This window comes from Marinactinospora endophytica (assembly GCF_054780875.1).
Map to the genome: position 1 here is coordinate 286,547 of NZ_BAAGVM010000001.1, position 55,512 is coordinate 342,058.

Below are 55,512 nucleotides of genomic sequence, written 5' to 3' on the forward strand. Positions count from 1 at the left end.
CGGGAACCGTCCTCCCGCCCGGAGCGGACGGCGGCCCGAGAAGAGGGGGACCCCGCGCGGCACCGCCGCGCGGGGTCCCCGGGTGATGGCCGGACCACCCGTATGCGATCACCCGGTGCCGGCGACCACCGTGTTGGAAGCGGCGCCGAACTCGCCGGCGAAGGACTCGTTGTCGTAGTAGATGGTGTTGCCGAAACCGTCCGCCGCGCTCAGGGTCTCCCAGGCGGCAGAGCCCTTGGGGCCGGCGAACGACCCCGACTCGTTGTAGAACGCGCCGTTACCGAAGAAGTCGCCGGCGAACGCGACGCCGCCGAGGCCGAGGGCCGCGGGAATGGACAGGGCGCCTACGGCGATGGCGCGTTGGATGTTGCGCATCTCGAATCCTCTCGAGTGTGTCGCCTTTTCGCTCCTGAGGCCTCGCGGATCCGCGTGTCCTCCGATCCCCGCCCTGTCGGGTCGAGGTCGTCGAGCGGGAGGCGTGGTGACCTCCAGGGACGCCTCTACCGGGACTCATGGTCATTAATCGATCACGTCATGTGGTAAGCCTCATGGTGCGACAGGGCAACTTTTTTCGCCCCCGCGCGTCCGGGCGTCGGTTATCTACACCACCGGAGGCGGCTCATGAGGAGTCCAGCATCGTCGAGCGGAGGCGCTGGAGGGTCGCCGAGAGTACCCGTGACACCTGCATCTGCGAGATCCCCATCACCCCGGCGATCTCGCTCTGTGTCTTGTTGCCGAAGAAACGCAGCAGCAGTACACGGCGGTCGCGTGGGGGCAGGTGGGTGATCGCCGCGTACAGGGCGTGCCGGTCGACGACGCCCTCCAGGTCGGTGTCGGTGTCGCCGATCGTGTCGCCGAGCGTGGTGTCGGCCCCGGCCTCTCCGAAGGGCGCGTCCAGGGACAGGGCGCTGTAGGCGGCCGCCGCGTCGATCAGTTCCATCGTGTCGGCGACATCGAGGTCCAGCGCCGCGGCGATCTCGGTGAGGGAGGGGGTGCGGCCGGCGCGCTGGGTGAGTTCGGCGACCACCCGGTTGAGCTCGCTGCGCCGCTCCTGATGGCGGCGGGGGACCCGGATCGCCCACGTACTGTCGCGGAAGTGGCGCTTGAGTTCGCCGGTGACCATCGGTAGCAGGTAGGAGACGAACCGCTTGCCGTAATTGGGGTCGAATCCCCTGATCGCCTTGAGCAGGCCGACCATGGCGACCTGGACCAGGTCCTCCATCGGCTCGCCCCGCTGGCGGTAGCGCCCCGCCTCACGGCGGACGATGTGGGCGTGCATCTCCACGATCCGGGCGCGTATCACCTCGCGTGCCGGATCTCCGGGGGGCAGCGCGGCCAGCGTCGCGAGGAGATCCTCGGCACTCGCCTCCTGCTGTGCCGCCGCGGGCGGGAGATGGTCCTCGCGGGTCGGCTCGGGCGAGGAGGGCGAGGGCGCCAAGGCGGGTGGTGTGGAGCTGGACATCGAGGTTCCCTTCACCGGACGGGAGGGCGTGCTGGAGCGGATCACGGGACGGCGGAGCGGACCCGTGGTACGAGCGCGGTGGCCGGCGGCGCGGACGCGACCGGTCCGGAACCGTGGCTGTGCGCCCCGGCTGTCCAGGCGGTGGACATCTGGACGGCCAAGGCTGACTCGCAGACCCGAATAAAGCAGGTGCCCGCTACTCAAAGTAACAAATCGCGGGTAAGTAGTCACTTTGGGTGAAGGTCTGCGCGTGGCGGAGGGGTGAAGCGGCCGGAACCGGCGCACCTTCCCCGCTCCGCGCGTCCTAAGATCGGCGCATGGCCGAGCTCATGGGACAAGACGGGACGTGGACGTTCGACGGGGACATCGTGCGCGTCGTACCCGGCCACGGTCGGGGGGTGCACCGGCTTCGCAAGGAGCTCGGCGAGATCGCGGTCCCCCTGCCGGCGTTGGCCGGCATCGCCTACGAGCCCGGCCGTAAGGGCAAGGGCGGACGGATCCGGCTGCGGCTACGTGAGGGCGCCGACCCGCTCACCCAGATCGCCGCCGGACGGCTCAACGAGGCGGCCGACCCCTACCGGATGGCCGTGGACCCGGATCGTACCGGTGTCGCGGAGTACCTGGTCGACGAGGTCCGCGCCGCCCTGTCGCTGGAACAGGTGCCCGACGGCCCCACCGACCGCTACCTGCTGCCCGGCCCCAACGCCCCGCTGACGGCCTCGGGCGAGGACGGCACCGCCCTGTTCGACGGTGAGCGGATCATCCTGGACTGGAACTGGATCACCGAGGAGAGCAAGCGCGCCGGCGGGCCCCGCCAGGTCACGCTGCGGGAACTGGTGCGGGTCGAATGGCTGCCCGCTGTCGGCTGGGAGAGCGGGTACCTGCGGTTCCGCCACCACGGGGACAGCGCGAACGTCCCGCCCAAGTACGACCCGTACTGCCTGAAGCTCGGCTGGGGAACCCAGAAGGAGTACACCACGACCGCCCTGCTGGCCGCCGCGGTGACGGCCAGGCTGCCGCACCCCTTCGGAACCGGCGCGTCCTCCCCCGAACCGCAACGGGAGGCGCTGACCGCGGCCCCCCAGGAGGAGGCCGCCTCCGGCGAGGACCATGACGTACTGCTGCGCAGACTCCGTGAACTCGCCGAACTGTACCGCGAGGGAGTGTTGACCGAGGCGGAGTTCGCCGCCGCCAAGCAGGCCCTGCTCCGCCGCTTCTGACCGCCTTGGCCGATCAGCCTTCGGGGTGATGGCCGAACCGGGCCTCCCCGGCACCCCGCCACCCGCCCCTCCCGGAGCGGGCGGGGGCGGGGTGCCCCCGCGGGGGCGCGGAAGGCGGGAGGGGCGTGCCCCGCCTGGCCGTGGACCGCCTTCCGCAAGCGCCGTGCCGGCCTCCTGGGGTCGCTGTCTCTGACGGCTCTCGCGTGTTGTAAAGGGCCCGGGGTGTCCGTTCCGCTGCCCGGGTCTCCTGGAGGGCGCCGTGATCGCGCCTTCCTGATCCGCCGGGTGCCATTGAGGGGGCGATGCCGCGGTGGATCACATTGGTTCAGGGTTTCCTGGATTCAGAAATATATGTACTTTGGTGTCGTGCTCACGATCACCACTGACATCGATGCGCTTGCCCGTTTCGGACGCGCCCTGGCCGACCCGATCCGCTGCCGTATCCTGCTCTCCCTGCGCGAGGCCCCCGCTCACCCCGCCGACCTCGCCGACGCCCTCGGCGTCAGCCGCACCCGCCTGTCCAACCACCTGGCCTGTCTGCGCGACTGCGGCCTCGTGGTCGCGGTCCCGGTCGGGCGGCGGGTCCGCTACGAACTCGCCGACCACAGACTCGGCCACGCCCTGGACGACCTGCGCGCCGCCGTCCTGGCGGTGGAGACCGACACGGCCTGCGTCGATGCAGAGGAGAAGGGGTGCTGCTGATGAGCGTGTCCCCCGCTCTCCGGCTGAGCGACGAGCGCCGCGCGGTGCTCACCAACCGCGTGCGCCTGCTGGTCGCCATCACCATCGCCTACAACGTCATCGAGGCCGTGGTCGCGATCACCGCGGGGACCCTGGCCTCCTCGACGGCGCTGATCGGTTTCGGTCTGGACTCCGCGGTCGAGGTGTCCTCCGCCGCCGCGGTGGCCTGGCAGTTCTCCGCCCGGGACGCTTCGACGCGCGAGGCCAGGGAGCGTCGGGCGCTGCGCGTCATCGCCGTCTCCTTCTTCGCCCTGGCCGCATATGTCACCTTCGAGGCGCTGAGGAGCCTGTTCGGCGGGGGCGAGGCCGATTCCTCGGTTCCCGGCATCGTGCTCGCCGCCCTCTCGGTCGTGGTCATGCCGTTCCTCTCCCACGCGCAACGCCGGGCGGGCCGCGAACTCGGCTCGGCGACGGCGGTCGCCGACTCCAAGCAGACCCTGCTGTGCACCTACCTCTCCGCGGCCCTGCTGGTGGGACTGCTCGCCAACGCCCTGTTCGGGTGGGCGTGGGCCGATCCCGTCGTCGCCCTGTTCATCGCCGTGGTCGCGGTCAAGGAAGGGCGTGAGGCCTGGCGCGGCGACGCCTGCTGCGCGCCGGGGCTCGCCCCCGCCGGCGCGCAGGCCGCCGGGGCCGGGACGTGCCACACCGCGGCGAAGGCGGCCGAGCCGGGATGTCACGACGGTTGCGCGGCGGCCGGCGACCGGGACCGCCCCTGAGTGACGCCGTGGCAGGCCGCCGGTCGCCGGGGCCGTTCCCCGACGACCGGCGCGGCCGGCCGGGCCGCCGCGCCTCGCGGATGCCCGAAGCGGCTTCCCTATGGGCGCCGGGGTCGAGCACGGCGGACCCCCACCGAAGTCGCCGCAGACCCGTCCGCCCGGGCGGGGAGGCCGGCGAGAACGCCGCTGCGGGCGGAACGCGGAGCAGACGCGCGGCGCACCACGGCGGCCTGCGGACGGGCCGGACGCGGGGACAGGCCGGCGCGCCGGGAGAAGCGCGAAATGGCGCGCTGCCGCGGCCATGGACGAGTGCCGGATGCGCCGCCGGAAGGCGCCCGGGTGGCGGCCGTCGAGCCAGCCCCGGCGGAGCGCTCGCGAAATGGCGCACCTCCCGGGCCGGACACCGGGTGCCGTCCCACCGGTTCGGGGGCGAGCGCGACAGCTTCGGGGAGTCCCCGCCCACCGGAGCGGCCGGGGACGCGCGGCGCACCTCACCGCGCGCCGGAAGGCTAGGCGCCCACCGCCGACAGCACGACGTCGACCAGACGCTCCGCCGCGTCGGGGCGGCCGTGCGCGCGGGCCCGCTCGGCCACACCGGCACGCAGCGTGGGGTCCGCCAGGAGCGGCCCCACCGCGTCGCGCAGGCTCTCCGGGGAGACCTCGCCGAGCAGGGCCACCGCGGCCCCGGCCTCCTGGAGGTGGCGGGCGTTGTGCGCCTGCTCGTTCCCCGCGGAGGACGCGAGGGGGATGAGGACCGACGCCTTGCCCAGCGCCGTCAACTCGGCGATCGTCCCCGCCCCGCTGCGCGAGATGACCACGTCGGCCAGGGCGAGGACGTCGGGAAGTTCGGGGCCCACGAAACCACGCAGGTGGTACCGGACCGCCAGGTTCACGGGAAGCCCCTCGGAGTGCCGGATCAACGCGGCCATGTTCGCCTCGCCGCACTGGTGGATGACGTTGGCGCGGGCCAGCAGCCACGGCAGGAGACCCCCGACCGTGCCGTTGATCTGGGCCGAGCCCTGGGCGCCACCGGTGACGTAGACGGTGGGCAGGTTCGGGTCGTAGCCGGTGAAGTTGAGCGCCTCGACGGCCTTCTCGCCCTGGCCCGACAGCACCTCCGGCCGGACCGGGTTCCCCGTCACCACGGCACCCGCCTGGGCCTGTTCGGGGAGGAGGGCGATGGTGGACTCCGACGAGACGGCGACCCGCGCCGCGGTGCGGGCGAGCACGCGGTTGGCCAGCCCCAGGCGGACCGTCTGCTCGTGGACCACCAGGGGGCGGTGGCAGAGCTTGGCGGCGAGGCCCACGGGAACCGCGACATAGCCCCCGGTGGCCAGCACCACGTCGGGGTGGAAGTCCGCGACGATCCGGCGGGCCTGGGCCACGCCGCGGGGAACGTTGGTCATGTCCCGGATGTTGGCGGGAGAGGCCAGCTTGAGGGGGTTCTTGGAGCGGCGGATCTTCCCGGTGGCCACCGAGGCGAACCGGATCCCCTCGCCCTGCGCGACACGTGACTCCAGGCTGTTGGCCGCTCCCACCCACAGGACCTCCAACGCCCTGCCGGTGGACGCCAGCCGTGCGCGCAGCGCGCGCACGGCGGTGAGAGCGGGATAGGTGTGGCCGCCGGTCCCACCCCCGGTGACGATCAGCCGGAGGGGCCGGTCCTGCGGGAGGCGGTTGAGGTCGTCGCTGTTCACAAGATTCCAATCTGGCTACGCCCGGGCTCCTGCGGGCCGTAGGGATTTCCTGGCCGGTCATCGTCGCCAGGGGCCGATGACGCTGGAAAAGACGAAGTGACGCTCCAGACCCTGCACCCGTCGGGAGGGTGGGCGTGCTCGGCCAGGCGTGGGGTGGCCTGGCGGGCGGACAAACGCCGCGCCCTACTTCACCCGTGATGGTAGACCCCGAATCGGGGGCGCGTCGTTGCCTCCCCGCGCTCCGCGCGGGACGTCCGCCGCGTCCTTCAGCGTTCGAAGGCGGCCGCGCGCCCTCTGACCTGGATGGGAAACGGCCCGCCGATGAGGGGAGGGGGATCGGGAGTACGGGAAATCGGTGGGGAAGTTCTCCGCCCCGAACGGAATCGGACGTGTGGCGGGCGGAGCGGCGCTGGATGGCGGGGATGGACCCGGCCGGGGACCATTGGTGCCCTCGGCCGTCCACATCGGGCGTGTGGAACCCCCTCCCGTGTCGCGGCCGACAGATGCGGTGGCGCCCGGGGGCGGTTCAGGGAAATGGAAGTCGCGTGGTTTTCGGTGCTCGCCGGCCCAATCGGCGGGTGCGGTGACGGTCTCGGCCCCTCCTCGCGCCACGCGGGCCGTTGCCCGGAGGGCCGGTGTTCTTCCCGATGGAGTCGTTTTTGTGGGTGAGGGGAAAGGGCATCGAGGCTCGATCCGCTCGGGAGCGGGGATGAGGCGTTTCCGGAGCCCGTCGCTGGCGCCGGGGCGGCGTTTCCGCGGCGGTGCGCGATCCAGGGGCCTGTTACGGAACGCGCGGTTTGCCGGTGCGACCGTCACTCCGCGTCGAGAAGAACCGAATGGGGTCGATACCGATGTCCGCCCCGCCCTGGCCCATATCGGCCAGATCGGATACCGCGGTGGAGCTGGGACGCGCGTGAGTCGTGGGCGGCCGACGTGCGTTCTTCCGCTCGAATGGGCGAAATTCGCGAGGGGTGACCTTTCTTTTTCGCGTATTCCCGAGGGGGTTCCCCTGTCCCGTTCGATGATCCGAGCGAGGGCATCCGTTTCCGGCCGCCTCCCCCGGGGGTCGGGGGTTGATGCCCGGGTGGTCGTGTCGGCCGTTTCGACGTGCGGATCCTCGCGGACAGGAGCGTGAAAAGGCGGTTAGGGCGGTGTGTGTGGAGGAGGGGCTCTGGCCCGTTCGCGCTCCCCGTCCCCTCGACACGTGGGGTGGGGCCGGGCGTGATGCGGGTGGGGATGAAGACCGCCTCCTCCCGAAATGCGACTTTAGGTAGAGGGGCGCTCGGGGTGGAGGGGGCGGGTCGGGTCTGCCGCCTGGAGGGGGCCAGCTAATTGCTGATCATGGAGCGCGCGAAATTTCCTTATTGGGGTAACAAAAGGTGTAATGTGAGACAGGTCACATTTAAATGCGAAGTGGGTCCCGGTAGTCTCATGCCGGTACAGCGCGCTGAGTGAATCCACGGCCACTTATCGCTGGATGACCGAGCCTTATCCAGCCATTCACGCTTTGCTTCCGGGAATGTTCTCCGATTCATCTCGTCCCCCCGAATGAATGACATATTTCAAGGGAGTAAAAATGCCTCTTTCCATGCCGGATGGGCACCAGCCCCGGTACACCGACTTTGAGATCGCCGGCATTTCGGACGAGACCATGCGTGAGGGAGGGGAACGTGCCCTCTACGGGGCCGAGGACGGCCAGAAACTCCAGCTGATCGAGGCCCTGACCGAAGGCGGCCTGCGCGACATCGACTTAGGGTCCGGGCTCACCGAGCCGCGTTTCCTCCTCCGCTGCCTGCACGCGCAGCACATGCTGGGCCGCATCCCGGAGGACACCCAGTTCGTCTTCAACCTGACGCTGAAGACCTGGGAGCCCCTGAGTGAGGCGCTGAAGATCATCCCGCGGGACTACCTGGCGAAGATCCAGGTCAGCCTGGGAATGGTGGAGCACCGCCAGGAGGAGAAACTCCTCGAACGCGCCCACGACCACCTGACCTCGCTGGGGGTCGGCTCCTTCCGCGCGAGCATCCTCAACGCCTTCTCGCACGAGATCGACGACAAGCAGTACGCCTTCATCAACGAGCAGGTGGCCCGGGTGCGCGCGCTCGGCATCGACCTGGTGCGGGTGAACGACTCCATCGGGACCCTGTTCCCCGAGGCCACCGCGGTCCTCGCCGCGAACCTCGTCCGCGACAACCCCGACATCACCTTCTACCTCCACTCCCACGACGACCGTGGGCTCGGCCTCGCCAACTCCCTCGCCTCGATCTTCCACGGCTTCCAAATGGTCGAGGGCGGGGTGGCGGGGTTCGGCAACCGGGCCGGACTGGCCAACCTCGAGGTCATGAGCCAGATCTTCACCGAGCGGGGCATCTCCGTCGCGGGCACCGAACTGGACACCGAGAAGCTGTCCCGCGCCGCGTCGCTGGCCGAAGAGGTCTTCATGGTGCTGCCGAACGTCTACCGTCCGGTCAGTGGCATGCTGGTGCGCAATGAGAACGCCGGGATCGTCAACGTCCCCGACTACCTCGGTGTCAGCCGACCGGTCGACTACTTCCTCAACCCCATCGGCACCTTCCCCACCACCGTCGCCCAGGCGCTGGACAACGCCGGATTCCCCGAACGGCTCACGGGGGACCGCGAGTTCATCACGGCGGTGGCCGACCGCCTCACCGACCACATGGAGAACGTGCTCTACCCGGCCAAGCGGGAACGTTTCGAGGAGCTCCTGCGCCAGGTGCACGAGTTCTACACCGACATCGTCCGCCTCGACGCGGTGCAGGACGCCGCGCTGGACGTCCTCCAGGAGCGGGCCTCCGACCAGGTGCCCGCGACCTGATCCCCGCCGGTGGCGCGCGACCGGCACACCACCGGCCACTCTCACGCCCTGGTGCCCGCCCGACCGGCGGGCACCAGCCACGCCCACGTTCCGACGATTTCGAGAGGTCCGCCCGCAATGGGATTCGCCCCACTGCTGTCGACGATGGTCCCGCTCTTCGCCATCGTCCTGATCGGATACCTCGCCAGCTACTCCGCCCCCTTCAAGGGGAACGCGCAGAAGGCCGTCAACGACTTCGTCTTCTTCATCGCGCTTCCCGCCCTCCTCTTCTCCTCGGTCGCCGAATCCGGCCTGTCCGAGGGGATCTCCTGGTCCTTCATCGCCGCGAACCTCACCATGCTGGTCCTGGGCGCGGGCTTGGGGCTGGCCATCGGGCGGCTCCTGTTCCGCCACCCGATGCCCCGGGCGCTGACGACGGCGATGTTGTCCGGGTACGGAAACGTCGCCTATCTCGGGGTGCCGCTCCTGGTCACCGCGGTGGGGACGCAGGCCGCGCTACCGGTGGCGCTGGGGCAGCTGCTGCACAACATGTTCTTCATGGTGCTCTACCCCATGTGCGTGACCGTGGCGGTCCAGCGCGCGCGGGTGAAGGAGCCCGTCGCTTCGGGGAAGGGCGGGATCACCGCCGAGGGCGATGGCCCGTCGGCGCCCTCCACGGGGAGCACCGGACGGGCGGTGCTGCGCAGCGTCGTCCTCAACCCGGTCAGCCTCTCCGTCGTCGCCGGACTGCTCTTCGCCCTCACCGGGCTCGGCCTTCCCGGGCCCGTCGAGGACACCATCACGATGCTCGCCGGGGCGGCGGCGCCCGGTGCCCTGTTCGCCGTGGGCCTCACCCTCCGCCGGGCGATGTCGGCGCTGCGCGAGGGCAGCGTGGCCATCCCCGAGCTGTCCTGCTCGATCGTCGTGAAGCTCGCGATCATGCCGCTCGTCGCCGTCGCCCTGGTCACGTGGGTCTTCCCGATGCCCACGGTGTGGGCGTTCACCACGGTGGTGATGTGCGGGCTGCCCAACGCCGCGACCGCCTATGTCCTGGCCCAGCAGAAGGAGTCCGGCGCCCAGCAGGCCGCGGCCTCCATCGTCGTCACCAGCGCCCTGTCACTGATCACCCTGCCGCTGGCGGCCCTGATCGCGTGACGCAACCGACCAACCATCCAAAGGAACCGGAACGACCATGCTCGTCGCCTTCTCAGTCAGTCCGCTCGGCACCGGCGAATCCGTGGGAGAGGCCGTCGCCAGGGCCGTGGCGGTGGTCCGCGACAGCGGGCTGCCCAACCGCACCGACGCGATGTTCACCACGATCGAGGGCGAGTGGGACGAGGTGATGGACGTCGTCAAGCGCGCCGTGGCGGCGGCCGGCGAGGGGGCGGGACGGACCACGCTGATCCTCAAGGCCGACATCCGCCCGGGGACCACCGGGGCGCTCGACGGCAAGGTCGCCTCCGTCGAGGCCCATCTCCGCGACATGTGACCCACCCCGACTAGGAGCCCCCATGTACCTCATGCGTATCGGCCCGGCCGGGGCGGAGGTCCCCGCCGTACGTGTCGGCACCGACCGTTACATCGACGTGTCCGACGTCGTCGGGGACGTCGACGCCGCCTTCCTCGCCTCGGACCCGGCGGCCTCCCTCGCCCCGCTGATCGCGGAACGGGTGGCCGCGGGCGCCGCCCGGCCCCTGGAGGGGATCAGGATCGGTCCGCCGATCGCCCGGCCGCATCAGATCCTGTGCGTCGGGCTGAACTACACCGACCACGCCGCGGCCACCGGTCAGACGCTCCCCGACGAACCGGTCATCACGACGAAGGCCCCGAACACGCTGAGCGGCCCCACGGATCCGCTCGTGCTCCCGCCGGGGTCGGACAGGACGGACTGGGAGGTGGAACTCGGCGTCGTCGTCGGCCGGCGCGTGTACCGGCTCTCCGACGAGGGGGAGGCCGAGGAGGCGATCGCCGGCTACACGCTCGTCAACGACGTGTCCGAGCGGGCCCTGCAGTTCGATCGCGGCGGGCAGTGGATGAAGGGCAAGTCGGCGCCCACGTTCACCCCGTGCGGTCCGTTCCTGGCCACCCGGGACGAGATCCCCGACGTCGGCGGTCTCGACCTGTGGCTGGACGTCAACGGGGCGGCGCGCCAGCGGGGCAGCACCAAGGACATGGCGTTCGGCCCCGCCCGGCTCGTCCACTACCTCAGCCACTTCATGGTCTTGGAGCCGGGGGACCTGATCTGCACCGGGACACCGGCGGGCACCGGAATGACCTCCTCCCCGCCCGGCTATCTCGCCTCCGGTGACGTGGTGGAGCTGGGCTGCGGGCCCTTGGGGACGCAGCGGTACGAGGTGACGGAGTCGGGCCAGCCTCCCGCCGCCGGGCCGCGCTGAGACGCGGGCGTTCGCCATCCGGGACGAGGGGCGCGCGGCCCTCATGGGGGCCTCCCCGTGGGGTTCCTCCGCCGGCGGCCACGGCGCCATGCCGGTTCCTCCCGGAGCGCTCACGGCGCCTCCCGTGGCGGCGTCATGCCGCTGCCACGGGTTCGCCGCCCAGCGGTGCCATGGTGGGTGAAGGCTGACGACGCGCAACCCCGTTCCGGGCACACCGTGAGCCGGGAAGAGGACGGCGCCGCGACGCGGGGGCCCCTACGTCACCCCCGCCGCGGCGCCCCCGCTCGGATCACCGACCGGGGGCGCCGCGCGCTCTCGACGCCGGGGCCGCCGTCTACGCGGCCCCGGTCCTTACACCGGTGCCCGGGGCGAGGAGGACGGTGGGATGCGTGCCCGTGGTCCCTCGTCCCATCCGACGGTTTGCGAGCACGGCCGGAAGAGAGCCGAAGGCCGTATCCCGATTCGTCGTGCGCGGAACACCGTCAGTGGTTTCGCGCACTCTCGGGCGGTCCGTCGTCGCCGATCCGATCATGGATCTCACCAACGCCCAGCAGGCGCACGGCTACGCCAACAACAACCCCGTAGCCTCCACAGAACCCCGGACCTTTATGTGCCGGGTATGCACCCGTGCGCGCCGGGTGGTGGCGGAAAACGCGGGAAACAGAGCGAGCAGTCCCGGAATGGATCAACGAGCACCGGGATGCGATGGGGACCCGGCAGGGCCGCGATCTCGCCAAGATCCGCTAGGGGAACGGAATGCACCGGGGATCCTCCTCGTGCTGCGGCCACTCCGGTTATCCGGGCCGCGATGGTTCCGGTGGGGATCGTCCTCCTCTTACGCCGCCGTACAGGTCGACTTTTTCGCCGGTCCGTCGCCCGATCCGACCGCTGAGGCGCTGAAACGCGGAAAGAACGGCCGGAGCAGCCGGCTGAACACCGCTGCCAGCCGGGGAAGATCGATTTCGGGTCTCATTGGAGCTTCATTTTGGCGGCCGGGGTGTAATTGTTCGCCAATCGGCTGGAAGTGCGGCAAGGTTCTGGGGAGACGACGCTTGTGAGGCTGTCGCAGTACCGGAGGAGACCGGCGGGTCGCGGCGCTGGAGGTGGGGGCGTTGGTAGCGGTGTGTTCGTGGCCGGATCTAACGCCGCGATGGTTTCTCGGTTCTTCGGGTCGATGGAGAGGGAGATGCTGGGCTTGGCCTGACAGCGGTTGGTTCGGTGGAGTTCCCGGCGCCCCGTCAGGGGGGGTCGGGGCATCGTTTTTATTCTTGTGGGTTTCGCGTCCGGGAGTGTGTTGGGTGGTACTGAGAAACTATTGGACGGCGACGGCCGGAGTGGTGGCCGCTGTGTTCATTTCCCTATTTTACCTTATGTTCCCCCTGGCTCTGATTGAGAGAGGGAGCGGGTTGGCGTGGGATGAGATGCTTTTTGGCTCTGCGTTTCCAGCGTTTTCAGTATGGTTCTTTCTGAAAGCCACATTTTTTGCTCACATTGAGACCGTGGGGAATTCCGTTGTGGTCAAGAACCTCTTCTCCAAGACGGTTATTCCGGCGAGGATGATCAACCGGGTCACCTATGAGGGTGGTGTGGAGATATTCACTCGTCCTGGTCGGTCGTACGGGAGCCTCAACCTGGGGGGATCTGTCCTGGGTGCCCTGGCCGGGTATCCGACGAACCGGCGCTGTGCGGAGAAGTTGATAGCCTTCCTGGAAAGTAGAGATGCCGGGGACGGGGTGGAGGGTGTGACGGTCACCCATAAGCCGCATTTCAATATTCTTTTCCTTTGTTCGGTTTTCTGTGTGTTCTTCGTGATCCACCTGCTTCTTAGGGCTGCTCAGTGATGTCTGCTATCTCGAATGCTCCGGAATCGGGTGATCTGCCTCGGTGGCGTAATGGCGGGCTGCGGTGTGCTGGGCGCGCAAGGTGGACGGGGTGAGGGAATTTCGCTCGGTAGCGCGACGACGGATCACCCTCCGAGCGTCTGTGGTAACAGATCCGTCCGATGCGCTAGAGGGAGCGGTCTCGCGGGGATCAGGCGGACAGCCGATGCGTGCTCGGCTGTCCGGCACCATGGGGAGGCGGGGGCCTTCGGGAGGCAGGTGAGGGATCGAGTCGGTGGGTTCTGGAGCCTTCGGGGCGGGTGCCGGCTCCGGCCATTCCCGGTCGGCCTCGTCAACAGGCTCGATGTGCCTGGACGGCATCACCCGGGCAGGCTGCTGTGGCCGTTACGTGACTCCGGCATGTCCGAGGCTGCCGGCCACGCGGCCGGCGCCGCTCACCAGGATCCCCTGTCTTCGCCTGACCTCGTGACCTTGCGCCGGGCCTGGCGTGCCCGGCTCGGGGCGCTGGGCGAAGACGACGCCCGGTTCCCGGCGGGACGGGGAGCCGAGGCCGGACCGCCCGCCGGGAGAGACGGCCGCCGGGGCTCATGTCCGGCCGCGAAGTCCGCCGGCGGGGACTGGGCGGGCAGGCCACTGGAGCGGAAGAAGGGCGGCCCGCGGGGCCGGCCGCGTCGTTCATTCGGGGTGCGGGCCGGGGTCCGTGGTTCGAAAGGCAGGCCGGATCGGCCGGGGCGCGGCATCCACCGGCCTTCGGCCGGGCCGGGGCCGATCCCATCGAGGTCACCACGGCCGGCCCCTCCCTGTGGGTGGAGCGCGCCTGCCGCCCAGAACGGCCTGTGCGCCGGAGGATCGACAGGGAGCGCGCCGGGCTCGGCGGGGAGGACGTGCTCTGGGGAACGCCGGTGCGGCTCGGAACGCAGGGGGACGTAGGGGTCCCGAAGCCGGCTTCGGGACCCCTGTTCCACGGCTCGCCGCGGGGGCGGGACCGGCCGCCGAGCGGGGAGAACGCCCTACTTGAGGAGCTGGCGGGCCATCACCACGCGCTGGATCTGGTTGGTGCCCTCGTAGATCTGGGTGATCTTGGCGTCACGCATCATCCGCTCGACCGGGTAGTCGCGGGTGTAGCCGTAGCCGCCCAGGAGCTGGACGGCCTCGGTCGTGATCTCCATGGCGACGTCGGAGGCGAAGCACTTGGCCGCGGCGCCGAAGAAGGAGAGGTCGTCGTCGCCGCGCTCGGACTTGGCCGCGGCGGTGTAGACCATCTGGCGGGCCGCCTCCAGCTTCATCGCCATGTCGGCCAGCATGAACTGGATGCCCTGGAAGTCGGCGATGGCCGTGCCGAACTGCTTGCGCTCCTTGACGTAGCCCACCGCGTAGTCCAGCGCGCCCTGGGCGATGCCCACCGCCTGGGCGCCGATGGTCACCCGGGTGTGGTCGAGCGTGCGCAGCGCGATGCGCAGCCCCTCGCCGACGGCGCCGACGAGGCGGTCGCCGGGGATGCGCACGTTGTCGAAGAGCAGTTCCCGGGTCGGTGACCCCTTGATGCCCAGCTTCCGTTCGGGCTCGCCCAGGGAGAAGCCGGGGTCGTCGGCGTGGACGACGAACGCGCTGACGTTGCGGCCGCGCGGCCCGTCGGGGTCGGTCACGGCCATCACCGTGTAGTAGGCCGACTCGCCGGCGTTGGTGATCCACGACTTCTGTCCCGACAGGATCCAGTCGTCGCCGTCGGCGACCGCGCGCGTCTTCATGCTCGCGGTGTCGGAACCGGCCTCACGCTCCGACAGACCGTAGGAGAACATCGCCTCACCCCGCGCCACGGGGGCGAGGTAGCGCTGCTTGACCTCCTCGGAACCGGCCAGGATCAGCGGCATCGTCCCGAGCTTGTTGACCGCCGGGATCAGGGAGGAGGAAGCGCAGACCCGGGCGACCTCCTCGATGACGATGCAGGTGGCGAGCGCGTCGGCCCCGACCCCGCCGTAGGACTCGGGGATGTGCGGGGCGTGGAAGTCGCCGGCGCGCAGCGCGTCGTAGGAGGCGCGGGGGAAGGTCGCGGTCTCGTCGGTCTCGGCCGCGTGCGGGGCGATCTTGTCCTCGGCGATCTCGCGGACGGCCTCGCGGATCGCCTCGTGCTCCTCGGTGGGTCGGTACAGGTCGAAGTCGCTCATCGGTTCTCTCCTCGGCGGCGGCGATGGAACCAGTATGACACTGGGTATCAATTTGTGGAACTGAGTTCCATGGTGTTCGCCGTTTCGCCGCCGCTCGGGAGAATGGGGCGACGCGCATGGAAAGGGGAACGGAGCACATGGGCGATCCGGACGGGCGCAGGGGCCGCAGGGCCGCCAACCGCGACGGGCGCGACACGGCCCGGCCGGCCCGGGCGCGCGCCGTCGCCGTCGCCGCGCTACGCCTGTTCGCCGAGCGGGGATACGAGACGACGACGATGGACGACATCGCGGTGGCGGCAGGTGTCAGCCGCAGCACCGTGTTCCGCTACTTCGGGTCCAAGGACGACGTGCTGTTCGCCGAGCACGAGGGCGTGCTGGAGTCGGTCCGCCGCCAGTTGGACTCCGACACGCGCGGCGAACCGGTGGCCGCGGTCTGCGCCGCCGCCCGCATGGTCTTCCAGGCCTACGTCGGCGACCCCGAGATCTCGGTGCCCCGCTACCGGTTGGTCCGCGCCAACGCCGTGCTGCGCGACCGGGAGATCGCGATGACCGCGCGCTACCAGCGCGCCTTCAGCCGCCACCTGGCGCGCGGCAGGAACGGCGAACGGGCGCACCTGGAGGCGGAGACGCTGGCCGCCGCGATCATCGCCGCCCACAACCATGTGCTGCGCTCGTGGTTGAAGGACCCGGCCCGAGCGGTTCCGTGGGCGCGGCTGGACGACGCGCTGGCCTACGCGGTCCGCCTGGCCGGACGGGAGAAGGAGCAGGGGACCGAGCGGGAGAGCGGCGTCCTGGTCGCGGTCTACCCGGCCGGCGCCTCTCGGGATGATGTCTTGGCCCGGGTCCGCGACGCGCTGGAACCCTAGTCGGGGACGCGGGGGCGCCGCGCGGACGCGCCGCCCCCGCGCGGCCGGTCAGGACACGCGGACCAGCATCTTGCCGACGTTGCCGCCGCGCATCATGGAGAGGAACGCCTCCACCGCGTTGTCGATGCCCTCGACCACGGTCTCGTCGTGGGCCACCCGCCCCTCGCTCAGCCACCCGCCCATCTCGGCCTCGAAGTCGGGGGTGCGGTGCAGGTGGTGGCCGACCGTGAAACCGCGCAGCGTCAGCTGCTTGCCGATCGCCAGCGCCAGGTTGCGCGGCGCCGGTGTGGGCTCGGTCGCGTTGTACTGGGAGATCGCCCCGCACAACGCGGCGCGGCCGAAGTCGTTGAACGAGGCGATCGCGGCCTCCAGGTGGTCGCCGCCGACGTTGTCGAAGTAGACGTCGATGCCGTCGGGGGCGGACTTGGCCAGCTGGCCGGTGACGTCGCCCTCCTTGTAGTCGAAGGCGGCGTCGTAGCCGTACCTCTCGGTGAGCAGACGCACCTTCTCGGGCGAACCGGCCGAGCCGATGACGCGGGCGGCGCCCTTGAGCCGCGCGATCTGTCCGACGATGCTGCCGACGGCCCCGGCCGCGCCGGAGACGAACACGGTGTCGCCCGGCTTGAACTCCGCGATGTCGAGCAGGCCGACGTAGGCGGTCAGCCCCGTCGTTCCGAGCACCCCCAGGTAGGCCGACGGGGACACCCCGGCGACGGGCTGGACCCTGCGGAAGCGGGCCGCGGGGGCCTGGGCGACGTCGCGCCAGCCCAGCATGTGCACGACGAGATCGCCGGGGGCCAGATCCTCGGAGCGCGACTCCACGACCTCGCCGATCGCGCCGCCGGTCATGACCTCGTTCAGCCCGAACGGGGGGATGTAGGACTTCACGTCGTTCATCCGGCCGCGCATGTAGGGGTCCACGGAGATGTAGGTGTTGCGGACCCGGACCTCGCCCGGCCCGAGGTCGGGCAGCTCGGTCTCGGTCAGCCGGAAGTCGTCGTGGGTGGGCCAGCCCTGCGGGCGCGAGACCAGTTCCACTCCGCGGGTACGGGACATGGCGTGCTCCTTGGCTTGGACGGATGGTGTCTCGGAAGAGAAAACCGAATGAGCGTCGATTATTCCCGATGCTCATTCGAGGGAGGGGGGACGCGCCGCCCGAGGGCTAGGGTGGTGGCCATGCCGCAGTACACGGGACGCCGTAGAGGGCCGACAAAGGGCGAGCTCAGGGAACGGGCGATCCTGGAGGGGGCCGCGCGGCTGCTCAAGCGACGCCCACCGGCGCGGGTCACGGTGGAGGAGATCGCCGCCGAGGCCGGGATCTCACCCTCGACCTTCTACTTCTACTTCGAGTCCAAGCAGGCGGTCCTGGCCGCGCTGGTCGGCGCGGTGACCGCCCGTCTCCGCTCTGACCTCGGCGGCTGGCTGGCCGGCGACGACGCCGCGGGTGAGGCGCTGGACGCGGCCCTCGCCACCACCGCGTGCCTGTGGCGCGAACAGGGCGCCCTGCTGCGCGCGGCCTTCTTCGAACCGGGGACGGCCCCCGTGCTGCGGGCGGCGATGGAGGAGTTCACCGACTGGCTGGTGGCGGGGATGAGCGAGCGGATCGAACGGGACCGGCGGGCGGGGCGGGCGCTGCCCGGCCCGCCCGCCCGCGCGCTCGCGGCGGCCCTGGTCCGGGCGATCATCGCGAACTTCGCCCTGGCCGGGGAGACGGAGGAGGACGCCGACGGGCGGGCGACCGCCGCGACCCTGCGGACGGTCATCGTGCGGGCCATCTACGGGGAGGAGGAGCCCGCCCGGGCGAGCGGGTGAGGAGCGCCCCGAGGGGGAACGGGGTCAGCCCCGCGTGGCCAGCGCCGCCACCTGCTCCGCCAGGGATGGAGCTCCGGCGCGGTTGTCGACCTCGACGTGCGGAGCCGCGGGAGCCTCGTCGGGCCGGGTGCGGGCGAGGAAGGCGTCGAAGTCCGCGAGCTTGCCGGCGTCACGCCCCCTGCCCCGCTCCTTGAGCCGGGTCCGCAGTGTCGGGGCGTCACAGCGGACCCACACCAGACGGACCGGATCGCCGCCGAGCTCGGCCGTCCACTCCCGCCAGCGTCGGGCGTCGCGGATCTGGCCGGTGAAGGGCGCCACCAGCAGCACCGGGCAGCCCGCGGCCCGGATCGTCCGCGCGGCGGCGGTCATGCCCCCGTATTCGTGGACCTTGACGTGTTCGTCGTACCAGGCTCCCTCGCGTTCGCCGTGGGGGCGGCCGTGCGCGGCCAGGACCTCGGCGACGAACCCGCTGTAGAGCACGTCCTTGTCGAGCAGGGCCGGGACCGGGCGCAGCCGGCGCAGCAGCTCCTCGGCGACGGTGGACTTGCCGACCCCGGGAGCACCGGCGACGACCCAGACCGTGGCGTGGTTGGCGGAGGTGGTCATGGCCCAAGCCTGCCCGATCCGCCTTCCTGGGGACATCCTTTCCACCCCGCCGGGTAGGGGACCTGGACACGGCGGAGCACCGGCCCGCCAGGGGAACACGCGAGGAGTGACATGGCACGGCCGATGTGGACGGGGACCCTGTCGTTCGGACTGGTCAACGTGTCCGTCGGGTTGGTGCCGGCGACGGTCAACCGCAACCCGACCTTCCACCAGTTCCAGCGCGGCACCACCGACCGGATCCGCTACGTGCGTGTCAACGAGCGCACCGGTGAGGAGGTGCCCTACCGCGACATCGTCAAGGGCGCCGAGGTCGCGGAGGGCCAGTACGTGCTGCTGGAGGACGAGGAACTGGACGCCGTCGCCCCGGGCCGCTCCCACCTGCTGGAGCTCAAGGAGTTCGTGGACGGCGACGAGATCGAGCCCATCCACTACGCGAAGGCCTACTACCTCGTACCGAGCACGTCGAGCGCTGCCACGGCCTACGCGCTGCTGTGCGCGGCGCTGTCGCGCACCGGCCGGGTGGGCATCTGCACCTTCGTCATGAACGGCCGCCAGGAGCTGGGCGCGGTCCGTTCCCAAAACGGCGCCTTGACGCTGGAGACGATGCGCTACGCCGACGAGATCCGCGACCCGGCGGAGGTGTTCGAGGAGCTGCCCGATGCGGGCGACTTCACCGAGCGCGAGATCAGCACCGCGGCGCGGCTCGTCGAGACGATGACGGTGCCCTGGCGGCCCGAGGAGCACGTCGACGAGCACCGGGTCAGGATCGAGGAGCTCATCGAGGCCAAGCGCACCGGGCGGGAGACGATCACCCACGAGGCCCCGCCCAGCGACACCCGCACCGCCGACCTGATGGACGCGCTGCGCGCCAGCCTCGAAGGGCGCGACGCGCACGGGGACGACGGGAGGAAGGCGGGCTAGGACGCGCGGGCGCCGTCACCCTCCGCCGGCGCCAGGCGCCCGCCCCGGACGGAGGGTCTCCGCCGGCCCCGCGACACTCGCCGGATCAGGACCGCCGTAGGCCGGGGGCGTGGGCAGGGCGGTCTCGGCGGCCTCCAGGACACGGCGCAGCGCGGCCGAGGCGTTGTCCTGCCGCCAGGCGAGCGCGGCGGTGAGGTGCCGGGGCGGGCCCGCGAGCCGCCGGTAGACCAGTCCCGGGTGGCGGATGTGGCGTACGGAGGAGATCGTCAGGGTGACGCCCACGCCCGAGCCGACCAGCGCCAGGATCGTGTAGGAGTCCGGCGCCTCCTGGACGATGCGGGGGTTGAACCCGGCGCTGACGCAGGCGTGCACCAGCGCGTCGCGCACCGAGGAGCCGCGGGTGCCGGGGAAGGTGACGAAGGGCTCGTCGGCGAGCTCGGGCAGCCGCACGGTCGATCCGGCCGCCAGCGGATGGTCGGCCGGCAGGGCCGCGATCAGCTCCTCGTGTTCGATGACCCGCAGCGCCACGCCCTCGCCGTGCACCGGCAACCGGACGAACCCCAGGTCCAGCTCGCCGGAGGCGACCTTCGCGGCGGCCTCCCCCGAGTAGGTCTGGCCGTGCAGGACCAGCTCGATACCGGGATGCCGGGAGCGCACCGCCCGGGTGAGCCGGGGCAGCGTCTCGTGGCTGCTGGCCCCGGCGAACCCGATGCTCACCCGGCCCACCTCGCCCTGCCCGCCGGCCAGGGCGGCCCGCCGGGCCACCTCAGCCTCGGCCAGGACCCGCCGAGCCGGCTCCAACAGGGCCTGGCCGGCCGACGTCAGCCGCACCGAGCGCGTGTTGCGCTCGAACAGGCGCACCCCCAAGTCGCGTTCGAGCAGGCGGATCTGCCGGCTCAGCGGCGGCTGGGCCATGTGCAGTCGCGCCGCCGCGCGGCCGAAGTGCAGTTCCTCGGCGACCGCGACGAACCCGAGGAGATGCCGCAGCTCCACGGCGAAGACCCCTTCCGGAGGACGGACCGATAGCGGATCGGTATCACCACTGTCCTGATCGGGTATTGGACGATACCCAATCGTTCGTGTCAGATTCGGCACAGCGGTCACCACAAAGGCGGGCGGCACCGGCGTCCCGGTCCCGACGCGCCCGGGTGAGGACCGCGCCGACAGGCCGGCCGTGCCCCACGGCCTCGCGCACCCCGGGACAAGGTCAGGTGAGAACGTGAGCACGACGGATCCGCGAGCGTGGGCGGAGGGGGTGCGCACCGCGCGTGTCATCGGCACCGGGGTGATGGGACGCGGTATCGCCCAGCTCATGGCCACCGCCGGCCTGACCGTCGAGCTCGCCGACACGCGCGCCGACGCCATCGCCGAGGCCCGCGACCACATCGAGCGGATGCTGCGCCGGGCGGTGGACAAGGGGCGCCTCAGCGCGGAGCGGGCGGCCTCCGCTGTCGCGGCGCTGCGCCCGGTCGGCGACCCGGTGGGCGGCCTCGACGAGTGCGACCTGGTGATCGAGGCGGTCCGCGAGGACCTCGACGTCAAACGGGAGCTGTTCGCCGCGCTGGAGCGGGCCTGTCCCCCGCGCACCGTCCTGGCCACCAACACCAGCTCCCTGTCGGTGACCGCCATCGCCTCCGGCCTGCGCGCCCCGGAACGGTTCCTGGGCCTGCACTTCTTCAACCCGGCCCCGCTCATGCGGCTGGTCGAGGTCGTCCCCGGGGCCCGCACCGCCGCGTGGCTGCCCGAGGCCGCCGCCGCGCTGGTCCGACGGCTGGGACACGAACCCGTGCGCGCGCCCGACACGCCGGGCTTCCTGGTCAACCACGCGGGCCGGGGGCTGGGCACCGAGGCGCTGCACCTGCTCGCCGAGGGCGTCGCCGAGCCCGTCGACATCGACCGGATCGCCCGTGACGTTCTGGGGCTGCGCATGGGCCCCTTCGAACTGTTCGACCTCACCGGCCTGGACGTCTCCCACCACGTGCTGGAGACGATCTGGACCGGATTCCACGGGGAACCGCGGCTGCGTCCGCCGACGGTGACCGGGGCCCGGTTGGCGGCCGGGCTGCTGGGCCGCAAGAGCGGCGAGGGGTTCTACCGCTACGTCGACGGTGTCCGGCAGGAACCGGCGCGGCCCTCGCCCCGGCCGCGCACCGACGTCACCGTGTGGATCTCGGCGCACCCCGCCGACCGGGAGCGGCTCCTCGCCCCGCTCCGCGCCGCCGGCGTCACGGTGAGCGACGCGGCGGCGCCCCCCGACGACGCGGTGGTCCTCGTCGCCCCCTACGGCTGCTCGGCGGCGGTCGCCGCGCTGGAGGCCGGGCTTCCCCCGCAGCGCACGGTCGGGGTGGACCCCCTCGGCGGTTTCGGCGGGCGTCTCACCGTGGGCGTCCATCCGGCGCTCGACCCCGAGGCGGGGCGGGCGGCGGTCGGTGCCCTCGCCGCCACCGGCCGTCCCGTCACGGTCGTGCGCGACGGCCCGGCGCCCGTCGCCCAACGGCTGCTCGCCTCGATCGTCAACGTCGCCTGTTCGATCGCCGAACTGCGCCTGGCCGCGCCGGCGGACATCGACACCGGCGCGCGCCTGGGCCTGGGATATCCGCGCGGCCCGCTGGAATGGGGCGACGCCGTGGGCGCCGAGCGGATGCTGACGATCCTGCGCGGCCTGCACGAGGCCACAGGGGACCCCCGTTACCGGCCGAGCCCCTGGCTGGCCGAACGGGCCGCGCTGGGCCTGCCGCTCACCGAGACCGGGACCCTCCCGGCCGACCTTCTGACCCCCGGACGGGAAACGCCATGACCTTCGACCTCACCGACACCCAGCGCGAGTTCCAGGCGATGGCCGCGGAGTTCGTGGACGCCGAGATCGTCCCCCACGCCCTGGAGTGGGACCGCCGCGAACAGGTCGATCGGGGGATCGTCCGCAGGCTCGGCGAACTCGGCTTCCTCGGCCTGACCCTGCCGGAGGAGTACGGGGGTGTCGAGGCCGACGCGCTGTCCTACACCCTGGTGACCGAGGAGCTGGGACGCGGCGACTCCTCGGTGCGCGGCATCGTCTCGGTCTCCCTGGGCCTGGTGGCGCGCACCGTCGCCACCCATGGCAGCGACGAGCAGAAACACCTCTGGCTGCCGCGGCTGGCCTCCGGCGAGGCGCTGGGCTGTTTCGCGCTGACCGAACCGGAGTCCGGCTCCGACGCCGGATCGCTGCGGACCCGGGCGCGCCGGGACGGGGACGAGTGGGTCATCACCGGCCGCAAGATGTTCATCACCAACGGCCCGTGGGCGGACCTCGCCCTGGTGTTCGCCCGGACCGCCGACGAGGGGAGGCGCGCGATCACCGCGTTCCTCGTCCCCACCGACACGCCCGGGTTCACCGCCAACACGCTGCACGGCAAGCTCGGCCTGCGCGGCCAGGGCACCGCCGAGCTCGTCTTGGAGCAGGTCCGGGTGCCCGACTCGGCCCGGCTGGGCGAGGTCGGCCGCGGCCTGGGGATCGCGTTGGGCGCGCTGACCAAGGGACGGGTGTCGGTGGCGGCGGGCGCGGTCGGCGTCGCCCGGGCGGCGCTGGAGGCCGCGATCGGCTACGCCAAGGAACGCGAGCAGTTCGGCTCTCCCATCGCCGGGCGGCAGCTGGTGCAGGAACTCCTCGCCGACTCCGCCGTCGACACCGAGGCCGCCCGGCTGCTCACCTGGCGGGCGGCGGCCATGATGGACCGGGGGGCCTCGACGAGCGAGCTCGCCACGGCGGCCTCGATGGCCAAGTACCACGCCAGCGAGACCGCGGTGCGCGTCGCCAACAACGCCCTCCAGGTGTTCGGCGGTTACGGCTACATCGACGAGTACCCGGTGGGCAAGTACCTGCGCGACGCCCGCGTGCTGACCCTGTACGAGGGAACCAGCCAGGTGCAAAAGCTCATCATCGGCCGGGCGCTGACCGGGGTCGACGCGATGACCTGAGCCGATCGCGGGGCCGCCCGGACCGCGGCCGGTCCGGGGATGAGAGGGTGGGGCGGAACAACGGAGCGAGGAGGAGGCCCATGCCGCCCTGGTCGTCGGAGCTCGCCGGACGGATCGAGCGGGGGACCATCGTCAGCGACCGGCTGCGGGGAAACCCCTTGGGAGACCCGCACGAGCGTCCCGTCGAGGTGTACCTCCCGCCCGGTTACGACAACGGGGACCGGCGCTACCCGGTCGTCCACATCATCCAGGGGTTCACCGGACACATCGGGATGTGGCACAACCGGACCGCGTTTCGCACGCCGTTCCCCGAGCTGGCCGACGCGATGTTCGCCCGTGGCGATGCGCCGCCGGCGATCCTCGTCTACGTGGACGCCTGGACCTCGCTGGGCGGCAGCCAGTACCTGGACTCGCCGGGCACCGGCGCCTACTCCTCCTACCTGTGCGACGAGGTCGTGGCCTGGGTGGACGCCCGGTATCGGACGATCCCCGACCGCGACCACCGCGCGATCGCCGGCAAGTCCAGTGGCGGCTACGGCGCGATGGTCACCGCGATGCTGCGCCCCGACGTGTTCGGCGCGCTGGCGACCCACGCCGGCGACGCCCTGTTCGACGTGGCCTACCAGCCCAACTTCGCGCAGATCGCGCGGACGCTGCGGGACTCCTACGACGGCTCCTACGCCTCCTTCCTCTCCGATGTGCGTAGCCGGCCGTTCGGCACCCGCGCCGGCGACGCCGAGCTGATCGAGATGTACGCCTACGCCGCGGCCTACTCCGCCGAACCCGACGGAACGGTGCTGATGCCCTTCGACGAGGTGGGCCGTATCGTCCCGTCGGTGTGGCGACGCTGGCTGGACCGCGATCCCGTCCGCATGGCCGAACGGGAGCCCTACACCGAGGCGTTGCGCTCGATGCGCGCGATCTGGATCGACGCCGGGCGGCGGGACGAGTGGTACCTGGACCTGGGGGCGCAGGCGTTCCGGGAGGCGGTCGCGGCCGCCGGCGTGCCGGAGGAGCGGGTCCACTTCGAGCTGTTCGACGCGGGACACGCCGCCATCGAGTACCGCTACGCGCCCGCGGTGGGCTGGCTGCTGGAGCGCATCGCCGACTGAGCAGGGCCGCCCGCGGAGGTCCGTCGTGGAGCGCGGTCGGGTCCCGCGCGGCGGAGCGGCGGAAGGGGCCGGCGCGGGGCGCTCAGTCGCGCGGGGCGCCCAGCAGATGGTGGATGATGAGGTCGACGTAGACGTCGCCGAGCTGGGTGACCGACAGGCCGTCGGAGGGGTCGTACCAGTTCAGCGCGCCGTCGAGCATCTCCAGCACGGTGCCGGCCGAGACCCCGGGGCGGCGTGGGACGAACAGCCCCTGCGCGCGTCCGGCGGAGATGAGGGCGTCGATGTGCTCGCGGTAGGCGCGGAGCAGGTCGGAGATCTCGCGGTGCCGCGCGGGGTAGACGGCGCGCAGCGCCGGTGTCAGGGAGCGGCGTAGTTCCTCTTCGGTGCGGTGCCGCCAGCAGAATCCGACGTGGGCCCGGACGAGCCGGGAGAGGCGCTCGACCGGTGTTCCCGAATCGTCGACGAGCCGTCCGGCCACGAGCGCGCGCGTGGTGCGCAGCGCGATGGCGTGGACGAGGTCGACCTTTGTCGGGAACGCCCGCCGTAACGTCAGGGCGTCGATTCCGGCTTCGCGGGCGATCACCGTCATGTCGACTCGGCTTACGCCGTGTTCGCCGAACAGTCGCGTCGCGACGTCGAGGGCGCGTCCGGTGCGGCGACTGTCGAGAGGAGAGAGGTCGGCCGTCATGATCATCTCTAGCCTGCGTCGGTAGGGGGCGAGGGGATGAGGGGTCGAGGGGGCGGGGGATAAAGGGGCGGGCAGCGGGGCACTGCCGGGAAACGCCTTCCAGGTTCGGTTACGAATCGGTTTCGAGGATAGCGCCGCCCCAGCCGTGCTTTGCGGAAAAAACGGGGATGTGCGGCAACAGGCTCTGAGAATTCTTACTTTCTCCGGAAGGTGTGGAACGCCTGTTTGAAATGAACCGAATTCATTTATCTGGGGAGAACGACGCCATCAGAGGGCGGAAGGGACGGAAGATGCGCCGGAGCGTGCGCACCCCGATCGAGATCAACGCGCCACGGGAAGGCCACCGGTGAGCGTCGCGACGTCGGCCGGCCGGTCGGTGATGAGCGCGTCCACCCCCATGCCGATCAACCGCGCCATCTCGCCCAGGTCGTTGACCGTCCAGGCGCACACCCCGTACCCGTGCCGGTGGACCTCGGCGACGAGTTCGCGGGTCAGCAACGGCCAGTAGGAGTTGTAGAACCGGGGCCGCAGCTCCTGCCACAGACTCGCCGGCGGGAGATCGGGGCGGTCCCAGGTCAGCGCGAGCTGGATGTCGGTCCGACACGCCCGCAACTCCCGCATGGCCTCGATCGACCCGCAGTACAGCACGTGGTCCGACGCGCCGTGCTCGGCGACCAGCGTGTCGGCCGCCAACGCGACCTCGGGCGAGGTCACGTCCAGCATCAGGGGTGGGGCCGGCGGACGGCCGAACTCGGCGAGGACCTCCATCAGGGTGGGGATGCGCCGGTCGCGGCCGTCCCCCAGCGCGGCGAGCTCGGCGAGGGTGAGGTCGGACACGGGCCGGTCCAGTCCCCAGAACCGTTCCAGGGTCTCGTCGTGCAGGAGGACCACGTGCCCGTCGGCGGTGACCTTGAGATCGATCTCGATCATGTCGGCCCCGGCGGAGACGGCGGCGCGGATGGCCGGAAGCGTGTTCTCGCGGAACCGGATGGGGTCGCCGCGGTGCGCGATCGCCAGCGTCATGGATGCCTCCGATGGGCGCGACGGGACCGGCGTCCGGGTGCCGGCGCGCCGGGCTACTGCGTCAAGAGTGCCAAAGGAGGGGAACGCGCGTGGGGCCGATCGGTGAAAATCCGGGAAGTGCCGACCGGTTGCGATCGGGGTCACGCGGGGGGCGGGTGCGGGGGTGGCCGGCGGACTGGGAAACTTTTGGAGTGGCGGATACGTCTGTCACAGTGACACACACCGACGACGGCAAACGAATCCGAAGGCGAAAGATGATCCCCGACCAACGGCGCGAGCACATTCTGAAGCTCTTGCAGGAACGCCACGTTCTCAGCATCAACGAGCTCACGTCGATGTTGTCCGTCTCGCACATGACGGTGCGGCGCGACATCCAGGCCCTGGAGAACGAGGGCAAGGTGCTGTCGGTCACCGGTGGTGTCCGTCTGGCCGCCCGGCTCAAGAGCGAGCCCTCCTACCTGGCGAAGGCGCAACTGGAGGTCCCGGCCAAGCGCGCCATCGCGCGGGCCGCGGCCGAACTGGTCCGGGAGAACTTCACGATCTTCCTCGACGCCGGGACGACGACGCTCCAGATGGTGCCGCTGCTGACCGACAAGGTCGGGCTCACCGTGATCACCAACGACTTCAACGTGGTCGGCCACCTCATGGAGTACCCCAACATCGAACTGATCCACACGGGAGGGCTGGTCGCCCACGCCGACCACTCCTCGGTGGGACAGTTCTCGGCGGAGTTCCTCAGGAAGGTCAACGTCGACATCGCGTTCATCGCGAGCAGCTCATGGGACGTCGAGCGGGGGTCCACGACGCCCTCCGAACCCAAGGTCATGGCCAAGCAGCAGCTGCTGCGCATCGCCTCCAAGAGCGTCCTGACGGTCGACAGCACCAAGTACGGCAAGTTCGGCACGTTCCGGGTCGCCCAGCTGGAGGAGTTCGACCTGATCATCAGCGACGACCGGCTGCCCCAGTCGGCCATCGAGGAGATGCGCGAACGCGAGGTGCGCCTCCAGCTCGTCTCGCCGGAGTGAGCGGCGCCGGGCTGCTCAGTCCTCCCCGGTGTCGGGGTCGGGGGAACAGTGCAGCTCGAGCTGGACGCCGTCGGGATCGGTGAAGCTCATCAGCGACCCCGAGTCGCAGTGGACGATGGGGGAGTGGTCGACGTCGAGCTCGGTCAGCCGCTCCTCCCACGTCTCCAGGTCGCCGACCCCGGCCACCTCGAAGGCGATGTGGTCGACACCGGCGTGGCGGGGGTCGAAGCGGGCGTTGAAGTGGTCCCGGTGCTGGGTCAGCGCCAGGACGAGACCGCAGGGGTGGTGGCAGGTGGTGCGTAACCACTGGCCGTCGTCGCGTGTCTGGTACTCGCGGAAGCCCAGCACGTCGCGGTAGAACTCCACACTCGCGTCACGGTCGCGGACGGACAGGGTGATGTGGGCCAGGCCCGTTAACTGGGGCACGGAGACCTCTCTACGGCGATTCTGCGCCCGAAGCATTCGGGGAGGGAACAGCGTAAGCACGATGGCCCAGCTTACGCCGCTGTTTCCGGCATGCAAGTTTCTGTTAATAATTGTGCTGTTTGGTCCTTGCGTGACATTGGCCGCACGCCGTTCCGTCCGCTCCACGGCCCCCGGAACCGGCCGTGTCCGCGCGTTCCCAGGGCTTCCGCCGGCCGCGCGCGGCCGGCGGAAGCCCCCGGTGTGGCGATCACCACCCCGCGTTCCGCGAGATCACCCCCGAGGCCGCCAGGTGCCCTGCGCCACGTCGGGGGTGAAGTGGTCCAGGTCCTCGGCGCCCGTCAGGTCCACCCGCCGGCCCTCCTGGGCCGAGCGGTAGGCCCCCATCAACAGCCGGGTCACCAGGAGACCGTCGTGCAGGCTCTCCGCCGGCGGCACCCCGTCGAGGAAGCGGGTCACCATGTGCCGGTTCTCCTCCGTGTAGCCGTAGGCGCCGGGCTCGTCGGGCAGGACCGGCATGAGACCGCCCTCGGCGTTCTGCTTCTCCACCAGGTCCTCGCCGGGCTTCCCGGCGATCTCGCGGCTCAGGAACACCTTGGCCTCGGTGTCCAGGCTGTTGACCGACATCGCGTACTCCGGGCCGAGCAGCTCGAAGGTCAGCCGCAGACCCGCGCCGACGTAACTCCACGACGTCGTCCCCTCGACGATCACCTCGTCGCCGTCGCCGTTGCGGTAGACGACGGTGGCCCGCGCGTAGTCCTCGGAGGGGGAGCGCCGGTAGTCCACCTCCGGGCCGTACCGTTGCACCAGGTCGTCGGCGTAGGCGGGGCGCGACCACTTCAGGCTCGCGATCGTGGCGTCCACGCTGATCGGGGTGAGCCACTGCGCCATGTCCACGCCGGGCGGGGTCAGCAGGAAGCGGCCCGCCTCCATGCTGTGGCACATCATGTCGTTGAGGACGCCGCCGCCCTGCTTGTCCCCCTGCCAGAACCAGGCGCGGTGCGGCCCGCTGTGCTCCTCCGCGCACCTGGCCAGGTAGGGCGATCCCGCGGCCGACGCGCCCCGCGCCCACACCAGCTCGTGCGCCCGGGTCACGCCCGGCGCGAACACCTGGTTCTCCAGGTAGCCGTGCAGCAGCCCGGCCTCCTCGACCAGCCGGACCACCTCGGCGGCCTCGGCGACCGTGCGGCCCAGGGGCTTTTCGATCGCGATGCCGCGCAGCCGGGCCCGGCCCGACCGCACCTCCTCGGTGATCGCGCGCACCGTCTCCAGCCGGACGTGGTTGGGCGTGGTGATCCAGACCGCGTCCACGGCCGGGTCGCGTACGAGCTCGCGCACGTCGGCATAGCCGACCGGATCGCCCACCCGCAGCTCCCGGGCGAGGTCGCAGACCCGCTGGACCGTCTCCTGGTTGCGTCCGCCGACCGCCACCACGTCGGCGTCCCGCACCCCGCGGAACGCGCGGACGTGGAACTCCGCGATGAAACCGCTTCCCACGATCGCGACGCCAAGACGATTACTCACCTGCTCATCTCCGTTTCCTGTCGGGTGTAGCCGGAAGGGGATGCGGACTTATTGCCGCAGCCGTTTCTGACGTCCGTAGGCCGACAGCACCACCAGCAGGACCAGCCCGTAGATGATCTGCCGCGGCGCGTCTCCACCACCGCCCACCTGCAACACGCGCAGGAAGGAGTCGAGGACGGTGAGCAGGATCGCGCCGATGATCGTGCCCAGGTAGCCGCCGATCCCCCCGATGAGCGCGGTCCCGCCCACGACCGTCGCCGCGACGCTGGGCAGCATGTAGGGGTCGGCCAGGCGCAGGAACACGGTCTGGGTGTAGCCGAGCAGGAGCAGTCCCCCCACCCCGGCGAACAGCGACGACAGCACGTAGGCGCTGGCCTTCACCAAGCGGGGGTTCACCCCGGACAGGTAGGCGGTGGTGGGGTTGCCCCCCACCGCGTACAGCCGCCACCCGTAGGAGGTGCGCCGCAGCAGCCAGATCACCAGGACCGACAGCCCCAGCCACAGCCACAGCACCCCCGGGATGCCGGCGACCGTGTCGCCACCGACCAGCGAGCGCAGGGCGGGCGCGGCCGATCCGGCCGGCCGGCCACCGGTGTAGAGGCGGATGAAGCCGTAGACGACCGAGATCATCCCCAGCGTCATCACCAGCGGGGGGACCCGGAACACCAGGATCCCCGTCGCGTTGAGGGCGCCCACCACGGCCGCCGCGCCCAGGGCGAGGGCGACCGCTCCCACGAAGCCCTCGTTGGACCCGTCCATGTGGCGGGAGGCGACGATGGCCGCCAGGGTCGCCGTGGCCCCCACCGACAGGTCGATCCCCTCGCCGCCGGCGATCACCACCAGGGTCTGGCCGATCGCGATGACGCCGAGGAACGACGCCAGCACGAGCAGCGTCACGATCTGGCTCCACGAGGCGAAGGCCGGGGAGACCAGCGCGGCCACGCCCCACAGGACCAGGGCGGCCACCCCCGAGACGACGATCGGGTCGCGTGCCAGCCGGCGCAGGACCCCTGTTGCGCGTCCGGGGGCGTTGTCCCCCTGCTCCGCCGCGCGCGGTCGCTCGACCGTGCTCATGAGCGTCCCCTTCCACCGTCCGAAGTGCCACCGCGGGCCGTGAGCAGGCCGGCCAGCGCGATCGCGACGATGATGATCGCGCCGTTGACCAGTTCGCGGGCGTTGGTCGGGACGCCCGCGAAGAACACCAGGTTCTGGATGAGGGTGAGGACGATGGCGCCGAGGATCGCGCCCCCGGCCCCGCCGGCCCCACCGCTCAGCCGGGTCCCGCCGATCACCAGGGCCGCGATCGAGCCGAGCGTCAGTTCATTGCCGATGAACGGGTCACCGGAGCCGGAGTTGGCCAAAAGCGCGATCCCGGCCAGCGCCGCCACCGTCCCCCCTGCGGTGTAGGAGAACACCCGCACCCGCGCGACCGGCACCGCCGAGGCGTAGGACGCCCCCGCGTTGCCGCCCACTGCGTAGAGGTACTGGCCGATCCGGTGCGCGCGCAGCAGCCGCCAGGCCAGCCACAGCACCAGCAGCAGCACGGCCGGGACCGGAAGCAGCAGGGCGATGACCTGCCGGTAGCCGCCGGTGATCTCCGCCGGGACCGTTCCGCCCGGCGTGGGCAGCACGAGCAGCGCCAGCCCGCCGAACACGTAACTGGAGGCGAAGGTCGCCACGATCGGCTGGAGCCGCAGCACCGCCACCACGAGCCCGTTCAGCAGACCGCACGCCGCGCCCGTGGCCAGCCCGGCCGCGAGCGCCAGTGGCACCCGGCCGGGATCGCCGTCCATGAGCTGCACGGCCACCACCGAGGACAGCGTCACGATGGTGCCGATGGACAGGTCGATGCCGCCGGCCAGCACCACGATCGTCTGCGCCACCGCGATCGTGGCCACCGGCAGGATCGTCGCGAAGTTCGAGGTCAGGCCGTAGGGGGTGAAGAAGTTGTGCTGCATCAGCGCCGAGGCGGTCACGGCGACCACGAGCAGTGCCGCGGTGGCGGCCGAGGGCATGCGCGTGGCCAGCAGCGCCCGCGACACCCGGCGCGTGGCCGGCGGCGGGGCGGCGGTGGGGGCCGGCGCGCTCATGAGCCGACCTCCGTTCCGGTCACCCGCATCGCGGCGGCCACCAGCGTCTCCTCGGTCAGCCGTTCGCCGTGGACGTCGTCGACGACCCGTCCCTCGAACATCACCAGCACCCGATCACACACCTCCACCAGCTCCCGGTCGTCGCTGGAACTGACGAGGACGGCCACGCCGGAGGCGGCGAGGTCGCGGACCACGCCGAACAGCTCGGCCTTGGCGCGGACGTCGATCCCCTTGGCGGGATCGTCCATCAGCACGACCCGCGGCTCGGTCGCGAACCACTTGCCCACGACGACCTTCTGCTGGTTGCCGCCGGACAGCGTCGCCACCGGGTCGTCCAGCGAGCCGTACTTCGTCGCCATCCGCCCGGCCGCCGAACGCGCGGCCTCGACCTCGCGCCGGCGCGACAGCCCGACCCCCAGCAGCGCCCGCCGCGCCAGTGACGGCAGCGCCATGTTCTCCAGGATCGGCCGGCCCAGCGCCAGGCCCTGGGTGCCCCGGTTGCCGGGGACGTAGGCCAGTCCGGAGCGGACGGCCTGCTTGGGCGAGCGCGGGCGCACCTCGCGCCCGTCCACCAGGACCGTCCCGGAGTGCCGGCGTTCGGCCCCGAACAGGGTCGCCAGCAGCGATCCCTGCCCCTGCCCCTGGAGCCCGCCCACGCCGACGATCTCGCCCGCGCGGACCTGGAAGGACACCTCCTGGACCCGCGGCCCCGACAGGTCCCGCACCTCCAGGCGCACCTGTTCGCGCGCCGTGGAGGGGGCGGCGCCCACCGCGGCCATCTCCCCGACCATCAGCTCCACCAGCTCCTGCTCGGGAAGCTCGCCGACGGTGACCGTGGTGACGTCGGTGCCGCCGCGCATGATGGTGGCGCGGTCGCACACGGCACGGATCTCGGCCAGCCGGTGGGTGATGAACAGCACCAGCACGCCGGCCTCGCGCAGCTCCTCGACGACGTCGAACAGCACCTCGACCTGGCGGCGGCGCAGGGAGGCGGTCGCCTCGTCCAGCACCAGCACGCGCGGGTCGCGGACCAGGGCCTTGCAGATCTCCACGACCTGGCGTTCCCCCGGATCCAGGCCGAGCACCCGCTCGTCGGCGGGGACCCGGCCGCCGAAGGCGTCGGCGAAGCGCTCCAGCCAGGGCAGCGCGATCCGCCGGGCCTGCGCCCGGTCGCGCAGCCCCCACCTGCGGGGCTCCACGCCGAGCACGAGGTTGTCCACGACGGTGAAGTCCTCGACCAGCGACAGTTCCTGGTAGACCGCGCTGATGCCGGCTTCGAGGGTGTCGCGGGGGCCGCGCGGCCGGAGGGGACGTCCCTCCAGCCGCACTTCACCCGCGTCGGGTTCCACAACGCCGGTGAGCACCTTGAGCAGGGTGCTCTTGCCGGAGCCGTTGGGGCCGAGCACCGCGTGCACGGTTCCGGCCTCGGCGGCGAAGTCCGCCCCGGCGAGCGCGGTGACACCGCCGTAGCGTTTGCGCACACCGGTCATCTGCAGATATGGGGTTGGCACGACTCGGTTCTCCCTGCTCCGCGGGGATCGGCGGTCTACTGGAAGTAGGCGTCGGCCTCTTCGGGCGTGATCGCGTGGTCCACCGCGTAGGTGTCGGCCTCGCCCTCGACCTCGGCGAAGCGCTCGTCGAAGTTCTCGTCGGTGACGGTCTCCGGCATCGGCAGGTACAGGGTGTTGCCGTCGAGCGTGTCGGGGGCGAACTCCTCGCCCTGGAGCAGACGGACCGCGATGTGCAGCGCGGAGACCGACCCCGAGGGCGGGTTGGGCACGCCGATGCTGGAGTAGTCGGGGTCGGCCTCGCGCTGTTCCGCCCAGCGCTTCATGAAGCCGACGCGGGCCTCGCCGGTGATCGCCACCTCGTCGGTCAGGCCCTCGGCCTCCAGCGCCTGGAAGGCCCCGAGCGCCATGCCGTCCTGGACGAAGACGCCGTCGACGTCGGGGTGGCTGGCGAGCAGGTTCTGCGTCACCTGCTGGCCGGTGGCCTGGTCCCAGTCGGCGAAGTCGTTGGCGACGACCTCCACGCCCGCCTCGTCGAAGACCGCGGAGGCGCCCTCCCAGCGGGCCTCGTTGGCGGGGTGGCCGTCAACGCCGTTCACCGCGATGATCCGGCCGCCCTCGCCGACCTCCTCGGCCAGCCAGCGCGCGGAGATCGCGGCCCACTCGCCCTGGTCGATGACGACGTTGGTGACGTGCTCGGAGCTGACCGCCTGGTCGATGGCGATGATCTCGATGCCCTGCTCGGCCGCCTCGGCGAACACCTCGTTCAGGGCGGTGGGGGAGTTGGGGTTGACGATGATCGCGTCCACGCCGGAGTTGACCAGGTTGCGGATCTGCTGGATCTGGCCGTTGACGTCGACGTCGGCGCTCTCCACGACGAGGTCGTCGACCACGCCCTCCTCCTGGTAGGTGGCGAACGCCTCCTCCAGGGTCGTCAGCATCTGCTCACGCCACTCGCTGCCGACGAATCCGTTGCTGACACCGATCGTGAAGGGACCCTCGGCGGCGGCACCGTCGCCACCGCCGCCCCCCGCGTCGGGGGTGCTGCACGCGCTCGTGGTGATCAGGAGTGCTCCGGCCGCCAGTGCGACGGCGCGGTACCGGTGCGGAAACGAACCCATCTGTGCCTCCAGGGGGTGGTGCTACCGGGCCGCCGTGGGCGGCCGGGGGGATGGGGTGGCGCCGGGCCGGTGGGCCAGGGCGCGGTCGATGTGGCCGGGGGACAGGACGCGGTCGATGGCCAGCCGGCCGGCGCCGAGCGCGCCGCCGAGCTCCCCCGACCTGCTGGGGACGACGGTGAGCCGGTGCGTGGCCAGCGGCAGCGACCGCTGGTAGATGACCTCGCGCATACCGGCCAGGAGCGGTTCGTGGACGTGGGCCATGACGCCGCCGACGACGATGGCCTCGGGGTTGAAGAAGTTGACCAGGCCGGCCAGGACGTCGCCGATGAGCCGGCCGCCGTCGCGGACCATGCGCAGCGCGGTGGGGTCGCCCTGGTTGACCAGGTCCACGACGGCGCGGCCGTCCTCGGCGGGGATCCCGGCGGCGGTGAGGCGTTCGGCGAGGGCCGCGCCGCCGGCGACCGCCTCCAGGCAGCCGGTGTTGCCGCAGCGGCACTGGGCGTCTCCCGCGTCGGGTACGCGGATGTGCCCGATGTCGCCGGCGCTGCCCTGGGCGCCCCGGTGCAGCCGCCCGTCGGCGATGATGCCGCATCCGATGCCGGTGCCGACCTTGACGAACAGCAGGTGACGGGCGTCGGGGTGGGCGTAGCGGCGCTCGCCGAGCGCCAGGACGTTGACGTCGTTGTCGACGAGGACCTCGACGTCGTAGCGGTCGGTGAAGAACTCGGGGATGGGATGGTCGTGCCAGCCGGGCATGATCGGCGGGTTGGCCGGCCGGCCGGTGGCGAACTCGACGGGGCCGGGGACGCCGATGCCGATCGCCTTGACCGTGGCGAGCGGCCGGCCCGTCTCGGCCAGGAGCTCGTGCATACGGGTGTCGATGTGGCGCAGGACCGGTAGGGGGCCCATGTCGATGCGGAGGGGGTCCTCACGGGTGGCGAGGAGGGTCCCGCCGATGTCCATCAGCGCGACGCGGCAGTGGGTGGCGCCGAGGTCCACGCCGATGACGCAGTTGTCACGGGTGTTGAGCCGCAGCAGGCGCGGCGGCCGTCCGCCGGTGGAGCCGCCGGGGGTCGTCTCCTCGACCAGGCCGTACTCGATCAGCGCGTCGACCCGTTGGCCGATGGTCGAGCGTGCCATGCCCGTGTGACGCACGAGGTCCGCCCGGGTCTCGGCCGCCCCGCGGCTGATGAGGTCGAGCACGTCTCCTGGTGAGGTCACGAATGTCTCCGACTTCCCCTGTTTGTGTGGCGTAGCGCACAAACTAGGCAGTCTTTTGGAGATCGTCAACGGAACTTATGTCGAAGATCGACGGAAGTAACCGAATCGTGTTCTACTCGCGGGTAACCCAGGAGTGGCTGTCGGGTCAGGCGTCGGCCGGCGCCGGGGAGCGGTCGCCGGCGATGTACCAGCGGGATCGCACCACCAGGACCGCGACCGCGAACGCGGCGAACGCCGCCCCCGTCGTCAGGGCGAACGCCCCATGGTGGCCATAGCGCTCCGCGAGGTCGCCCGCCACGGCCGACCCCAGGGACTGGCCCAGGATGAGCGCGCTCAACATGATCGTCATCGCCTGCGCCAGCCGGGTGGCCGGCGCGCTGCGCTCCACCAGGGCGAAGATCGTCACCACGTGCGGGCCGATCGCGCTGCCCAGCAGGAACATCGCGGCCAGCAGCGTCCACAGGTCGGGGGCGACGAACAGCAGCAGGGAGAACAGCCCCAGGCCGAGCGAGGCCGCGCGCAACCGCAGGGTCAACGCCACCCGGGCCGGCACCGAGGCCATCAGCAGCCCGGCCGCCGCGCTGCTGACCCCCATCACCGCGTACAACAGTCCCGACAGGTCGCCGTGGCCGATCTGCTGGCTGTAGGCGGTCACGCCGGTCGACGTGCTGCCGAAGAACATCCCCTGACAGGCCATCGGCAGCGCCAGCACGAACAGGCCGAGGCCGCCCACCCGACCGCCGTCGGACTGCGGCGGCGCTCCGGGCAGGGCCGTGGGGTGCAGCGCGAACACCGAACCGAACACGCCCATGAGGACGGCCGCGCCCAGGACGCTCATGGCCGGGTCGGCCGCGAGCGCGAGCAGGCCCACCAGGGCCGGCCCCACGACGAACCCGGTCTCGTCGAGCACGCCGTCCACCGACAGCGCGGCGGCCACCGAACGCTCCCGGTCGTGGGGGGAGCGTCCGGCGATGGAGATCCAGCGCGCCCGGGCCAGTGGGCCGATCTGCGGCATGGCCAGCCCGGCCAGGATCGCCAGGACCGCGAGCGTGGGGGTGCTCGCCCCGGCGAAGACCGCGGTGACCAGAACACCGATGAGGGCGGCGTCCACGAGGGAGGCGGTCAGGACGACCGGGCGCTGCCCGCGCCGGTCGGCGAGGCGGGCGATGACGGGGCCGCCCACCATCTCGCCCAGCGCGAGCGCCCCGGAGACCAGTCCGCCGGCCGCGACGCTGCCGCTCTGGGTGGTCACCAGGGTCAGCACGCCGATGAGGGACATGGAGACCGGCAGGCGGGCGAGGAAGGAGGCCGCCAGCAGGGGAGTGCCGGCGATCTCACGCATCCGGCGCAGCGCGGCGAGGGGGGACATGGCACTCCTGGTCGTTTCGGGCGGCGCTCCTGGTCGCGAGGGGGCGAAGAGGGGGACCCCGTGTGCGTGGAGGGCGGGGATTCATCCCATCACCTGGCGTTTACCCGGCCAAAGATACCGTCTCGTCGCGCAGGTGCCGCGCGTTCACGAAGATGGCTGCATGGAAAGTACTTGCCAAAGTGGAAAGTATTTGCCATCCTGCACACGGGAGGACGGCCGAACGGCCGTCCCTGGAAGGAAGGCGGGGACACCATGAACGACGGCATCTCGCGCGGGGAGGCCCGGACCGCCCTGACCACGGCGGGCGTCATCGACGCCAAGGTCCGTGCGACCGGACGCTGGTACGCCTCCTGGGCCGCCTGCTACGCCGTGCTCACCGCCGGATGCACGGCGGTCCTCGGACTGTTCCCCGGCCCGGGCGTGATCGTGGTCGCCACGCTGACCTGGGCGTCCGCCATCGCCCTGCTCACGGCTCTCGCGCAACGTCGTTCGGCCACGGTGCCCCGGGGCCAGGGGCGGCGCCACGGCATGATGATCCTGGCCTGGGCGCTGCTCTACGGCGCCGTCCTGCTGATCGGCTTGTACCTGTTCCCCGGCGAACCCGCCTGGTGGATCCCCGGCGCCCTCCTCACGGCGGTGCCGCCCGCGGTGGCGGCCTGGCAGACCCTGCGCGCGACCACGGAGGCAGGCCGGCGATGAGGCATCCACGCGGCAGGATCGACGAGGTCATCCACGCACCGGTCCGGTTCTCGATCGTGGCGGTCCTGGCAGCGGCCGACCAGGCCGATTTCAGGTTCGTCCGCGACACCGTCGAGGTCAGCGACTCGGTGCTGTCCAAACAGGTGACCACCTTGGAGAAGGCGGGGTACGTCACCGTCCGCAAGACCTCCGTGGGGCGCCGCCCCCGCACCCGGCTGTCCCTGACCGCCGAAGGGCGCGACGCCTTCGAACGGCATGTCCAGGCGCTCCGCGACATCGCCGAGGGCGTGGCGGTGCCCTCGGGAACCGAGGCGGAGGGACAGGAGTGACCGGGCGGCGGTGGCCGGGAGCGGCCGCCTCGGAGGGGGCGACCCTGCCGGGGTGGTGCGGCGCGAGCGGCCGTGCCAGGGTTCCCCTCATGAGCTCCCACGCCACCCTGCACGTCGTCACGGTCTTCCTCGGGGACGGGGGGACCGGCGGCAACCCCCTCGGGGTCTTCCTCGACGCCGCACCCCTGCCCGCCGCCACCCGCCAGAGGATCGCGGCCGACCTCGGCTTCTCCGAGACGGTGTTCGTCGAGGACCGTTCCACCGCCGGACTGCGCATCCACACCCCCGCGGTCGAACTGCCCCTCGCCGGACATCCCCTGGTGGGCACCTCCTGGCTGCTGCGCCGCGAGGGGACGCCGGTCGACGTCCTGCGTCCTCCCGCCGGCGACGTCCCCACCTGGTCCGAGGGCGAGTGGACCTGGATCCGCGCGGATCCGGCCCTCGCACCGGAGTTCGACACCCGGCAGTTGGCGACCCCCGCCGACGTCGACGCGCTCACCGAGGGCGAGCGGGGGGTGGAGCTGCACGTGTGGGCCTGGGAGGACGAGACCGCGGGGACGGTCCGGGCCCGGGTGTTCCCCGACGGGATGGGCATCGCCGAGGGCGAGGCGACCGGGGCCGCCGCGCTGCGCCTGGGCGCGTTGCTGAACCGTCCGTTGACCATCCACCAGGGCCGCGGGTCGCGCATCGAGGTCCGTCCCGATCCGGAGGGGACGGTACGGCTGGGCGGACGCTGCGCCCTGCTGGAGAAGCGCTCCTACCGGCTCCCCTGACCTGCCGGAAGAGGGGGTGGACCCCTGTCCTTCGACGGTGTCCCGGCGAGGGGGCGGCCGGTAGCGTCGAGGGCATGGGGACACCGACGACGGTCGACGGGGGCGGGAGGGGCCGGCCGGGCCGGGGCGAGCTCGCCGTGGACGCGCTGCTCGTCGTGGCCACGGGACCGCTCCTGCTCATGGAGGCGCTGCTCCGTGAGCTGAACACGGCCGACGGCATGTTCACCGTACGGATCGCCGTCGCGCTGCCCCTCCTCCTCGCCCTGCCGGTGCTCGCCCGCTTCTCCTCGCTCGTCGCCGTACCGGTCGCCGCGGCGGCCACGCTCCTGCTGTCCTGGTTCGCGCTGCCGCTGCTGGCGCTGTCCTACCGGGTCGGCCGGCACCGGCCGGTGAACCGGGCGGTCGTCGTCGTGTTCGCCGGGATCGCGGCGGGGGGTGCCGCCGTGGTGGCCGTGGACGGGCCGGCGCACAACGGCGTCTGGTTCACCACGGTGGCGGGCTTCCTGCTCGCCGTCGTCCTGCCGTGGCTGGTCGGCACCCACCGGCGTCAGCAGTTGGAGCTGCTCTCCGCGGGCTGGGAGCGCGCCGAGCAGCTTGAACGCGAACAGCGGATCACCGCCGAACAGGCCCGGCTGCGGGAGCGGGCCCGGATCGCCCGGGACATGCACGACTCGCTGGGCCACGAGCTCAGCCTCATCGCGCTGCGCGCGGGCGCCCTCCAAGTCGCCCCCGACCTGTCCGAACGGCACCGGACGGCGGCCGGCGAGCTGCGCGAGAGCGCGGCCGTGGCCACCGATCGGCTGCGCCAGATCATCGGGGTGTTGCGCGACGACTCCGAACAGGTCCCCACGGAGCCCGCCGATGACAGCGTCACGGCGCTGGTCGAACGGGCGCGGGACTCGGGGTTGGAGGTCGCCTTGACCTCCACGGGCACCCCCGAGGTGCTGGCACCCATGGCGGATCGCGCCGTCTACCGGGTGGTGCAGGAGGCGTTGACCAACGCCGCCCGGCACGCGCCGGGCTCCGCCGTGGAGGTCCGCGTCGACCACCGGCCCGGCGAGGTCGTCGTGGAGGTCGGCGATGACGGCGCCCGCGGCGGCCCGTCCCTCGGCGCGAGCGGCGGGCGCCACGGCCTGATCGGCCTGGGCGAGCGGGTCCGGCTGGCCGGCGGGACGTTTCGGGCGGGGCCGCGTGATGAGGGCGGCTGGGCCGTGGAGGCGCGCATCCCGGTGAGCGGTGTCGCGGCGCGGGCGGCGGCCGAGCCGGCCGAGTCCGTCGCCGACCAGCGTGTGCGCGCCGCGGACCGCTACCGCCGTGCCCGCTGGCGCGTGGGCTGGGGCATGGTCGTGGTGCTGGGCCTTCCCGCGCTGTGCGTGGCGGGGCTCATGCTGGTGGGGATGGTGTCGGGGCTCCAGCGGTCGCTCCACAGCGAGCTGCCGCCCGAGCGGTTCGCGCTGCTGAGCGTCGGACAGGACCAGGCGTCGGCGGAGGCGGTGCTGCCCGAGGTCCAGGAGGAGTCCCTGGCGAGAGAGGAACAGCCGCCGGTACCGCCGGGGGCCGAATGCCGCTACTACCGCTCCGGCTCCTCCCTCGACGCGGGCGCCGGCCACCGGGTCCACCGGTTGTGCTTCGCCGATGGCGTTGTGGTGGCGAAGGACGCCTACGATCCGTACTGACCCGTTTGGCGGTTCCTGGGAGTGTCGGGATTGTCACACCGCCGTATGTTCGCAGGTGACCGGTGTGGCCGGAGAGAGGGGGACAAGGCATGATCCGGGTGCTGCTGGCCGACGACGAGGCGATGATCCGCGCCGGTGTGCGGGCGATCCTGAGCGCGGATCCGGAGATCGAGGTGGTGGCCGAGGCCGCCGACGGCCGCGCGGCGGTCGAACTGGCACGCAGCCACCGGCCCGACGTCGCGTTGCTGGACATCCGCATGCCCCGGTTGGACGGGCTGGCCGCGGTGGCGGAGATGCGGCGGGCGGCGCCCGCGACGGCGGTCGTCATCCTGACCACCTTCGGCGAGGACGACTACATCGCGCGGGCGCTGGGAGAGGGGGCCAGCGGCTTCCTGCTCAAGGCCGGTGACCCGCGGGAACTCCTGGCGGGGGTGCGCGCCGTGGCCGAGGGGGCGGCCTTTCTGTCGCCGCGGGTCGCCCAGCGGGTCATCGCCGAACTGGGGGACGGCCGGATGGCGCGTGGCGCCGAAGCGCGCCGCCGGGCCGGTGAGCTGACCGAGCGCGAGCGGGACGTGCTCGCGCTGCTGGGGGAGGGACTGTCCAACGCCGAGATCGGGCGCCGGCTCCACCTGGTGGAGGGCACGGTCAAGAGCTACGTCAGCGCGATCCTGGGCCGGTTGGGCGTGCGCAACCGGGTGCAGGCGGCCATCGTCGCCTACGAGGCGGGTCTGGTCGCGCAGGACTGAGAACGCGGGGTGGGGACGAGCCGGTCCTGACGGTCGGTTACCGTGGCCTGGGTCGATGTCCTGTCTTCAGATGAGAAGTCCGGGCAAGTGAGTGGGGTAATTCGCCATAAACTCTGACTTATGCGACATTTGTCGTTACTGACCGGTAGGTGACAGAGCCGACCGGCGGATTCACCACGTCGGAAGCGCATCCCGCAGAGAGCGGGGGCGCCGATGCGTCATCGGGGGTGTCGGTGGGAGAGATCGTGCGTGCGGTGTTGCGCTCTGAGTGGAGCACGTCACACGATCCCCATCCGGCCATTCCCGTCGCGCCGTCCTCCGATCGGCGGCGCCTCACCTTCTGACCGGACCGGCCGGCCCGTCCCCGTCCTCCCTCCCGAGCGAGCGCGGACGCGCCTCGTGCCTCCCCGCAGGGGCACGTTCCCCGGATTCGAGGACCCCAGAGGATCCTCCGGTCAACTCCTGTTCACGACCGCGCCCATCGGCGCGGTCCCGTCCGCGCACGCGCCGCACCCGGGTGCCGCGTGTCCCGTGTTAGTAGGAGCGCAAGTGGGAGACTTCGACGCATGGAGCATCCTCGTTGATGTCGGCTGCATCAGCGGGCTGCTGCTGGTCGGCAAGATCATCCGCGCCAAGGTCGGCATAGCGCAGCGGCTCATGCTGCCCGCCAGCATCATCGCCGGTGTCCTCGGCCTCGCCCTCGGCCCCTACGGCCTGAACCTCATCCCCTTCTCCGACCAGCTCAACACCTACACCACGATCCTCGTGGCGGTGGTGTTCGGCGCGATCCCGCTGGCCGGCGGCCTCGACGCCAAGGGCGTCGCCAAGGGGGCCCGGGCCATGTGGTCCTACTCCGTGGCCGGATACGTGCTCCAGTGGGGCGTGTGCCTCCTGTTCGCGCTGGGCGTGCTCAACCTGTTCTGGGACCTGCCCGACGCCTTCGGCATGCTCGTGCCGGCCGGCTGGGTCGGCGGCTTCGGCACGGTGGCCGCGATGAGCCCGACCATCGCCGACGCCGGCATGGAGGAGTTCCAGACGCTCGGCTTCACCTCGGCCACCTTCGGCATGGTCGCCTCCATCGTCGTCGGCCTGGCCCTGGTCAAGTGGGGCGTGCGCAAGGGCGTCGTCCAGGAGATCTCCTCCTTCGACCAGCTGCCCGAGTCGCTGCGTACCGGCCTGCTGCGCGACGACGCCGAACGCGCCCCCATCGGCCGGGCCACGACCTCGCCGAACTCGCTGGAGCCGCTCGCGCTGCCGATGACCGTGATCGGCCTGGTCGTGCTCGGCGGGTACATGCTCTCCGAGGGCATCAAGGCGCTGTTCCCGTCGATCTCGGTCCCGGTCTTCGCCATGGCGATGCTCGTCGGCCTGGTGGCCGGCGTGATCATCAAGCGCACCCCGGCCCGCAGTTACGTGGACGGCACCACGGTCAACAGCCTCTCCGGCACCGCCACCGACTACCTCGTCGCGTTCGGTATCGCCGCGATCGTGCCGTCGGTGGTCGTGGACAACATCGTCCCGCTGCTCCTGCTGACGCTCGTCGGCCTGGCCTACTGCCTGTTCATGTTCTTCGTCGTCACGCCGCGGGTCTTCGGCGAGCGCTGGTTCGAGCGCGGCATCTTCACCTGGGGATGGGCGGCCGGCTCCACCCCGAGCGGCATCGCGCTGCTGCGCATCGTCGACCCCAAGCAGAAGAGCAAGGTCATCGAGGAGTACGGCCTGGCCTACATGGCCTACGCGCCGTTTGAGATCGGCACGGTGATCATCGCCCCGCTGGTGGTCGTGGCCGGCCTCGTCTGGCCGTTCACCGGGATCTCCCTCCTGGTGGGCGCCGGCGTGCTCGTCCTCGCCTTCGCCCTGCGCTGGGCCGGGGCACGGGCCTTCGCGACAGCCGAGGGCGACGCCGCCCCCGTGACCAAGGGGGCCTGACCCCGGTCCCATGGACACCGTGTGGGGGCCGTCCCGGTACGGGGCGGCCCCCACGTGTACGGCCCGGCGGTCAGGCGTCGCGCAGGCGCAGCAGCGCGTACCCCGCGGCCAGCGCCGCGGCCGCCCACACCAGCAGCACCACGGTCGCCGTCCCCGCGCCATAGGGCAGCTCCCGCCCCGAGACCAGGGGTTCGAGCGCGCCCGCGGGCGAGTGCTCGGCGAACCACACGAACGCCTTCTCGCCCAGGACCTGCGCGGCCAGCGGCACGCCCACGAGCAGCCCGATCGTCGTGGTCACCGTCCCTGCCGTGCTGCGCAGCACCGCGCCCAGACCCAGCACGAACAGTGACAGCAGAGCCAGGTACAGGCCGGTCCCCACGGTGCCGTGGACGAGGTCCACGAAGTGGACCACCAGGTGGGGACCGTAGAAGAGCGCGGACACCGCCCACCCCGCGAGCCCGAGCAGCACCCCCGTGACGAGAGCGGTGACGGTCACCGCGCCCGCCTTGGCCGCCAGCACGGCGCCACGCCGCGGCACCGCCGTCAGCGTCGTGCGCACGGCACCGGTCGCGTACTCGCCGGTGATCGCCAGCGAGGCGAGGGCGACGGCGGCGAACTGGGCCGACAGCACCCCCAGCCCGGTGGAGGCGTTCACGGTCGTCCGAGCCTGACCGGAGGAGTGCAGCGAGAAGGTCATCAGCGTGATGACGGCCGTGCCGATCGCCAGGGCCGCACCGACGCACAGCCAGGTCGAGCGCACCCCCCACAGTTTCGTCCACTCCGCGGCGAAAGCCCCGGGGAGGCCGCCGCCGCGGGGCGTGACGGTCGATCGGTTCCCGCTCATGACCGCCCCCACGCTTCCGCCGCCGGGACGGTGTCCGGCGTGGGCGCAGCGTAGGCGACGCTGCTGGCGGTCAACTCCAGGTAGGCGTGCTCCAGCGAGGCCGTGCGCGGGCTGAGCTCGTGCAGGGGCACCCCGGCCTCGTGGGCGAGGAGGCCGATCCGTTCGATCGGCGCGCCGGTGACGCGGAGCTCCTCCGGGGCCGTCCACCTCACCTGCATCCCCGCACCCGTCAGCGCCGTGACGAGTTCGGCGGCGCGCGGAGTGCGGACCCGGACGGAGTTGCCCGTGCTGCGCGCGATGATCTCCCCCAACGGGGCGTCGGCGATCAGCCGGCCACGGCCGAGCACGATCAGGTGGTCGGCGGTCTCCTGCATCTCGCTCATGAGGTGACTGGAGACGAGGACCGCGCGTCCCTCGCCGGCCAGCGAACGCATGAGCCGGCGGATCCAGCGCACCCCGTCGGGGTCCAGGCCGTTGACCGGTTCGTCGAGGACGAGGACACGCGGATCACCCAGCAGCGCCCCCGCGATGCCCAGGCGCTGTGACATCCCCAGCGAGAACGTCCCCACCCGTCGGCGCGCCACCCGGGCCAGGCCCACGGTCTCCAGAACCTCCTCGACCCGTCGCGCCGCGATCCCGTTGCCACGCGCCAGCGCCAGCAGGTGGGCGCGGGCGGTGAGACCCGGGTGGACCGCACGGGCATCCAGCAGGGCTCCGACCTCCCGCAGCGGGTGGCGCAGCGAGGCGTAGGGACGGCCGTCGATCAGGGCGCGTCCCGCGGAGGGGGCGTCCAGGCCGAGCAGCATCCGCATCGTCGTCGATTTGCCCGCCCCATTGGGACCGAGCACCCCGGTCACCCGCCCCGATGCGATCTCGCAGGTCAGCCCGTCCACGGCGATCCTGTCGCCGTAGCGCTTGGTCAGTCCGTGGAAGGTGATCATGCACGGTCTCCCCTCTGCGCGTCGTCTCCCATGGCCCACCGACCCTAGGCGCGGGAAGGGCGGTGGCACAGTGGGCGATCGACGGCGCGTTCCCCCGTCTTTCGGCGGGTCCCGGCGCGGGAGGGCACCGTCCTTCGTCACCCGGGACCGGCGCTAAGGGCGGTCCGTGGGGTAACGTCCGGCGGGACCCACGAGCCGGACGCAGACACGAGGAGGGCGCGATGCCCCCACACCGATCCGACCTGTGCGCAGCCTGGCGGGAACTGGCCGGGCCGGGGGAACGGGCCGCGGCCGTCGGCGCCGAACTGGTCGCCCGATGGGACGAGCCGCACCGTCGCCACCACACGCTCCACCACCTGCGCGCGGTACTGGAAGCGGTCGGCGAGCTCGCGGAGGAGGCCGCCGACATCACGGCCGTCCGCTACGCCGCGTGGTTCCACGACGCCGTCTACCAGGGCGAGCCCGGCGCCGACGAGGAGCGCAGCGCCCGGCTCGCCGAGGAACTGCTGCCGGCCTGCGGGGTGGACGCCCGGCGCGTCGCCGAGGTCGCCCGCCTGGTCCGGGTCACCGCCGCCCACCGCCCCCGGCCCGGCGACGCCGACGCCGAGGTGCTGTGCGACGCGGACCTGTCGGTCCTGGGCGGGACCCCCGAGGAGTACGCGGCCTATGCCCGAGCGGTCCGGGAGGAGTACCGCCACGTCGCCGACGCGGACTTCCGGGCCGCCCGCGCCGCGCTGCTGGAGGGCCTGCTGGCCGCCCCGGCGCTGTTCCACACCGAGCGGGCGCGTGCCCTCTGGGAGGCGCGGGCCCGCGCCAACGTCGCCGCGGAGGTGCGCGAGCTGACCGGAACGGCCCCCGGGCCGGGCGACGCCACGGCGTGAGCCGGTCGGATCAGCTCACCCGCCGCCCGCGTTTGCGTCGGCGCAGCCCGGCCGCGCGCAGGCGGGCCACCAGCACGCGGCCCGGGACCTCCACGGCCCCCAGCGCCACCGCGCGGTCGTACAGCGTCTGCGGCACGTCGTAGTGGTCGCGCTCGAAGGCCCGCTCGGACAGGCCGAGCTCACGGGCGAACATGTGCAGTTCGGCGTAGGAGACGTCACTGACCAGATGCGACCACAGCAGGTCGCGCGGGCCGGGCCACAGCGGGGGATCGATGAGGATGGTCACGGGAGCGAGGGTAGGCCACCGCGGAGGGGCCGGCGCCCCGCCGGAGCGCCACGCCCCCGCCTCTCAGCGCACCCAGTGGTAGCGGTGCTCGGGACGGCCGGTGGAGCCGTAGCGCATCTTCAGTTCGGCGCGTCCCTCCGCGCACAGGTGTTCCAGGTAGCGTCGCGCGGTCACCCGCGCGACGCCGCTGCGTACGGCGACCTCCGCGGCCGACAGGTCCGTCCCCGCGGCGCGCAGCGTCTCGGCCACGAGGTCGGCCGTCGCCTGGGTCAGTCCCTTCGGCAGCGACCTGGCCGGGGCCGGGCGCAGGAGGCCGAACAGCCGGTCGACGTCGCCCTGGGTGGCCTCGCCGATACGGTCCAGGCTGCGGTGCGCGGCGGCGTAGCGTTCCAGCTGGTCGCGCAGTGCCGCCAACGGGAACGGCTTGAGCAGGTAGTGCACCGCGCCGCCGTGCAGGGCCGCGCGCACCTGGTCGACGTCGCGCACGGCGGTGATCACCAGCACGTCCACCGGGGGGATGGTCCCGGCGCGCGCGGGGGCGCGCAGGCTGCGCAGCACCGAGATCCCCGACTCGTCGGGCAGGTACAGGTCGAGCAGGACCAGGTCGGGGCGTTGCGCCTCGACCGCGGCGAGCGCCGCCGCGGCCGTGTGCGCGACGGCGGCCACGGTGAAGCCGGGGAGCGAGTCCACCAGGTCGCGGTGGGTCCGGGCCACCCGCACGTCGTCGTCGACGATCACGACCCGGATCACGACCGCACCGCCCGCGGTGTCTCCTCCACGACCGGCAGGTAGGCGGTGAACACCGAGCAGCCGCCCTCTTCGGCGTCCGCGGCGCGCTCCAGGGTGACCTCGCCGCCGCGCTCCTCACAGGTCCGGCGGACCAGGGCCAGCCCCAGTCCGCGCGGTCCGCCGTCGCGCGCCACCTTCGTGGTGAAACCGAGCGAGAACACCTCGTCGGTCAGCGCCGGGTCGACGCCGGGCCCGGAGTCGGTCACCCGGACCTCCACCAGGTCACGCGCCGGCCCCCGCGAGACGCGATGGCGCATCAGCATCAGTTCCACCCACTCCTCTCCTTCGTCACCGGTCCCGCCGGCCACCGAGTCCAGCGCGTTGTCCAGCAGGTTGCCCACCACCAGCAGCAGGTCCGAGCGCAGGGCCCCGGGCAGGGCGCCGGGCAGTTCGGTGGTGGGGGCCAGCCGCAGCTCCGCGCCGCGTTCGGCGGCCTGCGCCGACTTCGCGAGCACGAGCGCCGCGAGCGCGGGGTCGCCGATCCTCCCGGCGATGTCGGCGCTGGTACGCACGTGCGCGGCGCTCAGCTCCTCCAGGAAGGCGCGGGCCTCGTCGTAGGCGCCCAGCTCCAGCATCCCGGCCACGGTGTGGATGCGGTTGGCGAACTCGTGGCCCTGCGCGCGCAGCCCCTGGGTGAGGGTGCGGGCGCCGTCGAGCTCGCCGGCGAGCAACTCCAGCTCGGTGCGGTCGCGCAGGGTCACCACGGCGCCGCTGTCCTCCCCGCGGACGCGGACCGGCATGCGGTTGCACACCAGCACCCGCCGCCCGGCCAGCACGACCCGGTCGGTACCGGGGTCGGCCCCCGACAAGACGTCGTGCAGACGCGCGTCGAGCGGCAGCTCCTCCAGCCGGCGCCCCTCGCAGTCGTCGGCCAGCCCCAGCATCAGACGGGCCGGCTCGTTGACGAGGGTGACCCGGCCCGCGGCGTCCAGGGCGAGCACCCCTTCGCGGATGCCGTACAGCAGCGCCTCGCGGCCTTCCAGCAGGGCGGTGATCTCGCCGGGTTCCAGGCCGTGGGTCTTGGCGCGGACCCGGCGGGACAGCAGGTAGGCGCCTGCCGCGCCGAACGCGAGCACCGCCGCGATGGTGGCGACGATGGCGGGCAGCGCGCCCGCGGCGACGCTCTCGACGTCGGATTCGAGCACGCCGACCGACACGTAGCCGACGACGTCGCCCTCCTCGCCGAAGAGCGGAACCTTCGCCCGCACGGTGCGGCCCTGGGTCCCGGTCTGCACGCCGGTCCACTCCCGCCCCCGTGCGGCGGGACCGGGAGGGGTGGAGACCCGTTGCCCGATCAGCGAGTCGTCGACGTGGGAGTAGCGGATGCCGGTGGGGTCGGCCACCACGATGTACTGCGCCCCGGTGGCGGCGGTGATGCGGTCGGTCAACGGGTCGATGACCGCCGCGGGGTCCTCCAGCTCCAGCGCGTCGTGGATCTGCGGCAACGCGGCCACGGAACGGGCGATGACGAGGACCCTCTCGGTGTAGTGGCGGTCGATCTCGCGTTCGTGTTGGACGATCCACAGCATCCCGGTCGTCCCCAGCGCCACGGTCAGCAGCAGGACGTGCGCGATGAACAGGTGTCCGGTGAGGGACAGCGGGGTGCGCCAGTGCGGGGCGTGCATCGGTGGGCTCCAGGAACGAGCGGATCATCGGGGAGGTGGCCCCCGGAGGACCCATCGTGCCAGGTCGGCCCGGGCGGCCTGCGCGCCTACCCCCCTCGGGAGACGCCGCGCCACCACAACGGGCTGGACAGCACCATGCTGCTGGCCGGACGTCCATGCTGGGTGAGCCGGTCGATGACCTCCTCGAAGTGGGCCATCGAGCGGACCGCGATCAGCAGCGCGCAACAGGCGTCCCCGGTGATGCGGTGAATCCGCAGGATCTCCGGACGGCTCGCCGCGGCGGCGTCGCGCAGGAGGCACAGGGGGCCGTAGCACTCCATCCGCACCAGGGCCATCACGGGCAGCCCGACCGCCGCCGGGTTCACGTGGGCGTGGTAGCCGGTGATCACGCCCCGTTCCTCCAGGCGGCGCACCCGTTCGGCGACGGCGGGGGCCGACAGGCTCACCCGCCGCGACAGCTCGTTGTAGGAGAGCCGGCCGTCGGCCTGGAGCTCGTCGAGGATCCGCCAGTCCACGTCATCCAGCATGGTTGGCGATCATAAACCACATCGCCGCGAACGGATTGCGAACGCGAAGCGGAACCGCCTTCGCGCCGTGAGGTGCTTCTTCTCTTTCGGGACGCTTCACAGCATCCTTTCTCGAACCGGACGAGGGCGCCGTCGACATGAGGCGCCATGGTTTCCCGCCCTGACACGAGGAGGATGGCGAGCACGATGGCCACCACGTCGGCCCAGCCCCGGGAACGCACTCCCGTCGCGGAGGAGGAGCGGATCGAGCGCGCCGCGCGCGGCGAGGGGCCGCCCACCCTCTCCTTCGAGGGGAGCACCCCCTACGCCCGTTACGCGGGGATCGAGGCCCTGCTGGACCTGCAGCATCCCCGGACCGGAGAACCCGCCGAGACGCGCTTCATCATCGCAACGCAGGTCATGGAGCTGCTGTTCCTGCTTATCGGCGAGGAGTGGGAGCGGGCCCGCGACGAGCTGGAGGCCGACCGGGTGGCGGCCGCGATGGCCGCACTGCGCCGCGGCCATCACGCCCAGGACGTCCTGGTCTCCTCCTGGGACCTGCTCGCCACCTTGACCCCGGTGGAGTTCGGCCGCTTCCGCGACGTCCTCGGCGAGGCGTCGGGCGTGCAGTCCCCTGGCTACCGCCACCTGGAGTTCCTCATCGGCAACAAGTCGGCGGTCATGGCCCGCCCCCACCGCGCGGCGCCCCGGGCGCGCGCCGTGCTGGAACGGGCCCTGCGCGAGCCCGGTCTCTACGATGCCGCGCTGCGCCTGCTGCACCGGCGCGGCCTGCCGGTCCCGCTCGATCGGGTGGAGCGCGACTGGACCCGCCCCTACGAGCCCGACCCCGAGGTGGAACGCGCCTGGAGCGTGGTCTACGCGGACGAGACGCCCGGAGCGGAGCTGCCCGCGCTGGCCGAGGCCCTGCTCGACACCGCCGAGCGCGTCACACGCTGGCGGCACCGCCACCTCATGGCGGTCAAGCGCGCCCTGGGGGCCAGGCCGGGCACCGGTGGATCCAGCGGGCTGGACTGGCTCTCCCGCAACGCCGCGCGCGACGTCTTCCCCGAGCTATGGTCGCTGCGAACGGGCTTCCAGCTCCCCTGAGCCCGCCGCCGTCCCCTGTCGTCCCCACCGAGACGAGGTAGCCGCCCGATGCCCCTGCCCTCCCTGTCCCGCGAGGCGTGCGCCGAACTGGACGCCGCCGACCCGCTCGCCCCGCGCCGTGCGGACTTCCTGCTCCCCGAGGGGGTGATCTACCTCGACGGCAACTCCCTGGGAGCGCTGCCCCGGGCCGTCCCGGGGCGGGTCGCCCACCTGATCGAACAGGAGTGGGGAAGAGGGCTGGTCCGCAGCTGGAACGACGCGGGCTGGTGGGACCAGCCGCGCGCCCTCGCCGCCATGCTGGCCCCGCTCGTGGGGGCCGCCTCCGACGAGGTCGTCGTCGGCGACGGCACCTCGGCGAACCTGTTCAAGACGCTCGTCGCGGCGCTGCGCCTCAACCCGGACCGTCGCGTGGTGGTGGCCGAGGCCGGTGCATTCCCGACCGACCTCTACATCGCCCAGGGCGTCGCCGAACTGTTCGACGGGGTGCGGCTGCGCCTGGTGGGACCGGGCGGCGAGGAGCTGGCGGAGGCGCTGCGGCCGGGGGACGTGGGGGCCGTCCTGCTCGGCCACGTCGACTACCGCACCGGCGAGCTGCGCGACATGGCCGCCGAGACCCGGCTCGCCCACGACCACGGCGCGCTGGCGGTGTGGGACCTGTGCCACAGCGTCGGCGCGCTCCCCGTGGAGCTGTCGGCCTGCGGCGCCGACTTCGCGGTGGGCTGCACCTACAAGTACCTCAACGCGGGCCCCGGCGCCCCGGCCTTCACCTACGTCGCCGCCCGCCACCACGCGCGCGCCCGCCAGCCCCTCACCGGCTGGCACGGCCACGCCCGCCCGTTCGACTTCACCGGGGACTACGAGCCCGCGGCCGGCGCCAGCCGCTTCCTCAGCGGCTCCCAGCCGCTGGTCGCGGCGGCCGCGGTGGAGGCGGCGCTCCAGGTGTGGCGCGGCGTCGACCTGGCGCTGGTGCGCGCCAAGAGCCTGGCGCTGACCGACCTGTTCCTGGAGCTGACCAGGCCCGCCGGCCTGGAGGTGGTGACACCGCTGGAGCACGCGCGCCGGGGCAGTCAGGTGTCGCTGCGCCACCCGGACGGCTACGCGATGGTCCAGGCGCTCATCGAACGCGGGATCATCGGGGACTTCCGCGCCCCCGACATCCTGCGCTTCGGCTTCACCCCGCTGTACCTGCGCCACGTCGACGTCTTCGACGCGGCCACGGCACTGGTCGAGGTGGTGCGCGGAGGGGAGTGGCGCGACCCGCGTTTCGCGCGGCGCGCCCAGGTGACCTGAGCCGTGCGGTCTCAGCGCGAGCGGGCGCGGTGCGCGGCGACGTTGACCCGGTTGGCGCAGGCCACGGAGCAGAAGCGGCGCCGGCCGTTGCGGGAGACGTCGACGTAGACCCGGTCGCACCCCTCGCGCCCGCAACGGCCCAGCCGGTGGCCGCCGGCCCCGCAGATGGCCACGGCCAGGCCGCCGGCCGTGGTCGCCTTGAGCCGGGTGACGGTCTCCCGGGTCTGACTGACGTAGTGCAGATGGGGTTGCGACCCGTCGTGCATGGAGACCTGGACGCCGGTGGCGGCGTCCCGCAGCAGCGCGTTGACCAGGTCGATCTGGCGCTGTGGGTCGGTCTCGCCGAAGACGGGCCGCAGGCGTTCGACCCAGGCGAGCAGGCGCCCGGCCTGTTCGGCGTCGATGTCGGGCCGGGTGATCTGGTGGCGGCGCAGGATGTCGCTGAGCGCGGTGTGGTGGTGGTCGGTCGCGTTCAGGAGGTCGGCGGCGACGAAGGAACCCGTACCTCCGTAAGTGTTGAACTGCACAAGGCCATTACAGCACCCTGGGGACATGACGAGTGAACGGTGTGCCGCGTGCGGCCGTGAATCGGTCGACGCGCGGGTCGAGTCCGCCCACTACACCTCCGAGGGGATCGTGCGCTACCGCCAGTGCGCCTGTGGGCGGCGCTGGGTGGACGTGGCGCGCTTCGCCGTCGTGGCCGGCCACGACGGTCTGCCCTGGAGCGGCCCCAACTGAGGTCCGCCGTGACCCGGGCGTGGAACTCTCCTGGCGACACCGGGAGGGTCCACGCCGCAGGAGGTGTGGCGGGCCTCATCTTCCCTTGTGTTCCGGATCGCTTCAGAGGGGCGCCGGATACCCCTGTGACCTGCGAAAACCCTTATGTGCGCGGGAAATTCGCCAGGTGACCGTCAAGGGATGATCAAGGGCTGAATAGGTCCCTTATGGGTTTTACCTTTCGAGCTTGCCCTTTTTACTTTTCTGTGGGTTAGAGTCCTTCGTGATTGGTTCGTGACCCTCCCTTTGCGGAGGTAGGACCGATGTCGAGCCCCGGACGCGATCGGCGTCCGGGAGAGCGAGACTCTCACCCGCGCGGCGACGCGACCCCGTGCCAAGGAGCCCGGGAGAATCGGCCCCTGAAACACCGGCCCGCCGCAGCCACACGCCCGACGATCCTGTCACGTGTGGTCCCGCACAGCCGGGGATCGCCTGTCCACGCATTCCTCAGCGGCCCCTGCCCCGTCTCGGCTCGACCCTCTGCTCCCGACCGCCTTCTTTTTCTTATGAAGAACACCCAAGAGTCCCTCCAGCACGGCGAAGTCAAGGCTTCCTACTTCTGGGACGATGGTTCCGGGATCAACGGCGACACCGGTGCCCCCGCCTCCGGCGAACCCATGCAGAAGGGCCTTTTCGCCAGCCCCAGCTGGCCTCTCGGAACCGAGGGGTACGTCACCTACAACGGCAAGAAGGCCGAATTCTTCATCGGCGACCGGGGGCCCGGCGTGCCCTCGCACGACTGCAACGTCCTGCTCGACATGGACGGCAAGACGTTCGCCGAGCTGACCGGCGGCACCTGGAACGACACCACCCTCGTCGTGGAGGACGCGGGCGGCCTCGGTCACGTCAACGTCGAGTACACGATCACCAAGTGGGGCGACGGCCACGGCACCCCCGGCGCGCCGCACCCGTTCGGCCAGGAGGGCAACAAGTGCGAGAGCGCGGTCTCCGCGGCACCCGCCGCGGCCGAGCCCGAGCAGCCCGCGGCCGACGAGCGCAGCGCCGATGAGCAGGTGTCGGCCGACGAGCAGCAGGCGGCCGAGACCGAGCAGGCCGACGAACAGCAGGCCGACGAACAGCAGGCGGCCGACTCCGGCCAGGCCGAGGAGCAGTCCGAGCCCGAGCAGGAGCAGCAGACCGCGGCCGCGGACGCCCAGGCGACCCCGCCCGCCGATGGCGGCTCCCCGGACGAGCAGGAGGCCACCGAGGCCCCCGTCACCCACGCGATGAGCGAGGTCGCCACCCCCGGCGGCATGTCCCTCGTCGCCGACAGCACCCCGATGGTCTCCGGCGGGGTCGGCGTGGTGCTCGTCTCGGCGGTCGCCGCGGCCGCGGTCGTCGCCAAGCGCAAGGCCGCGACGGCCCGCCCCAACGGACGTCACCGCAAGCCGGCGCTCCTGGCCCGGCTGACCGCGCGCGACGTCTCCGCGGGCGCCTGAGCGGAGTGAACGGCGATCGGGCCCGGGCGCGTCACGCGTGCCCGGGCCCGACCCGTCTCACAGGTCGCCCAGCAGCAGCTGGGGCCGCTCCACGCAATCGGCGACGAACCGCAGGAACCCGCCGGCCTCGGCGCCGTCACAGGCCCGGTGGTCGAAGGCCAGGGTCAGCTCGACCACCGGACGCGCCACGAGCTCGTCCCCGGACACCCACGGGCGCTTCACGATCCGCCCCATCCCCAGGATCGCCACCTCCGGGTGGTTGATGATCGCGGCTGACCCGTCCACACCGAACACGCCGTAGTTGTTCACGGTGAACGTGCCCCCGGTCAGCAGGCCGGGGGTGAGCGTCCCCGAGCGCGCCGCGGCCGTCCGCTCCCGCACCGCCGCCGACAACTCCCGCGCCGACAGCAGGTGGGCGTCCGGCACCACCGGGACCACCAGGCCGCGCGGGGTCTGCGCGGCGAACCCCAGGGCCACGTGCGAGAACCGCACCAGCTCCCCGCGTTCGCCGTCGAAGTGGGCGTTCAACGACGGGAAGCGCGCCAGGCCCAGAACGCAGAACCTCGCCACCAGGCCCAGCACACCGACCGGCCGATCGGGATCGGCCGCGTTGAGATCGTCGCGCAACGCCAGCAGGGCGGAGGCGTCGGCGTCGACCCACACCGTCGCCTCGGGGATCTCGCGGCGGGAACGGGACAGCCGGTCGGCCATCGTGCGCTGCGCGCCGCGCAGCGCGATCCGCTCGCCCTCCGCCCGCCGCGGCCGGGGCGGCGCGGCCCCCACCTCCGCCGCGTGCCGGGCGACGATCGCCGCCTCCACGTCACGGCGCAACACCAGGCCGCCCCCGCCGGTGCCCTCGATCAACCCCACGTCCAAGCCGTGCTCCCGGGCCAGGCGGCGCACCAGGGGGGAGACCACCGGGGTGCGGCCGGGGGCCGCGGGGGACGATCGCGGACCGGACGCCGTTGTCCGGCCCGCGCCGCCGGCGTCGAGACGCCGGGTCCGTCCGCGGCGGCGGGTCTCCTCCCGGGTCCCGTAGCCCACCAGGACCGCCCCGGAGCCGCCCGAGCCGCCCGAGGCGTCCTCCGCGGCCGGGCGCGCCGCGGGGACGACGACACCGGGCTCGTCGAAACCGCCCTCCGTGCCCTGCGCCCCGGTGTCCACGCCGATGAGCGGGGCCCCGACGGGGATCACCTCGCCCTCGGCCCCGTGCAGGGCGCTGACCCGGCCGGCGAACGGACAGGGCACCTCCACCACCGCCTTGGCGGTCTCCACCTCGACCACCGGCTGGTCCACGGTCACGGTGTCGCCGACCGCGACCAGCCAACGCACGATCTCCGCCTCGGTCAGCCCCTCGCCGAGGTCGGGCAGCGCGAACTCCCGGAACGGTCCCTGGCTCATGACCGCACCTCCCGGCCACGCCGCGCCCCCGACGCGGGGGGCCGCGCCCCCGACGGGACGGCGTCGGGGTCCACCCAGTCGGCCTCCCACTGCAACCGGGCGATCGCGTCGAGGATGCGGTCCACGTCGGGCAGGTGGTGGTGCTCCAGGCGAGGCGGCGGATAGGGGATGTCCAGGCCGCCGACGCGCAGCACCGGGGCCTCCAGATAGTGGAAGCAGCGTTCGGTGACGCGGGCGGCCACCTCCGCCCCGTACCCGGCGAACGTGGCCGCCTCGTGCACGACCAGCGCCCGCCCCGTCTTGCGCACCGACGCGGTCACGGTCGCGTCGTCGAACGGCGCGAGACTGCGCAGGTCCACCACCTCGACGTCACGGCCCTCCTCGCGCGCGGCCTCGGCCGCCTCCAGCGCGGTCGCCACCATCGGGCCGTAGGCGATGAGGGTGACGTCGGAGCCCGTCCGCCGGACCACGGCACGGTCCATCGGCGCGGTCCGCACCGGGGTCTCCACCTCCTCCTTCGCCCAGTAGCGGCGCTTGGGCTCCAAGAACACCACCGGGTCGGGGCAGGCGATCGCCTCGCGCAGCATCGAGTAGGCGTCGGACGGCGTCCCCGGGGTGATGACCCGCAGACCCGGCGTGTGCGCGTAGTAGGCCTCGGAGGAGTCGCTGTGGTGTTCGACGCCGCCGATGCCGCCGCCGTAGGGGATGCGGATGACGAGCGGCAGGCTCATCCGGCCGCGGGTCCGGTTACGCATCTTGGCCACGTGGGAGACCACCTGTTCGAACGCCGGGTAGCCGAAGGCGTCGAACTGCATCTCCACGACCGGACGCAGCCCGTAGGAGGCCATGCCGACGGCCGTGCCGACGATGCCGGACTCGGCCAGGGGGGAGTCGAAGCAGCGGTCCTCGCCGAACTGCGCGGTCAGCCCGTCGGTGACACGGAACACGCCGCCCAAGGGGCCGACGTCCTCGCCGTAGACGACGACGTTGGGATCGTCGTGCAGCGCGTCGCGCAGCGCCCGGTTGAGCGCCTGCGCCATCGTGATCTCGGCCATTCTCAGCCCTCCCGGATCTCGTCGCGCAGGGCCTGGCGCTGCTCGACCAGCTGGGCCGTCGGGGCGGCGTAGACGTGCGCGAACAACTCGTCGGGATCGGGGT

At 72.1% G+C, this 55,512-nt stretch carries 53 protein-coding genes (1 of these 53 running past the window's edge); 26 read left to right on the forward strand and 27 right to left on the reverse strand.

Annotation, left to right across the window (positions count from 1 at the left end; translation table 11 throughout):
• Positions 1-108: 108 nt before the first annotated feature.
• Together ACYVHU_RS01265 and ACYVHU_RS01270 are read right to left on the reverse strand one after the other, a co-directional pair.
• A complete protein-coding gene (locus ACYVHU_RS01265; RefSeq protein ID WP_078760271.1) occupies positions 109-375 on the reverse strand; it encodes a hypothetical protein in 267 nt (88 codons plus the stop codon).
• 244 nt (positions 376-619) lie between these two features.
• Positions 620-1,462 carry a sigma-70 family RNA polymerase sigma factor gene (locus tag ACYVHU_RS01270; protein WP_498947363.1) on the reverse strand — a complete coding sequence of 281 codons (843 nt, stop codon included), beginning with the start codon at positions 1,460-1,462 and terminating at the stop codon, positions 620-622.
• A gap of 317 nt (positions 1,463-1,779) precedes the next feature.
• Here ACYVHU_RS01270 and ACYVHU_RS01275 point away from each other — a divergent pair, with 317 nt between their 5' ends.
• The 3 genes from ACYVHU_RS01275 (at position 1,780) to ACYVHU_RS01285 (ending at position 4,139) form a co-directional block, all read left to right on the forward strand.
• Positions 1,780-2,682 (forward strand): DUF4429 domain-containing protein, encoded by a 903-nt coding sequence (locus tag ACYVHU_RS01275; RefSeq protein ID WP_498947364.1) that lies wholly within the window; start codon positions 1,780-1,782, stop codon positions 2,680-2,682.
• Positions 2,683-3,048: 366 nt separating this feature from the next.
• Positions 3,049-3,384 carry an ArsR/SmtB family transcription factor gene (locus tag ACYVHU_RS01280; protein ID WP_498947365.1) on the forward strand — a complete coding sequence of 112 codons (336 nt, stop codon included), beginning with the start codon at positions 3,049-3,051 and terminating at the stop codon, positions 3,382-3,384.
• Complete coding sequence (locus ACYVHU_RS01285) at positions 3,384-4,139, forward strand: cation diffusion facilitator family transporter (RefSeq protein WP_498947511.1); 756 nt, start codon at positions 3,384-3,386, stop codon at positions 4,137-4,139. Before ACYVHU_RS01280 ends, ACYVHU_RS01285 begins: the two co-directional genes overlap by 1 nt.
• Positions 4,140-4,648: 509 nt before the next feature.
• Here ACYVHU_RS01285 and ACYVHU_RS01290 read toward each other — a convergent pair.
• Positions 4,649-5,836 carry a UDP-N-acetylglucosamine--N-acetylmuramyl-(pentapeptide) pyrophosphoryl-undecaprenol N-acetylglucosamine transferase gene (locus tag ACYVHU_RS01290; protein ID WP_498947366.1) on the reverse strand — a complete coding sequence of 396 codons (1,188 nt, stop codon included), beginning with the start codon at positions 5,834-5,836 and terminating at the stop codon, positions 4,649-4,651.
• Positions 5,837-7,412: 1,576 nt separating this feature from the next.
• Here ACYVHU_RS01290 and ACYVHU_RS01295 point away from each other — a divergent pair.
• From ACYVHU_RS01295 to ACYVHU_RS01315, 5 genes are all read left to right on the forward strand, one after another.
• Complete coding sequence (locus ACYVHU_RS01295; RefSeq protein ID WP_498947367.1) at positions 7,413-8,672, forward strand: beta/alpha barrel domain-containing protein; 1,260 nt, start codon at positions 7,413-7,415, stop codon at positions 8,670-8,672.
• Positions 8,673-8,789: 117 nt separating this feature from the next.
• Positions 8,790-9,806 carry an AEC family transporter gene (locus tag ACYVHU_RS01300; protein WP_078760275.1) on the forward strand — a complete coding sequence of 339 codons (1,017 nt, stop codon included), beginning with the start codon at positions 8,790-8,792 and terminating at the stop codon, positions 9,804-9,806.
• 37 nt (positions 9,807-9,843) lie between these two features.
• Positions 9,844-10,140, forward strand: a complete 297-nt coding sequence (locus ACYVHU_RS01305; protein ID WP_078760276.1) for an MTH1187 family thiamine-binding protein — start codon at positions 9,844-9,846, stop codon at positions 10,138-10,140.
• A 22-nt stretch (positions 10,141-10,162) separates the two neighbouring features.
• Complete coding sequence (locus ACYVHU_RS01310) at positions 10,163-11,047, forward strand: fumarylacetoacetate hydrolase family protein (protein ID WP_078760277.1); 885 nt, start codon at positions 10,163-10,165, stop codon at positions 11,045-11,047.
• Positions 11,048-12,345: 1,298 nt separating this feature from the next.
• Positions 12,346-12,888: a hypothetical protein gene (locus ACYVHU_RS01315; protein WP_498947368.1), complete on the forward strand. Its 543-nt coding sequence runs from the start codon at positions 12,346-12,348 to the stop codon at positions 12,886-12,888.
• Positions 12,889-13,898: 1,010 nt separating this feature from the next.
• Here ACYVHU_RS01315 and ACYVHU_RS01320 read toward each other — a convergent pair.
• Positions 13,899-15,053, reverse strand: a complete 1,155-nt coding sequence (locus tag ACYVHU_RS01320) for an acyl-CoA dehydrogenase family protein (RefSeq protein WP_078760279.1) — start codon at positions 15,051-15,053, stop codon at positions 13,899-13,901.
• Between the two features lie 116 nt (positions 15,054-15,169).
• Between ACYVHU_RS01320 and ACYVHU_RS01325 the strand changes: the two genes are divergently transcribed.
• A complete protein-coding gene (locus ACYVHU_RS01325) occupies positions 15,170-15,919 on the forward strand; it encodes a TetR/AcrR family transcriptional regulator (protein WP_235000730.1) in 750 nt (249 codons plus the stop codon).
• Between the two features lie 48 nt (positions 15,920-15,967).
• On the opposite strand, the gene ACYVHU_RS01330 is transcribed toward ACYVHU_RS01325, so the two are convergent.
• A complete protein-coding gene (locus tag ACYVHU_RS01330; protein ID WP_498947369.1) occupies positions 15,968-16,975 on the reverse strand; it encodes an NADP-dependent oxidoreductase in 1,008 nt (335 codons plus the stop codon).
• 120 nt (positions 16,976-17,095) lie between these two features.
• On the opposite strand from ACYVHU_RS01330, the gene ACYVHU_RS01335 reads away from it, so the two are divergent.
• Positions 17,096-17,731, forward strand: a complete 636-nt coding sequence (locus ACYVHU_RS01335; protein WP_078760282.1) for a TetR/AcrR family transcriptional regulator — start codon at positions 17,096-17,098, stop codon at positions 17,729-17,731.
• 24 nt (positions 17,732-17,755) lie between these two features.
• Here ACYVHU_RS01335 and ACYVHU_RS01340 read toward each other — a convergent pair whose 3' ends face one another.
• Positions 17,756-18,337 (reverse strand): P-loop nucleotide/nucleoside kinase family protein, encoded by a 582-nt coding sequence (locus ACYVHU_RS01340; RefSeq protein ID WP_078760283.1) that lies wholly within the window; start codon positions 18,335-18,337, stop codon positions 17,756-17,758.
• Between the two features lie 111 nt (positions 18,338-18,448).
• On the opposite strand from ACYVHU_RS01340, the gene ku reads away from it, so the two are divergent.
• The gene (gene ku / locus ACYVHU_RS01345) at positions 18,449-19,258 is read left to right on the forward strand and encodes a non-homologous end joining protein Ku (RefSeq protein ID WP_078760284.1); all 810 of its coding nucleotides are present in this window, start codon (positions 18,449-18,451) and stop codon (positions 19,256-19,258) included.
• Between the two features lie 15 nt (positions 19,259-19,273).
• Here ku and ACYVHU_RS01350 read toward each other — a convergent pair whose 3' ends face one another.
• Positions 19,274-20,251 (reverse strand): LysR family transcriptional regulator, encoded by a 978-nt coding sequence (locus ACYVHU_RS01350; RefSeq protein WP_078760285.1) that lies wholly within the window; start codon positions 20,249-20,251, stop codon positions 19,274-19,276.
• Positions 20,252-20,477: 226 nt separating this feature from the next.
• Here ACYVHU_RS01350 and ACYVHU_RS01355 point away from each other — a divergent pair, with 226 nt between their 5' ends.
• The 3 genes from ACYVHU_RS01355 (at position 20,478) to ACYVHU_RS01365 (ending at position 24,324) form a co-directional block, all read left to right on the forward strand.
• Positions 20,478-22,055, forward strand: coding sequence for a 3-hydroxyacyl-CoA dehydrogenase (locus ACYVHU_RS01355; RefSeq protein ID WP_498947370.1), 1,578 nt, complete (start codon positions 20,478-20,480; stop codon positions 22,053-22,055).
• Positions 22,052-23,212 carry an acyl-CoA dehydrogenase family protein gene (locus ACYVHU_RS01360; protein ID WP_078760286.1) on the forward strand — a complete coding sequence of 387 codons (1,161 nt, stop codon included), beginning with the start codon at positions 22,052-22,054 and terminating at the stop codon, positions 23,210-23,212. Before ACYVHU_RS01355 ends, ACYVHU_RS01360 begins: the two co-directional genes overlap by 4 nt.
• An 80-nt stretch (positions 23,213-23,292) precedes the next feature.
• The gene (locus tag ACYVHU_RS01365) at positions 23,293-24,324 is read left to right on the forward strand and encodes an alpha/beta hydrolase (protein ID WP_078760287.1); all 1,032 of its coding nucleotides are present in this window, start codon (positions 23,293-23,295) and stop codon (positions 24,322-24,324) included.
• 82 nt (positions 24,325-24,406) lie between these two features.
• On the opposite strand, the gene ACYVHU_RS01370 is transcribed toward ACYVHU_RS01365, so the two are convergent.
• Both ACYVHU_RS01370 and ACYVHU_RS01375 read right to left on the reverse strand, forming a co-directional pair.
• On the reverse strand, positions 24,407-25,012 hold the full coding sequence (locus tag ACYVHU_RS01370; protein ID WP_498947371.1) for a TetR/AcrR family transcriptional regulator: 606 nt from the start codon (positions 25,010-25,012) through the stop codon (positions 24,407-24,409).
• A 321-nt stretch (positions 25,013-25,333) separates the two neighbouring features.
• On the reverse strand, positions 25,334-26,035 hold the full coding sequence (locus tag ACYVHU_RS01375; protein ID WP_078760288.1) for a glycerophosphodiester phosphodiesterase: 702 nt from the start codon (positions 26,033-26,035) through the stop codon (positions 25,334-25,336).
• A gap of 254 nt (positions 26,036-26,289) precedes the next feature.
• Here ACYVHU_RS01375 and ACYVHU_RS01380 point away from each other — a divergent pair, with 254 nt between their 5' ends.
• Complete coding sequence (locus ACYVHU_RS01380) at positions 26,290-27,060, forward strand: DeoR/GlpR family DNA-binding transcription regulator (RefSeq protein ID WP_078760289.1); 771 nt, start codon at positions 26,290-26,292, stop codon at positions 27,058-27,060.
• Positions 27,061-27,075: 15 nt separating this feature from the next.
• Here ACYVHU_RS01380 and ACYVHU_RS01385 read toward each other — a convergent pair whose 3' ends face one another.
• From ACYVHU_RS01385 to ACYVHU_RS01420, 8 genes are all read right to left on the reverse strand, one after another.
• Positions 27,076-27,486 carry a VOC family protein gene (locus ACYVHU_RS01385; protein WP_078760290.1) on the reverse strand — a complete coding sequence of 137 codons (411 nt, stop codon included), beginning with the start codon at positions 27,484-27,486 and terminating at the stop codon, positions 27,076-27,078.
• 270 nt (positions 27,487-27,756) lie between these two features.
• Positions 27,757-29,007 carry a Gfo/Idh/MocA family protein gene (locus tag ACYVHU_RS01390; RefSeq protein ID WP_078760291.1) on the reverse strand — a complete coding sequence of 417 codons (1,251 nt, stop codon included), beginning with the start codon at positions 29,005-29,007 and terminating at the stop codon, positions 27,757-27,759.
• A gap of 48 nt (positions 29,008-29,055) precedes the next feature.
• Positions 29,056-30,081, reverse strand: coding sequence for an ABC transporter permease (locus ACYVHU_RS01395; RefSeq protein WP_078760292.1), 1,026 nt, complete (start codon positions 30,079-30,081; stop codon positions 29,056-29,058).
• On the reverse strand, positions 30,078-31,097 hold the full coding sequence (locus tag ACYVHU_RS01400) for an ABC transporter permease (RefSeq protein ID WP_078760293.1): 1,020 nt from the start codon (positions 31,095-31,097) through the stop codon (positions 30,078-30,080). Before ACYVHU_RS01400 ends, ACYVHU_RS01395 begins: the two co-directional genes overlap by 4 nt.
• Complete coding sequence (locus ACYVHU_RS01405) at positions 31,094-32,608, reverse strand: sugar ABC transporter ATP-binding protein (RefSeq protein WP_498947372.1); 1,515 nt, start codon at positions 32,606-32,608, stop codon at positions 31,094-31,096. Before ACYVHU_RS01405 ends, ACYVHU_RS01400 begins: the two co-directional genes overlap by 4 nt.
• A 35-nt stretch (positions 32,609-32,643) precedes the next feature.
• Positions 32,644-33,726 (reverse strand): ABC transporter substrate-binding protein, encoded by a 1,083-nt coding sequence (locus ACYVHU_RS01410; protein ID WP_078760295.1) that lies wholly within the window; start codon positions 33,724-33,726, stop codon positions 32,644-32,646.
• Positions 33,727-33,747: 21 nt separating this feature from the next.
• On the reverse strand, positions 33,748-34,947 hold the full coding sequence (locus tag ACYVHU_RS01415; protein WP_235000736.1) for an ROK family transcriptional regulator: 1,200 nt from the start codon (positions 34,945-34,947) through the stop codon (positions 33,748-33,750).
• A gap of 145 nt (positions 34,948-35,092) precedes the next feature.
• Positions 35,093-36,316, reverse strand: a complete 1,224-nt coding sequence (locus ACYVHU_RS01420) for an MFS transporter (protein ID WP_078760296.1) — start codon at positions 36,314-36,316, stop codon at positions 35,093-35,095.
• Positions 36,317-36,568: 252 nt separating this feature from the next.
• Here ACYVHU_RS01420 and ACYVHU_RS01425 point away from each other — a divergent pair, with 252 nt between their 5' ends.
• The 6 genes from ACYVHU_RS01425 to ACYVHU_RS01450 all read left to right on the forward strand — a co-directional run bounded on the left by ACYVHU_RS01425 (position 36,569) and on the right by ACYVHU_RS01450 (position 42,468).
• Positions 36,569-37,015, forward strand: coding sequence for a hypothetical protein (locus tag ACYVHU_RS01425; protein ID WP_078760297.1), 447 nt, complete (start codon positions 36,569-36,571; stop codon positions 37,013-37,015).
• Positions 37,012-37,344, forward strand: a complete 333-nt coding sequence (locus ACYVHU_RS01430; protein ID WP_078760298.1) for a winged helix-turn-helix domain-containing protein — start codon at positions 37,012-37,014, stop codon at positions 37,342-37,344. The genes ACYVHU_RS01425 and ACYVHU_RS01430 overlap by 4 nt, the downstream gene beginning before the upstream one ends.
• A gap of 89 nt (positions 37,345-37,433) precedes the next feature.
• Entirely contained in the window at positions 37,434-38,117 is a 684-nt protein-coding gene (locus tag ACYVHU_RS01435) for a PhzF family phenazine biosynthesis protein (protein ID WP_498947373.1), read from the forward strand.
• Between the two features lie 74 nt (positions 38,118-38,191).
• On the forward strand, positions 38,192-39,793 hold the full coding sequence (locus ACYVHU_RS01440) for a sensor histidine kinase (RefSeq protein ID WP_078760300.1): 1,602 nt from the start codon (positions 38,192-38,194) through the stop codon (positions 39,791-39,793).
• 89 nt (positions 39,794-39,882) lie between these two features.
• Complete coding sequence (locus ACYVHU_RS01445) at positions 39,883-40,539, forward strand: response regulator (protein ID WP_078760301.1); 657 nt, start codon at positions 39,883-39,885, stop codon at positions 40,537-40,539.
• Between the two features lie 549 nt (positions 40,540-41,088).
• Positions 41,089-42,468 (forward strand): sodium/glutamate symporter, encoded by a 1,380-nt coding sequence (locus ACYVHU_RS01450; RefSeq protein WP_159457213.1) that lies wholly within the window; start codon positions 41,089-41,091, stop codon positions 42,466-42,468.
• Between the two features lie 70 nt (positions 42,469-42,538).
• Here the strand turns inward: ACYVHU_RS01450 and ACYVHU_RS01455 are convergent, their stop codons facing one another.
• Positions 42,539-43,312 (reverse strand): hypothetical protein, encoded by a 774-nt coding sequence (locus ACYVHU_RS01455; RefSeq protein WP_498947374.1) that lies wholly within the window; start codon positions 43,310-43,312, stop codon positions 42,539-42,541.
• Positions 43,309-44,253, reverse strand: a complete 945-nt coding sequence (locus tag ACYVHU_RS01460; protein ID WP_498947375.1) for an ABC transporter ATP-binding protein — start codon at positions 44,251-44,253, stop codon at positions 43,309-43,311. Before ACYVHU_RS01460 ends, ACYVHU_RS01455 begins: the two co-directional genes overlap by 4 nt.
• A gap of 221 nt (positions 44,254-44,474) precedes the next feature.
• Here ACYVHU_RS01460 and ACYVHU_RS01465 point away from each other — a divergent pair, with 221 nt between their 5' ends.
• Positions 44,475-45,134 carry an HD domain-containing protein gene (locus ACYVHU_RS01465; protein ID WP_498947376.1) on the forward strand — a complete coding sequence of 220 codons (660 nt, stop codon included), beginning with the start codon at positions 44,475-44,477 and terminating at the stop codon, positions 45,132-45,134.
• A gap of 10 nt (positions 45,135-45,144) precedes the next feature.
• Here the strand turns inward: ACYVHU_RS01465 and ACYVHU_RS01470 are convergent, their stop codons facing one another.
• The 4 genes from ACYVHU_RS01470 to ACYVHU_RS01485 form a co-directional block, all read right to left on the reverse strand.
• Positions 45,145-45,420: a DUF4031 domain-containing protein gene (locus ACYVHU_RS01470; protein WP_078760306.1), complete on the reverse strand. Its 276-nt coding sequence runs from the start codon at positions 45,418-45,420 to the stop codon at positions 45,145-45,147.
• Positions 45,421-45,483: 63 nt separating this feature from the next.
• Entirely contained in the window at positions 45,484-46,170 is a 687-nt protein-coding gene (locus ACYVHU_RS01475; RefSeq protein WP_078760307.1) for a response regulator, read from the reverse strand.
• On the reverse strand, positions 46,167-47,834 hold the full coding sequence (locus ACYVHU_RS01480) for an ATP-binding protein (protein ID WP_078760308.1): 1,668 nt from the start codon (positions 47,832-47,834) through the stop codon (positions 46,167-46,169). Before ACYVHU_RS01480 ends, ACYVHU_RS01475 begins: the two co-directional genes overlap by 4 nt.
• 86 nt (positions 47,835-47,920) lie before the next feature.
• Positions 47,921-48,361: an Lrp/AsnC family transcriptional regulator gene (locus tag ACYVHU_RS01485; RefSeq protein ID WP_078760309.1), complete on the reverse strand. Its 441-nt coding sequence runs from the start codon at positions 48,359-48,361 to the stop codon at positions 47,921-47,923.
• Between the two features lie 186 nt (positions 48,362-48,547).
• Here ACYVHU_RS01485 and ACYVHU_RS01490 point away from each other — a divergent pair, with 186 nt between their 5' ends.
• Together ACYVHU_RS01490 and kynU are read left to right on the forward strand one after the other, a co-directional pair.
• Positions 48,548-49,447, forward strand: coding sequence for a tryptophan 2,3-dioxygenase (locus ACYVHU_RS01490; protein WP_078760537.1), 900 nt, complete (start codon positions 48,548-48,550; stop codon positions 49,445-49,447).
• Positions 49,448-49,495: 48 nt separating this feature from the next.
• Positions 49,496-50,737 carry a kynureninase gene (gene kynU, locus ACYVHU_RS01495; RefSeq protein ID WP_432936152.1) on the forward strand — a complete coding sequence of 414 codons (1,242 nt, stop codon included), beginning with the start codon at positions 49,496-49,498 and terminating at the stop codon, positions 50,735-50,737.
• Positions 50,738-50,748: 11 nt separating this feature from the next.
• Here the strand turns inward: kynU and ACYVHU_RS01500 are convergent, their stop codons facing one another.
• Positions 50,749-51,264 (reverse strand): CGNR zinc finger domain-containing protein, encoded by a 516-nt coding sequence (locus tag ACYVHU_RS01500; protein ID WP_078760311.1) that lies wholly within the window; start codon positions 51,262-51,264, stop codon positions 50,749-50,751.
• A 25-nt stretch (positions 51,265-51,289) separates the two neighbouring features.
• Between ACYVHU_RS01500 and ACYVHU_RS01505 the strand changes: the two genes are divergently transcribed.
• The gene (locus ACYVHU_RS01505; RefSeq protein WP_078760312.1) at positions 51,290-51,475 is read left to right on the forward strand and encodes a hypothetical protein; all 186 of its coding nucleotides are present in this window, start codon (positions 51,290-51,292) and stop codon (positions 51,473-51,475) included.
• A gap of 545 nt (positions 51,476-52,020) precedes the next feature.
• Positions 52,021-52,953, forward strand: a complete 933-nt coding sequence (locus ACYVHU_RS01510; protein ID WP_498947377.1) for a hypothetical protein — start codon at positions 52,021-52,023, stop codon at positions 52,951-52,953.
• 57 nt (positions 52,954-53,010) lie between these two features.
• Here the strand turns inward: ACYVHU_RS01510 and ACYVHU_RS01515 are convergent, their stop codons facing one another.
• The 3 genes in view from ACYVHU_RS01515 to ACYVHU_RS01525 are tightly spaced (at most 2 nt apart) and all read right to left on the reverse strand, a layout consistent with a single transcriptional unit that may run on beyond the window.
• Entirely contained in the window at positions 53,011-54,354 is a 1,344-nt protein-coding gene (locus ACYVHU_RS01515; protein WP_498947378.1) for a dihydrolipoamide acetyltransferase family protein, read from the reverse strand.
• Positions 54,351-55,409 (reverse strand): alpha-ketoacid dehydrogenase subunit beta, encoded by a 1,059-nt coding sequence (locus tag ACYVHU_RS01520; protein ID WP_078760314.1) that lies wholly within the window; start codon positions 55,407-55,409, stop codon positions 54,351-54,353. The genes ACYVHU_RS01515 and ACYVHU_RS01520 overlap by 4 nt, the downstream gene beginning before the upstream one ends.
• A gap of 2 nt (positions 55,410-55,411) precedes the next feature.
• Positions 55,412-55,512, reverse strand: the 3' portion of a protein-coding gene (locus ACYVHU_RS01525) for a thiamine pyrophosphate-dependent dehydrogenase E1 component subunit alpha (protein WP_078760315.1). 991 nt of this gene lie beyond the right edge of the window; the window shows 101 of its 1,092 coding nt (coding positions 992-1,092); its start codon lies beyond the right edge, outside the window — the gene reads right to left on this strand; it ends in the stop codon at positions 55,412-55,414.

Excerpts from the sequence above, each read along its gene's own strand:
- ACYVHU_RS01305 (WP_078760276.1), top strand. The coding sequence starts at position 9,844 with ATGCTCGTCGCCTTCTCAGTCAGTCCGCTCGGCACCGGCGAATCCGTG.
- ACYVHU_RS01485 (WP_078760309.1), bottom strand. The coding sequence starts at position 48,361 with ATGCTGGATGACGTGGACTGGCGGATCCTCGACGAGCTCCAGGCCGAC.
- ACYVHU_RS01505 (WP_078760312.1), top strand. The coding sequence starts at position 51,290 with ATGACGAGTGAACGGTGTGCCGCGTGCGGCCGTGAATCGGTCGACGCG.
- ACYVHU_RS01515 (WP_498947378.1), bottom strand. The coding sequence starts at position 54,354 with ATGAGCCAGGGACCGTTCCGGGAGTTCGCGCTGCCCGACCTCGGCGAG.
- ku (WP_078760284.1), top strand. The coding sequence starts at position 18,449 with ATGGCACGGCCGATGTGGACGGGGACCCTGTCGTTCGGACTGGTCAAC.
- ACYVHU_RS01370 (WP_498947371.1), bottom strand. The coding sequence starts at position 25,012 with ATGACGGCCGACCTCTCTCCTCTCGACAGTCGCCGCACCGGACGCGCC.
- kynU (WP_432936152.1), top strand. The coding sequence starts at position 49,496 with ATGCCCCTGCCCTCCCTGTCCCGCGAGGCGTGCGCCGAACTGGACGCC.
- ACYVHU_RS01310 (WP_078760277.1), top strand. The coding sequence starts at position 10,163 with ATGTACCTCATGCGTATCGGCCCGGCCGGGGCGGAGGTCCCCGCCGTA.
- ACYVHU_RS01325 (WP_235000730.1), top strand. The coding sequence starts at position 15,170 with ATGGAAAGGGGAACGGAGCACATGGGCGATCCGGACGGGCGCAGGGGC.
- ACYVHU_RS01510 (WP_498947377.1), top strand. The coding sequence starts at position 52,021 with ATGAAGAACACCCAAGAGTCCCTCCAGCACGGCGAAGTCAAGGCTTCC.
- ACYVHU_RS01425 (WP_078760297.1), top strand. The coding sequence starts at position 36,569 with ATGAACGACGGCATCTCGCGCGGGGAGGCCCGGACCGCCCTGACCACG.
- ACYVHU_RS01480 (WP_078760308.1), bottom strand. The coding sequence starts at position 47,834 with ATGCACGCCCCGCACTGGCGCACCCCGCTGTCCCTCACCGGACACCTG.
- ACYVHU_RS01380 (WP_078760289.1), top strand. The coding sequence starts at position 26,290 with ATGATCCCCGACCAACGGCGCGAGCACATTCTGAAGCTCTTGCAGGAA.
- ACYVHU_RS01400 (WP_078760293.1), bottom strand. The coding sequence starts at position 31,097 with ATGAGCGCGCCGGCCCCCACCGCCGCCCCGCCGCCGGCCACGCGCCGG.
- ACYVHU_RS01375 (WP_078760288.1), bottom strand. The coding sequence starts at position 26,035 with ATGACGCTGGCGATCGCGCACCGCGGCGACCCCATCCGGTTCCGCGAG.
- ACYVHU_RS01365 (WP_078760287.1), top strand. The coding sequence starts at position 23,293 with ATGCCGCCCTGGTCGTCGGAGCTCGCCGGACGGATCGAGCGGGGGACC.
- ACYVHU_RS01395 (WP_078760292.1), bottom strand. The coding sequence starts at position 30,081 with ATGAGCACGGTCGAGCGACCGCGCGCGGCGGAGCAGGGGGACAACGCC.
- ACYVHU_RS01445 (WP_078760301.1), top strand. The coding sequence starts at position 39,883 with ATGATCCGGGTGCTGCTGGCCGACGACGAGGCGATGATCCGCGCCGGT.
- ACYVHU_RS01420 (WP_078760296.1), bottom strand. The coding sequence starts at position 36,316 with ATGTCCCCCCTCGCCGCGCTGCGCCGGATGCGTGAGATCGCCGGCACT.
- ACYVHU_RS01300 (WP_078760275.1), top strand. The coding sequence starts at position 8,790 with ATGGGATTCGCCCCACTGCTGTCGACGATGGTCCCGCTCTTCGCCATC.
- ACYVHU_RS01330 (WP_498947369.1), bottom strand. The coding sequence starts at position 16,975 with ATGTCCCGTACCCGCGGAGTGGAACTGGTCTCGCGCCCGCAGGGCTGG.
- ACYVHU_RS01440 (WP_078760300.1), top strand. The coding sequence starts at position 38,192 with ATGGGGACACCGACGACGGTCGACGGGGGCGGGAGGGGCCGGCCGGGC.
- ACYVHU_RS01275 (WP_498947364.1), top strand. The coding sequence starts at position 1,780 with ATGGCCGAGCTCATGGGACAAGACGGGACGTGGACGTTCGACGGGGAC.
- ACYVHU_RS01435 (WP_498947373.1), top strand. The coding sequence starts at position 37,434 with ATGAGCTCCCACGCCACCCTGCACGTCGTCACGGTCTTCCTCGGGGAC.
- ACYVHU_RS01490 (WP_078760537.1), top strand. The coding sequence starts at position 48,548 with ATGGCCACCACGTCGGCCCAGCCCCGGGAACGCACTCCCGTCGCGGAG.
- ACYVHU_RS01460 (WP_498947375.1), bottom strand. The coding sequence starts at position 44,253 with ATGATCACCTTCCACGGACTGACCAAGCGCTACGGCGACAGGATCGCC.
- ACYVHU_RS01335 (WP_078760282.1), top strand. The coding sequence starts at position 17,096 with ATGCCGCAGTACACGGGACGCCGTAGAGGGCCGACAAAGGGCGAGCTC.
- ACYVHU_RS01455 (WP_498947374.1), bottom strand. The coding sequence starts at position 43,312 with ATGAGCGGGAACCGATCGACCGTCACGCCCCGCGGCGGCGGCCTCCCC.
- ACYVHU_RS01410 (WP_078760295.1), bottom strand. The coding sequence starts at position 33,726 with ATGGGTTCGTTTCCGCACCGGTACCGCGCCGTCGCACTGGCGGCCGGA.
- ACYVHU_RS01520 (WP_078760314.1), bottom strand. The coding sequence starts at position 55,409 with ATGGCCGAGATCACGATGGCGCAGGCGCTCAACCGGGCGCTGCGCGAC.
- ACYVHU_RS01320 (WP_078760279.1), bottom strand. The coding sequence starts at position 15,053 with ATGAGCGACTTCGACCTGTACCGACCCACCGAGGAGCACGAGGCGATC.
- ACYVHU_RS01285 (WP_498947511.1), top strand. The coding sequence starts at position 3,384 with ATGAGCGTGTCCCCCGCTCTCCGGCTGAGCGACGAGCGCCGCGCGGTG.
- ACYVHU_RS01295 (WP_498947367.1), top strand. The coding sequence starts at position 7,413 with ATGCCTCTTTCCATGCCGGATGGGCACCAGCCCCGGTACACCGACTTT.
- ACYVHU_RS01270 (WP_498947363.1), bottom strand. The coding sequence starts at position 1,462 with ATGTCCAGCTCCACACCACCCGCCTTGGCGCCCTCGCCCTCCTCGCCC.
- ACYVHU_RS01340 (WP_078760283.1), bottom strand. The coding sequence starts at position 18,337 with ATGACCACCTCCGCCAACCACGCCACGGTCTGGGTCGTCGCCGGTGCT.
- ACYVHU_RS01360 (WP_078760286.1), top strand. The coding sequence starts at position 22,052 with ATGACCTTCGACCTCACCGACACCCAGCGCGAGTTCCAGGCGATGGCC.
- ACYVHU_RS01430 (WP_078760298.1), top strand. The coding sequence starts at position 37,012 with ATGAGGCATCCACGCGGCAGGATCGACGAGGTCATCCACGCACCGGTC.
- ACYVHU_RS01465 (WP_498947376.1), top strand. The coding sequence starts at position 44,475 with ATGCCCCCACACCGATCCGACCTGTGCGCAGCCTGGCGGGAACTGGCC.
- ACYVHU_RS01265 (WP_078760271.1), bottom strand. The coding sequence starts at position 375 with ATGCGCAACATCCAACGCGCCATCGCCGTAGGCGCCCTGTCCATTCCC.